This is a genomic window from Paraglaciecola sp. 25GB23A, assembly GCF_040012495.1.
Classification (GTDB): Bacteria; Pseudomonadota; Gammaproteobacteria; order Enterobacterales; family Alteromonadaceae; genus Paraglaciecola.
Genome location: NZ_JBDYKM010000002.1, coordinates 230,474 through 288,144, shown reverse-complemented (window position 1 = coordinate 288,144; position 57,671 = coordinate 230,474). Strand labels below are relative to the sequence as shown.

The window sequence follows — 57,671 nt, the reverse complement described above, 5'->3', positions numbered from 1 at the left end:
ATAGATCCATCTATTAGCGCTTCGGTGACATTATCAACCGATGCTTTAATGAAGTCAGCTTGACGAAACAACACTTGCGGCGCAGAAACGCCGTCAGGCAAGCCTGCAGCAAGCTCACTTAACGCTAGTTCTATTTCACGGGTCAGTTTTACCGTGTCCGCACCTGGTTGTTTTTGTACATTAATGATGACCGCTGGTTTACCGTTATAGCCGCCGTCACCGCGCTTAACAGCAGCAGCGTAACGAACGTTTGCGACTTGGTCTAAGCGTACTGAAGTGTTTTTCTGCCAGGCAACGGCTAACTGACGCAAGTCATCCAAGTTAAGCGTTCTTCCTTCGTGGCGTATCAAAAACTCGCGATTATTTACATCGATAAAGCCGCCGCCTTTATTCGATGCAAAGCTTTCAATGGCATCACGCATCTGTTCGACACTGATCCCCAAATTGCGCATTACATCAAGCTTAGGCTCGACTCTAATTTGTCTAACATCGCCACCAATAGGGATGGCTTGAGAGATACCAGGAATAGAAAGTAGCCGTGGCCGCAAAACAAAGTCGGCATACTCACGGGCGAGCATCGGGTCAATATCCGTATTTGCGTTGATGGGTAAGGCAATCAGCATAATCTCACCCATAATCGATGATACCGGCCCCATTACTGGTGTAATACCACTGGGCAATTGCGACGTGACTTGGTCAAGTCGTTCTGACACTAACTGACGGTTACGATACACATCGGTATCCCAATCAAACTCGACATATAGAATAGATAAACCAATTCCAGAGGTTGAACGCACGCGTGTAACACCGGTTACACCATTGAGCATATTCTCAAGCGGAAACGAGACTAACTGCTCAACTTCTTCGGGAGCCATCCCGCCTGCCTCAGTCAAGACAGTGACCACTGGCTTATTTAAGTCAGGAAACACATCAATGGGTAACTCTTTACCTTGCCAAAATCCATAAACAAGGGTCATGAGTGCGAGTGCCAACACTAACAGTCGATTGCGCAGACTTGCATGAACTAATAAATTAAACATGCAAGCTCCTAGCGTACTTGGTTAAGTAAAGACGTACCGGCGGTCACGACTCGATTATCAGCACCTAAGCCTTGTGTAATTAACACTTTATTTGGAGAAATCTCACGATACTGCACTATTTGAGGTAAAAAACGCTCGGCAGACACTTTTATCCACACAATGGGCAAGTTAGCACTGTTAGTAACAATGGCGTCGCTTGGCAATAAAATACCTTCTAAGGTGTTTTCAAGTTCAGCGAACACAGTGACCGGTTGGTCAATTAACAACAAGGATGCAGAGTCAGTGCTTGTTTCTAAGGCAAAATGCACGGTCACCATACCGGCATTAAGTTGCGGCGAATAACCACGATACTGCAAATTAAGCTCAGGAAACTCTTTGATTTTAGCCCTAGTAAGTTGCGTCAAAATAGACGAGTCATTGGTAAGCGCTTCGATGTTGCGTAAATTTGATGCCACTACTTCAAACAGGGTCGTTCCAACCTCAACCCAGCGACCCCGTATGGCTTGGTGATTAATTAACACGCCTGATATAGGCGCAATAAGTGGCTCAGGCTTCTCTAAACCTTGTTGTAAAACCTCTTCTTGCTCAACCAGAATTTTTAAGCTTGTTTCGAGTTGTTCCAAGGCTTGTTTTGATGCTAACTCACCAAGGTCACGCAAACGCTTAACATCCCGCTTAGCCTGCATAATCTGACTTCTTACTGCCAATAACTGGCTAGTTTGGCTGGCTAACTCAAAGGCGGTATCTTGATATCTAACATAGCCAAGTATTTGACCTGCTAACACCTTTTCGCCAGTGGCAATAACGCCCGAATCTGGTGCCTCAAAACGACCATCACTGCTCGGTTGAACCAGGGCTTGGCCTTCCGGGTGAACACGGACAACACCGGCTAAAGTGACACTGCCTTGCACACTTTGATTAGTCACGAATCGAGTTCTAATACCTAAAAGCGCTTGGTTTTGCATCGGGATGAGCACAGAGCCATCAGCCTGCCTGCCCAAACCAGCAGTTGATTTAGTATCGGTGTCGCTAAGGTGCTCACCATTTGGGCCATGGGCACCAGGCGATGCAATGGCATGCCAAGTTAAAAAACAGATAAGTATGATTAGGAGTCTTCTCATGATTTTACTCCTGTGTTTTTACGTCCAAGGAAAAAGCCAAGCGCAAAAACGACAATCGATAAGCCAAGCGCCCACCAAGGGAAATGATGATGATCTTCCTCCTGCTCATGCGTTTCATTGTGAGAATGCTCAGCATTATCTGAATGTGCATTAGCTTCGTGCATTACAAAGTTGCCAACCAATAAATCGCCGTTATCTTCTGTCAAAATGGTGGCAAGCACTTCGTGCTCACCACTCGCATTAAGCGCACTGATAAAATCAGTATCGTTGATGATATAACGGTTTTGAGCTTCATCGTAACTAGCACTGGCAGCCAATGCACCGACTTCTAAATCTATGCTGGCAGATTGAATAGGTGTATTTGTTTCAAAATCATGCAAATAGATAATCAGTTCGTTTCTAAAAACTTCACCTAGTAACTCAAACGATTCAGTGAACATTTCAAACTTCGGTCTTTGAATGGGTTGATTGCTTTGCTCCATATCGAGATGCTCGCCGTTAGGGCCATGAGCACCCGGTGAAGAGTGAGCTGATAAAACAAGCAATATTAAGGCTAATGCCAAAAGAGATAACAAGGGCACTCTGGCGAAAAACGCGCGAGAGGCAAAACGACGATATACCATGAGATTTTAATCCAATATTTAAACACGACAAAAAAGCCCACAAGAAGAAGGCAATTGTTAAAATTTAGAATTTATCTTTTTGGAGGAGGAGTGTTGGATTCAATAAAGGGGGAAGCTCGCCAAGCAACAAGACTATCTAAGTTTGCTTCGGGCAGTACCTTTGGAATGCCTGTAGGTCCGAAAATAAAAATGCCTACGCCACCGCCATCATGATAGGAATTATTATGCTCTAGCGCCTGTTTTGAATAACTGATTTCAAATTTTTCAAGGTCTATTTCATCATGCTCATGGGGCTGTCCTATATCATGAAAGTAGTCATGAACTGTGGTGTTACCATCATGATGAGTATCATGCACACTCAATGCCGCAACCAAAGGAGATTGCGCAGCGAGGCAGATTAACAAAATAATAGAAACAAAATTCTTAAGCATTGTGTGGCATTTGCAATAACGAGTGGAAGGAAGATACCAAATTCTATTCGTTTCAACAATTTTTTATACCAGTCATTGCTTTGTCACTCTGAGATTTATGTGTCGAGTTATATAAGTCGTTGGGTGTGGCTTGCTAATGAATATTTTTAAATCTTTCACAAAGTGCTTCGCTCTGATATGCGTGCGTCCACTTTCTAGTATGAGTGGGATTATAAAAATCGAATCCACTGGTCGTGTATTTTTCTCAAACGTGAATCATTTGAAGAATGATAGTTAAGTTTCTGCTATTTGGGAACGTTCCCTGAGAGGCTCGGCTATATCTGCAATTGGCACAAAAACACCAAAGTGCTTAAAAGCCCTGACTGTTCGCTTTCGTTGATTCAGCTAGTTTGCCTATCAACTAGGTATGAGTTTCAAACATTAATTCACTTGCACAGGAACTAATACTCAGTTCAACTTACTAACTTGTGTAACCCTTAAACGGAGATAATCATAGTGCTTGCCCTTCAATTCAGACCTTGTAGTAAAAAGCGGTTTTTACGCTTAGCTCTTATACTTCCACTATTTTCGATGCCTTTGTTAGCGCAAGCGCAACCAACAGAAAAGGCGTCGGTATTGGATTTTGTTAATCAACAAGTCGCTGAGCAGTTATTAAATCAGACTAAAGCCTTGAGTAACCCTGAGCTGATAAAAGCACAAGCTGATTATTTTAGAGCCATGTATCAGGCCCTCATTAGTAGCGGTTTTAGCCAAGAAGAGTCATTAAAAATCGTGGTTGCAATGGCATCGAAAGACGAATAATTTCATACACCATGTCTCTTGCACAGTCACGAGTGTTTCGTGACTGTGCAAGAGTAATTTAAGATGTTCCAATTAATGTAGAAATCAAACAATTTTTGCCAACCAATCTTGCTTAACCTCTTCAGGTAAAAAACTCGCGCTAAAACTATTTTGTACCAACTGCAGCAAATGCGGTTTAGTGATTGGTAAATGATCAATAAGGGCAAAATAATTATCGTTAAGATAACCGCCAAAATAACTCGGATCATCAGCATTAATGGTGGCTAATAGACCATGTTCAAGCAATTGTATGATGTTGTGCTCTTGCATGTGTTTAAAGACTTTCAACTTTGTATTGGATAAAGGGCAAACCGTTAATGGAATTTGTTTTTCTACCAAATGCTTGATCAAGTCAGGATCTTCAATACTACGCACTCCGTGATCGATTCGATGCACATCTAACACCTTGGTTGCACCCCAAATATACTCAGGTGGCCCCTCTTCTCCCGCATGCGCCACCCGCTTTAAACCATAGGATTTTGCTTTAGCAAACACCCGTTCGAACTTTTCAGGTGGATTGCCTAACTCTGCACTGTCGAGTCCCACAGCGGTGATCATAGCCAAATAATGTCGAGCGTCGTCAAGGGTTTGCAGAGCACTTTCTTCGCTCAAATGACGCAAAAATGACATTATCAGCAGACTGGATTGGCCCCACTCGTTTTCCGCCTGTTTCATTGCCCGTGCAAAGCCTGGCATAAATACTTCAAAACCAATGCCCCTAGCGGTATGCGTTTGTGGATCAAACATGATTTCGGCATGCACAACGTTATCTGCGCGGCATTTTGTTAAATAGGCGAACATTAACTGATAAAAATCATCTTCAACTCGTAAAACCGAAGCACCCAAATAATATAGATCTAAAAAGCTCTGTAAATTATGAAAATCATAGGCTGCTCGAACCTCTTCTATTGAAGAGTAAGGCAGTTCCACCCCATGTTTATTGGCTAAACTCATCATCAATTCAGGCTCAAGGGATCCTTCAATATGCAGATGAAGTTCAGCTTTGGGTAAGCCACTCACCCATGTTTTGAGCTCATTTTTCATTATTATTTTCCTATCTGCCTAAATATTCTCAAGGTCCATCATGTTAGTGCACCACTTTGATAGCAAGTGCACCATTGTGGACCTTATTACTTTTATAATGTGAGTAACGGCTCTTTACCTTGCCACAAAATAACGTCAATCTAGTCACTCAGTGTTTATTAACCACGCAAATCGGTGTTAATTACGCAACAAGGTGGCACTTAAGTATGCTAATTCGCCATACTTTATAGTTCATCATAAAATATTACAGAGTTCAGCATAATTCACACCAAAAAGTGGACTCTTTGGTCAGCATTTTGCAGAATCATTTTCATTAACCGCAAAACGGCTATTAAATAGTCACACTAAGAGCGAATTGCATGCAAGATGTCTTCGAACGAATTTTTAAACTTAAAGAACATAAAACCAATTTTAGAACTGAACTCATTGCGGGACTGACAACGTTTGCAGCCATGTCTTATGTGCTGGTGGTTAACCCAGGTATTTTGTCTGCAGGCGGTATGCCTATCGAGGGATTGATTACCGTAACCGCGCTTGCGGCATGTATCGGCACGTTGCTTATGGCACTCATGACCAACTACCCCATAGCAATGGCACCCGGTATGGGGTTAAACGCTTTTTTCGCTTTTACTATTTGCCTTACTCGCGAGATCCCGTGGGATGCTGCCTTAGGTATCGTATTTTGGAATGGTGTACTGTTTTTACTCTTGTCTCTCAGTGGGGTACGTACCAAAATTGCAGAAGCGATACCCGCGGCACTTAAAATTGGGGTGCAATGCGGAATTGGTTTGTTTATCGCATTTATAGGGCTAAAAAATGCGGGCATTGTTGTCGCTAATCCAGCCACATTTGTGACCATCGGTGATTTATCAGAACCCGCCGCCCTACTTGCCCTAGCGGGTATCCTGTTAACCATCGTATTATTTATTAAAAAAGTCACAGGGGCCATATTAATATCAGTGTTGGTACTCACCTTAGTTGGTGCATTTATACCCGTTGGCGACGGCTACCTAACCCAACATACAGATAGTTTTATTGGTATGCCAGATAGTATCAGTACCACTTTTATGGCAATGGATATTTTGTATCCCATTGAACATTTAGCGGAAACATGGGATCTCATTTTTGCTTTATTATTTGTCAATATGTTTGACACTATTGGCACTCTAATTGGTGTCTCACGCCGAGCTAATTTGCTCGACGCAGAAGGAAAGTTACCTAAGTTAGGCAAGGCCATGAATGCCGATGCTGCGGCCAGTGTAATAGGTGCAGCGATAGGTACATCACCGGTAACCTCTTACGTTGAGTCTGCGGCAGGGGTTTCAGCGGGAGGCAGAACTGGTTTAACCGCAGTGGTTGTTGCGCTGTGTTTTTTGCTCGCTTTATTCTTTACCCCCTTGATGAAGGTTATCCCCTTAATGGCAACCACGCCTGCCCTTATCATGGTAGGCATATTAATGATGGATTCATTCAGGCAATTAGACTTTGATGATGTAACGGCCTTAGCTACTGCCTCTATGGCTTTATTAGCTATGCCACTGACTTTTAGTATCAGTGAAGGCATAGCACTTGGATTTATTACTTATGTAGGCATCATGTTAGGTACAGGTCGCTATAAACAAGTCAGCATGATCACTTATATTATGGCTGCGGTATTTGTCTTAAGATATGTATTGGATTTGAAATAAGCTTCGAGCTTCGAGCTTCGAGCTTCGAGCTTCGAGCTTCGAGCTTCGAGCAAAGTAGCATGGCAGCAATTTTGCGCGGCCATGCTAATTATTTTTTAACCACAAGAATTCCATTTGTTTAGCCGTTTTAAGCGCCAGTGCTTCACTGTGTAAACGGCTCACTAAGTGCAGAGTCATATCAATACCGGCTGAAATACCACCGGAGGTGACAATGTTACCTACATCAAGCCAGCGCAGCCCTTTTTGCACATCAAGCCTTGGAAAATCCAATTGCAACTGTGTTATATCTTGCCAATGAGTGGTCACTTGTTGGGTAGTTATGACGCCAGCTTGGGCTAATAGAAAAGCCCCAGTGCACACTGACGCTATTAATTTTGCTTTATTCGCTTGTTGGGCAATCCAATTACTCACCACAGTTTTATGTATTTCTTGGCTATGATCGCCACCGACCACAATAAGTAATTCAAATTGTGGTGCGTCATCAAAACTAACATCAGCTAACACTTTATAACCCGCTCGAGCAACCACTACACCAGCATTTTGTGCAACCAAAGACACGTCAAAAAGTGACTTGCCACTCACTCGATTAGCGGTAGTAAGTACCTCAAATGGTCCTGAGAAATCCAATACTTCAGCGTTGTCATAAATATAGATCCCACCTTCATGTTCAAAACCCCAGTATCTGCGTCAATTAAGATTAATTATTGGGCTAATTTTAGCGCCTTCATTATTTTAACGTTCCGCACAGATAGCTCTTGTAAATAGCTTATCTCTAAAGGGAAGGCTTGTAGCAAATAACGATAACTATCGTTGTACAGTAGATTTACTACTTGCGCATAGGCCTTACCGTCTTCGCTCCACATATAGATTTTGAATTCAACGTTTGCGCCCTGATTAGTAACAAATTCGCCCTCGTGAATAAGTTCGACTTTACGAGCATCAGCGCTGTTCCTTAATTGTTTTTTAAAGGAGGTCCAGAATTGTGCTGTGGTAAATTCTGTATTTTGTAAGGCTATGTTGTAAAAAAAATTTAATTCATCACCCGTCCAAGCCGCTAATGTCTCATTTTCAAGATCTAACTGAGGGAAGGTTTGCAGGGTTAAATCCTGATCGTCAGATGGGCTAATAGTTAAAAAATCAGCTAAACGCCATTCATTCTCTTCAAATAATAGGTTTATTGATTCAACAAAAGTCTGCATAGCTATTTCAAAAGCCGTATTAAGGCCCGCGATAGAGCCAAGCACAAACTTCTTGCCACTGGGGGAGTTAAGAAATGTTATATATTGCTGAATTTTTTCATCATCAACTTCTTGCAAACTATGAGCAATAAACAAGGTTATTTGCTCTTCGATGCTCTTCAGAACCTCTGCTTTTTGCGAGTCAAGAACCGCGCTAAAATCTACAATATTGACTGCCACATTAGGATTATCAATTTTACTGGTTGCGGCATACATAGTGATACCAATATTTTTGGTGATCGCATAAAGTTGCTGGGTTGCGTTCATTGCAATGTCTATTTGCCTTGCCCGAGCGACTAAGGGACTATTTGCCATTATGTTCTGAGCGTTACTGGCCATATTGGCGTAACCTTCGTCAGTGGAGGCAACTTCTTCAGCCAAGGTTATTTCGCGGCCAACGTCTGACTCATACCAGGCCATTAGTTGAATCAAATCCTCTTGGCTTAATTCAGCGGCGAGTTCTCGTTTAATTTGCTCATTAAAAAAACTAGGATTAATGACTTTTTTAATTAATGCGACTAAGGCAGCAACTTGTTCGTCATTGATATTGTTAGCCTTAGTCCCCTGCATTGTACTGGCGAACATTTCTGGCATACTATCGATATCACTAGTCAAACCAGATACGCTTAATAAACTATCAAGCTGATTTTCGCTGACTGGCTCTGCCGACAAATAAGCAGACACACTCATTAAGACCAAAAAGGCAAAACTGACTATTTTCATATTACATCCTTGAGTTTGAAACATTAAAATAAACCAACACTTTTACCCGAGTGTTGCTCGAGCGCTAGGTGGATCAATGTTAAATAATTGGTAGAAATTACGTGTGGTCACCTCAGCTAACTCTTCCACTGAAATACCTCTTAAATTAGCGATAAACTCGCCGACTTCACGCACATAGCCCGGTTGATTTTGTTTACCTCTATAGGGTACTGGTGCAAGCCAAGGCGAATCTGTTTCGATCAACAGTCTGTCTAAGGGGATACGTTTTACAACGTCTTGTAGCTCTGTTGCGGTTTTAAACGTCACTATGCCTGAAATCGAAATGTAAAATCCTAGCTCTATGGCCTCTTGTGCCATCTGCCAACTTTCAGTAAAACAATGTAATACGCCGATGGTATCTGCTGCTTTATGCTCTTTTAATAAACGAATGGTATCTTCACGCGCATCGCGGGTGTGGATGATCAGCGGTTTTTTCAAAGTATTCGCGACTTTGATGTGATCAACAAAAGATTGTAATTGAACGTCTTTCGTCTCTGCACTATAAAAATAATCAAGTCCCGTTTCGCCTATAGCAACCACATCTGGATGAGTTGCAGTTGCCAGTAAAGTATCAAAGTCACAGGCGTCCTCTTGGTGCAAAGGATGTACGCCACACGACACAGAGACATTAGCTAAACCCTGCACTTTTTTGAGCATGGCAGGAAAATCAATCACAGAGACACAAACACATAAAAAATGCTCAACCCCTCGCCTATTTGCAAAGGTTAACAGTGCTTGTAATTCTTCATTGGACTTGTCAAGTCTGTCTAAATGACAGTGGGAATCTACGAACACATTTACTTCCTTAATAATTAAATCTAGTGGCTCTTTAATAATGAAATATCAGTCAACAACTGATTAAGCACCAATACTTTGTTAACGCCTGGATTACGCACCCGCTTAACCGCTTGTATTGCCTCTTGGTGCAACTGCCATAATTGCGGACTGAGTTGGGGGCTTTTTTTAACTTGCAAATGCAACCAAAACTGCAACCACTTCAGTAATTTTTCTACCTGCGTTTGCCAATCGTTAGCCAGTTTTGAAGGATTAATTTGCTGGGTCATCAGCCCTTCCAATCCTCTTTTAAAGTCCGCATAAGGTACACTTTGCTCTTGTTGCAGCTCGTTTAATAAAGATAAGGGTGAATTAGCATACAAATGAATGAACTCTTCATCTACCGGTTCAGGCCATTGTTTTATCAGCCAAGCTGAGGTTTGTGCAAAAGTAGGTACTGGCATGGCAATACGTTCACAGCGACTAATAATAGTCGGCAATAGCCGCTCAGCCTTATTTGTCACCAGCAATAAGTAAGTATTGGCAGTTGGCTCTTCCAAGGTCTTTAACAAGGCATTGGCACTTGATTCTGTCATGCTATGGGCGGCATGAATGATCAATACCTTGGCCCCAGATAGTTGAGCAGAGCCACTTAATTTTTTAATGGCATCGCGAATTTGATCAACACCAATCTGCTTTTCAGACATGACTTCATGATTATCAGGATGATTGCCCGCTTTTTGCAGTAAACATGATTGGCATTGTCCACATGACTGACCGTTAACGCTTTTTGCACACAACAGCAAGGTAGCCAATTGTTTAACAAACTCTGTTTTACCGATACCCGAAGGGCCTTGTAATAAAAGCGCATGATGCAACTTATTTTCTTGCTTACGAGTCGCTAATTGATTGTATGTGGTTTGTAACCAAGGATACATTTAAGCCGCCAAAAATAGGCTAATCTCATGCCTAATCTGTTGGTGAACGTTTTCCATGGTTTGCATTGTATCAATGATGGCACAATGTCTATCTGCTTTGGCTAATGCCAGATACCGCTGACGAGTTCTAACAAAAAAATCAAGGTGTTCATGCTCAATCCTATCTAATTCCCCGCGGCCTCGCGCTCGTTTTAGGCCCTCACTAGGCTCAACATCCAAATATAGGGTAAAATCAGGCCTGAAATTTTTCAGGGTAATATCGCGTAAAGCTTTTAACATGGCATTATCAACACCACGTCCACCGCCTTGATAGGCTTGTGAAGACATATCATGTCGATCACCAAGCACCCAATGTCCTTGCGCCATGGCAGGCAATATAACGTTGTGCAAAAGTTGCGCTCGGGCTGCGTACATCAACAACAATTCAGCCTCTATGGTGACTGTTTCATCAACCCAATGTTGTTTTACACAGTCACGAATGGCTTCAGCCATAGGTGTTCCACCCGGCTCTCTAGTTGTAACGAGCGAGTGTCCTGCATTTTCAATGAGCTGCTTAACTAGTGCAACAGCACTGCTTTTACCGGCACCTTCAAGGCCTTCGATCACAATAAATTTTGCTGAATTTTGCAATTCAAATCTCACTTCTTGGGTTAATTATTCTTTTTTAATTGATATTGGCGCACAGCCTGATTGTGTTCCTGCAGGCTTAGTGAAAATTGATGGCTGCCATCTCCTTTCGCTACAAAGTACAACTCATCGGTTGCCATGGGCTGAAATGCCGCTTGAATAGCCAATTGACTGGCCATGGCGATCGCTGTCGGTGGTAAACCTTTTATAACGTATGTATTATACGGCGTTGGCGTCGTTAAATCCTTGCGTTTTATATCACCATCAAAGCTGTCACCTATCCCATAAATAACGGTTGGGTCAGTCTGTAAACGCATTCGTTGGTTTAATCGATTCACAAACACCCCCGCTATGCGCGGCCTTTCATCAGCAACACCGGTTTCTTTTTCGATAATAGAGGCCATAATTAAGCCTTCAAAAGACGACTGATAAGGCACATCCAAAGCTCGGTTTTGCCAAGCTTCATCCAGTACAGTAAGTAAGTGTTTATGTGCCATTAAAATGATCACACTTGCATTCGTCCCCATTGCGTAGTGATACGTATCAGGCAATAACCAACCTTCTAAAGATTGACTAGGCAAATCACTTTCAAGGGCAGCGATTGTATTCTCAGTATCTTGATCAAAAAGCAAATTGGGCTGATTTTTGAGCTGTATAAGCCAATCCCGCCAACGCAGTCCTTCAACTAAGCTGATCGTAAATTGTTTTTCTTTACCACTGACCAGCAAATCCAGCACACCTTGTCTGCTCATGTTGGGTAATAATTCGTATGTACCCGCTTTGAACTTCGCCAATTGCGGCCTGAGCCGAAATAGCACTTTAAAGAACAGCGGATTATTGACTACCCCACGTATTTGCAGTTGATTCAATACTTGACCTGCGGCCTGGCCTTTTTTTACCGTAAAAAGTTGCGGCTGCTGCAGTTCAACTGCGGCATTTAATTGCTCATTTGTGTAAATGTAAAAAGCAGTGCCTAACAAAGCGCTGCAACACAACAAGAACAACAATAGTTTTAAAATAAAACGCATGGATACCACAATCGATAATTATTCATTTAATAGGACTTCTTTAACCTGAGTCTGTAATATTTTCACCTGAATAGAACTGAACTGCAGTGGCTGTTTAACGTTGCTTAGTTGCAATGATCTTACCGGAACAATTTCCATCAAGGAATTACAAATAAACATTTCCTGAGCACAAAAATCAGCACTTAATTTTTGCTTAATTTGTTTAACTGGCTGTGCATATTTTTGCAAAATACCGCAAACTTGGTTACGCATAACTCCTTCAACCCCGCATTCATTCAGATAAGGGGTAAACCACTGTTCATCTTGCAACCAAAAAATATTACCCGCACTAGATTCGATTATCTCGTTATCGCTACTGCATACAATGGCGTCATCAAAGCTCGTTTTTTCTAGTTCTTGTTTGACTAATACTTGCTCAAGTCGGTTTAAATGTTTTATACCTGCAAGCAAGGGTTGCTTCCCTAACTTAACTGCGCTAATAGTCAAATCAATTCCGTCATTTTGCCATTGCGTATAATGCGTAGGAAAGTCATGGCTAGAAATAATATAAGTGGGGTTTTGTGCACCGCTTGGGCTATAACCTCGCCCGCCTTGTCCACGGGTAATGATAATTTTAAGCACGCCCTTACTTTGCTTAGCAGTGACCTGAATGAGCATTTGCTTTAGGTCATTTTCCAAAGCCTGCCATTGCTCGAAGTCTATACCTAATCGCTGACAGTTATTTTGTAGTCGATTTAAATGTAAAGGCCATGCATGTAGCTTACCTTGCGTAAAACCAAGTGTCGTAAAAAAACCATCGCCGTAATGTAAAGATCGGTCAGCAACAGTAATATGGTTTTGTATTTGACCATTAACTATTATCAATTAAAAAACACCTCGCACAAAAAAGCCCAACAAACTGGGCTTTCAATAATGCACTGGATACGACACTAAATGCAATTAATTAGACTTTTTTAAACAGCAATGAGCCGTTTGTACCGCCAAAACCAAAAGAGTTACACAAGGCATATTCCATGCTTATTTTTCTAGCCTTATTGGCCACAAAATCCAAATCACAGCCTTCACCCGGATTATCCAAATTAATCGTTGGAGGGGCAATTTGGTCTTTTAGCGCCAAAATCGTAAAAATAGCTTCGATGGCCCCAGCTGCGCCCAACAAATGGCCTGTCATCGATTTAGTCGAACTGACCAAAACCGTTTTAGCGTGGTCTGCAAACACACTTTTTACCGCTGCTACTTCAGCAATATCACCAGCAGGTGTAGAAGTACCATGGGCATTAATGTAAGCAATAACTTGTGGTTCGATATTAGCGTCTTTAATTGCATTGCGCATGGCTGCTGCTGCACCCTCGCCATTTTCTGGAGGAGAGGTCATATGATAGGCGTCGCCACTCATGCCAAAGCCCACTAACTCAGCATAAATAGTTGCCCCCCGCTGTTTAGCAAACTCATATTCTTCTAGCATGATAACACCTGCACCTTCGCCCATAACAAAACCATCACGGTCTTTGTCCCAAGGTCGGCTGGCCGTCGTAGGACTGTCATTTCGCGTTGATAGAGCTCGCGCTGCAGCAAAACCACCCACACCAAGTCCACACACAGTGGATTCAGCTCCACCGGCTAACATGGCATCAGCATCACCATAAGCAATGGTTCGAGCAGCAATACCAATGTTATGAACCCCCGTGGTACACGCAGTCACAACATTTAGATTTGGTCCCTTAAGCCCTTCCATTATGGAAAGAAAGCCAGAGATCATATTAGTTATAGTAGCGGGCACAAAAAATGGGGATATTTTACGGGGGCCTGACTCGAGTAAACGGCTATGATTTTCTTCGATCAACCCCAAACCGCCAATACCTGAGCCGACAGCAACGCCAATTCTATCAGCGTTTTCATCAGTCACAACTAAGCCAGAGTGTGCCAACGCCTGTTTACCCGCGGCGATACCAAATTGGATAAACTTATCCATCTTTTTGGTTTCTTTTTTCGGAATATACAGTTCAACATTAAAATCTTTAACTTCACCGGCGAAACGAGTGGTGTACTCACTCGCATCGAATGACGTTATGGGACCAATCCCACTAACACCAGCAAGGATATTGCTCCAAGTCGAATCGACATCGTTACCCAAAGGCGAGAGCATACCAAGACCAGTCACAACTACGCGACGTTTAGACACAGAGGCCTCCGAACGATATAACAATAGATAGGTGAAATGATAAACGGCTCAGAGTGAGCCGTTTTTTTGGAACTTTTACGCTTCTTTATGAGCGTTAACGTAATCAATAGCAGATTGAACAGTTGTAATTTTTTCAGCTTCTTCATCAGGAATTTCAGTATCAAATTCTTCTTCAAGAGCCATGACCAATTCAACGGTATCCAATGAATCCGCACCCAAATCATCAACAAATGACGCTTCTGGCTTAACTTCTTCTTCTTTAACACCCAGCTGCTCGATAATGATTTTTTTAACGCGTTCTTCGATTGTACTCATAATTCTAGTTATCCCTTAAAAGTCTCTAGATATAAATTTGCGTGTAGTGTATTCACCAAGTCATCCCCTTGCAAGCAAGTCGAGTAACTTTCTTTCTGGTCAAACCACCCTACTACGCAGTCTAATAAACATAATATTAACAAGCAAGCGCCGACACACAAAATATCGTCTACCTGCCTATTATTTAACACATATGCATGCCACCGTTGACATGCAAGGTTTCGCCAGTGATATAACCAGCTTCATTACTGGCTAAAAATACCACTGCCGCTGCAATTTCTTCTGGTAAACCCAAACGATTTGCAGGTATATCGCGCAAAATAGTTGATTTTTGCTCGTCATTTAAAGACTTTGTCATATCAGTATCAATAAACCCAGGAGCCACCACATTGACCGTGATGCCTCTAGACGCGACTTCTCGTGCCATAGACTTACTAAAACCGATAACCCCCGCTTTAGCCGCGGCATAATTAGCTTGACCGGCATTACCAGTACTACCCACTACTGAACCAACATTGATTATGCGACCAAAGCGTTTTTTCATCATGCCACGCAACACTGCTTTTGATAATTTAAATATGGCGGTCAAATTGGTATCCATAATATCTTGCCACTCTTCATCTTTCATCCGCAGCAATAGATTATCGCGGGTAATACCTGCATTGTTAATAAGAATATCAATGCCACCGTGGTCTTGATTGATCTCATCTAATAAAGATTGTATCGAAGCTGCATCAGCCACATTAAGTACCTTACCTACGCCATTATCGCCAAGATATTGACCAATCGCATCGGCCCCATTTTGTGATGTGGCGGTACCAATAACAGTGGCACCTTGGCTGGCTAATTTCTCAGCAATAGCTTTACCAATTCCTCGGCTTGCGCCGGTTACCAAGGCTACTTTTCCATTTAAATTTGACATAAATTTCTCTTTTTTAATCCTAAACTTTAAGCGTTATTGGCAATAGACTCGGGGGAATTTAGCGCTTCACAACTAACGCGTTTATCGATACGTTTGGCTAAACCTGTTAATACTTTACCTGGGCCAATTTCGAATAAACTCGTTACGCCCTTATCGGCTAAATCTACAACGGTCTCAGTCCATCTGACCGGACTGTAAAGCTGTTTCACTAAAGCTAATTTAATTGCATTTGGCTCAGTTTCAATGGTCACGTCTACATTATTGATCACTGGGATTTGGGCAATAGAGAACTCAATATTGTGCAATAATTCTTGTAATTTTTCAGCCGCGGGTTGCATCAAAGCACAGTGCGACGGGACGCTCACTGATAAAGGAAGAGCGCGTTTTGCGCCATTCTCTTTACAATAGTCAGCAGCGACCTTAGCAGCCAGAGTCGTGCCTGCGATGACAACTTGCCCTGGTGAATTAAAGTTCACAGCCGAAACCACTTCATTGGTCTCAGTCTGTGCTTTATCACAGCTGTGAATCACTTTGTCATCGTCTAAACCAATGATGGCATACATCGCACCGGTACCTGCAGGCACCGCTTGCTGCATAAATTGCCCTCTAGCTTCAACCAATTTAATCGCATCAGTAAATTTAATAACGCCTGCACAAACTAAGGCGGAATACTCACCAAGAGAATGTCCGGCCATATAATCAGGTAAGGCTCTGCCACTCTCAGTTAATACCTTAAATAAAGAATAACTAGCCGCTAATAAAGCAGGTTGAGTTATGTGCGTTTGATTAAGCTTATTTTCGTCTTGTTGTACAACTTGCCACAAGTCATAACCTAAGACCTCACTGGCCTCAGCAAATACATTCAATATTGAAGGATACTCAGTCACTAGGTCACTTAACATGCCTAATGTCTGTGATCCCTGACCAGGGAAAACCCACGCTTGTTTACTCATATAAATATCTCGGATAAAAAATTAATAACGGACTAAAGCTGATGCCCAGGCAAAACCGCCGCCGAAAGCTTCTAATAATAAAGTTTGACCGCGTTGTATGCGTCCATCACGTATAGCAGTATCTAAGGCGGTAGGTACCGTTGCTGCTGAAGTATTACCATATTTCTCTAAAGTCAAAACCACTTGATCTAAGGACATTTCCAACTTTTTGGCTGTCGCTTTAATAATTCTAAAATTGGCTTGATGCGGCACTAACCAATCTAAATCAGATTTCTGCATATTATTGGCGGCCAATGTTTGTTCAACAATCTCGCTTAATTTAGTCACGGCGACCTTAAAGACCTCGTTACCTTTCATCGAGCCCCAATTTTGATGGACAGATAGTTCATCACCATGAGTTGGATTACCTATGGTCAATAAATCGCCATAAGAGCCCGCAGCATTAATATGCGTGGAAAGGATTCCTGGCTCTTCACTGGCCTCGATGATGGTTGCACCTGCTGCATCACCAAACAGGATGACCATGGTACGGTCTTCCGGATTAATTAAGCGGCTTAAGCAATCTGTGCCAATAACCAACACTCTTTTTACCATGCCTGTCTTTATGTATTGATCAGCCACACTCAAGGCATAACAATAGCCTGCACAAGCTGCTGCCACATCAAAGGCTGGTATGCCATTTAATTCCAGTGCCTTTTGAATTTCACAGGCAGTACTAGGCAGAGCATATCGGCCACTGGTAGTGGCACAAACGATCATATCAATGGATTTAGGATCGATGTTAGCCGCTTCTATGGCTTTTTTACTCGCTTCTACACCCATAGTGGCAGCCGTTTCATTTGCCCCTATAATTCTTCGCTCTTTAATACCTGTACGATCGGTAATCCAGTCATCAGAGGTATCAACCATTGTTGCCAAGTCGGCATTAGTACGTATTTCACTTGGATAATAACTACCCGTGCCAATTATTCTTGAATTCATGTATTAGTGGCGCTCCCTTAAGACAGCTTCTATTTTATCTTTTATTCTTGTCGGAACCTGCATAGAGACTTCTTTGACTGCTTGTCGAATAGCATATAAAAAAGCCTCAGACGAGGCATTACCGTGGCTCTTAACCACAATCCCGCGCAATCCTATCAGACTCGCGCCGTTATACTGGTCGGGGTTCATCCGCAAATAGATATTCCGCAGTAAAGGAAGGGCAATTTTAGCTAAAATTCGATTTAACCAGTTCTGATTAGAGGCTTTTTTTACTTCGTTAATGACTAACTTAGTTAAGCCTTCACAAGATTTAAGGGCAATATTGCCTGCAAAGCCGTCTGTGACAATGACATCAGCTTTTTGGCTAAAAATATCATTACCCTCTACATAGCCTATATAGTGAATACTAGAGCTTTCACGCAACATTTTTGCCGTGCTCTTTACTCGCTCATTGCCTTTATTCTGCTCTGACCCGACGTTTAACAATCCTACTTTGGGTTTGTCTAGTTTACCCACCAATTCGGCTAATACCGAGCCCATCACTGCATATTGAAACAGGACTTCAGAGTCACAATCGACATTTGCCCCTAAATCAAGCAAATAAACTTTACCGTTATCCACAGTGGGCATTAACGAAATCAGCGCTGGACGATGAACCCCGGGTAACATTTTGAGCACATGATAGGCCATAGCCAATAAGGCCCCCGTATTACCGGCACTAACACAACCATCAGCTTGACCTTGCTCAACCAAATTCAGCATACGGCGCATCGATGAATCTTTTTTATTTCTCAGCGCAGCAATGGGCGCTTCATCCATGGCAACAACTTGTTGACAATCAGACAATTGTGAACGGCTTTGGATATCGGGTGTTTGTTTGTCATACCAAGCTTCTAACAGCTCAATAGGACCACATAAAATGAGGTGTAAATTTGGATTTTCTAATAAAGAATTTAATGCGGCGGGCAAAATAATATGGGGGCCGAAATCGCCCCCCATGATATCTAACGCTAAGGTTAGACGACTCAAAGTCAATACTCTTTAAAACTAAAGAGAAAGAACTTTTTTGCCTTTATAGTAACCATCAGCAGTCACGTGATGACGAACATGCGTCTCACCTGACGTTGAATCTACTGACAAAGTAGTGGTACCTAATGCATCATGTGAACGACGCATACCACGCTTTGAACGGGATTTTTTACTTTTTTGTACAGCCATTGCTTGCTCCTAGTCTCGCTTAAGTTCTTTCAAAACCGCGAACGGGTTTGGGCGCTCATCGGCCGGTTCAATTACTCCAAAACTCATACTATCCGCTTTAACACTGCAATCCTCCTCTGCATGAAGGGCTACAATAGGCAAAGATAATATCAGCTCATCCTCAAGACATTGAAGTAAGTTGATTTCTCCATGGTCATTGACCTCAACCGGTTCGTAAGCGTCCGGTAACTCATCTATATCTTCTTTATCAGTACCCTGCACTGGACTGAAGCAAAAAGATACGTTTATTTGATGAGCAAAGACGTTGTAACATCTTTGACACAAAAGTGATGCGGCACATGACATGTGTCCCTCAAAGTAAGTAAGACCCTGCTCGTCTTTTTTAAACTTAACTTCAATGTCCACTTCATCGTCAATACCAGCAACTGTTTCACACAATCTAGCCATATCAACAGTCAACATGACGCCCCGATACTCGGAACGTTTATTAGCACTTTTGATTGGGTCTACCTGTTTCGGCAGTTTCACTTTTTGCATAGCGCGCGCATCTTATAGAGTCAAAGGCCTTTAGTCAAAGAAAATGTATTAAAAACAGTATAAGAACCACTATAAATATGCTTTTATGTGTCAACTAATACTATAGCTTTACAACTTTCTTCATTATGAAAATCATTCTAGCATCAAGTTCACCTTACCGGGCTACATTACTGGCAAAATTATCCCTACCTTTTATATGTCAATCACCGGATATAGATGAAAGCCCCATCGCTAAAGAAAAAGTTGAGGCTCAAGTCGCACGCCTTGCTTCGCTAAAAGCCATGGCTCTGGGAGGTTGTGAAGAAGATGCCTATATTATTGGCTCTGACCAGTTGGCAATGTGTAATGGGGAGGTATTAGGTAAACCAGGTAGTTTTGATGCAGCCGTACTGCAATTAAAAAAATTAAGTGGTCAAAAAGTAACATTTTATACAGGTCTGTGTTTATTAGATGCGGCGACCCAACAACAGCAAACCATTGTAGAAAAATTCAATGTTAGCTTTAAACATCTCAGTGACAAACAAATTCATCGTTACTTGATGATTGAAAAACCCTTTGACTGCGCAGGTAGTTTCAAAAGTGAGGGATTGGGTATTGCTTTGTTTGATAAACTCGAGGGCCGCGATCCTAATACTTTAGTCGGTCTGCCATTAATTGCCCTCGTAGAACTATTTGCTAACTGGGGAATAGACATTTTCGACTTTATGCAAGTAGATGAAAAATCCCCCTACTAATAAAGGTAGAGGGATCTACTCCAAACCAAAAAGTTTATGCGCTTTCTTTTTCTAACTTATTCAAAGCATTTTTTAATGCGTTGTCCAAGGGCGCTTGAAAGCTCACTCGTTCATTTGAATTAGGGTGAATAAAGGAAAGCGAATAAGCATGCAAAAATAAACGTGTTAAGCCCAAACGTTGCATTCTGCTGTCAAAATTATTGTCGCCATATTTGTCGTCACAAGCGATGGCATGCCCTGCATGTAAACAATGCACCCTAATTTGGTGGGTACGACCGGTAATTGGCGAAGCCTCAACTAAGGTCGCATCACGATAATTATTTAATATACGAAAACGCGTTTCTGACGCTTTCCCTTCTACTTCGTTGACCGACACCATTCGCTCACCGGATTTAAGCACATTTTTGATTAATGGGGCTTTTACTTTAAAGCGGTTATCAGGCCAATTGCCGCTAACTAAGGCTTGATAACGTTTATCAACTTGTTTTTCTCGAAGTTGTTCGTGCAAGCTTTTAAGCGCTGACCGCTTTTTAGCAATCAATAAACACCCCGAGGTGTCTCGGTCTAAACGATGCACCAATTCTAAAAACTTTTGCGCAGGGCGCAGAGCACGCAATGCTTCTATTACACCAAAACTCAAGCCACTGCCACCATGCACTGCCGTACCCGTGGGTTTGTTCAACACAATTATCCACTCATCTTCAAATAGAATATGATTTTCAAGACTGGCTACTTTATCCAATTTAGTTGAAGGTAACTCACTGGGCTCAGACACCCTTATCGGTGGGATACGCAGTTCATCATTAGCCAAAAGCTTATATTCAGGCTTTACCCGCTTTTTATTAACGCGAATTTCACCTTTACGTAAAATCCGATATATAAGGCTTTTGGGCACACCTTTTAACAGTGTGCGTAAAAAATTATCAATCCGTTGCCCTTCTAGCTCTGGTTCAATAGTAATAAATTGTACTTTCAAAAATGTTTCGTCGCTCATACGCCTGCTATTTTAGTTGGAATGACTATTGTTGCGCTTACCGTTTTAATAACTTGCTAGTTTAAACCCTTTAGTGTGATAATGCGCCCGTTTTTAAGCACGAAGTAATATTAAAAACAAACAGATGTATTAACCTGTTCTGTGAGCAAAACGACCTTTCGTCGTATATAAGCAAGACATGCCAACTGTGAAGTGAGTCACTTTTCAACAGTGTGATTAAACAGAACCAAGACATCAGCGATTTAATTTAACTATCGATCGCCACAAAGATGTAAAGAATGTAAATGAATTGACAAGGCATCTGAGTCCAACCGAATACCACAAGTAAGTTGGTTCGAATGCTTGAAAGTTTTAAGAATAGCTAAAAACAACTTGGATAACTCGCTGCGTCTAATGCCCACGCTAAGAATTTGGGTAAAAGTGTTAAATAACAAAGCATTACTAAATAATGACTGAGACACTTAAGCGATTAAAAAACTTAAAATAAGCATACAGTCGTGAGGCTGCATAATATAATTGTCACATCACCCTGCAAATCTTTCATCTAGAGCGGTCGGTACTTTACCGAGCAAACAAGAATGAAAAGAATGTTAATCAATGCAACTCAGCAAGAAGAGCTGCGCGTTGCACTTGTAGATGGACAAAAATTATATGATTTGGATATCGAAAGCCCAGGTCATGAACAAAAAAAATCCAATATCTATAAAGGTACTATTACCCGCGTCGAGCCTAGCTTAGAAGCGGCTTTTGTCGATTATGGTGCTGACCGCCACGGTTTTTTACCTCTCAAAGAAATCGCCCGTGAATACTTCCCCCAAGGTTACAAATTTGACGGCCGTCCTAATATTAAAGATGTCATCAAAGAAGGCCATCAAGTCATTGTTCAAATCGATAAAGAAGAGCGCGGCCAAAAAGGCGCAGCGTTAACTACCTTTATTAGTTTGGCTGGTAGCTATTTAGTATTAATGCCTAATAATCCAAGAGCTGGCGGTATTTCACGCCGTATCGAAGGCGACGAACGTACTGACTTAAAAGACGCACTAAATGGCTTGGAATTGCCTGATGGCATGGGCTTAATTGTTCGAACTGCCGGAGTAGGAAAATCACCTGAAGAACTGGCTTATGACCTAGATTATCTAGTCTCTGGCTGGTCACGTATCAAAGAAATTGCTGAGTCTCGTCCAGCACCATTTTTGATCCACCAAGAAAGTGATGTGGTAGTTCGCGCCCTGCGTGATTACTTGCGTCGTGACATTGGTGAAATCCTGATTGATCAGGTAGAAGTATATGAACGTGCGTTAAAACATGTTCAACAGATGCGTCCTGATTTTGTTAACCGCGTAAAACTTTATCGCGGTGAAGTACCGTTGTTTAGCCATTATCAGATAGAAAGCCAGATAGAATCAGCCTTTCAACGTGAAGTGCGTCTGCCTTCTGGTGGCTCTGTTGTTATAGATCCTACAGAAGCCCTAACCTCTATTGATGTTAACTCTGCCCGCGCCACTAAAGGCAGTGATATTGAAGAAACCGCGTTTAATACTAACCTTGAAGCGGCTGATGAAGTTGCCAGACAGTTGCGCTTGCGTGACTTAGGTGGCTTAGTGGTTATCGATTTCATCGATATGACCCCCATTCGTCACCAACGGGAAGTAGAAAACCGTCTAAAAGATGCTGTTAAACATGATCGGGCTCGTGTGCAATTAGGCCGAATCTCACGTTTTGGTTTAATGGAAATGTCTCGCCAGCGTCTGCGTCCTTCATTAGGTGATTCAGCACACAACGTCTGTCCGCGCTGTTCTGGTCACGGCACGGTTCGGGGCACGGAATCTCTGGCTTTATCTGTTCTTCGCATCATGGAAGAAGAGAGTATCAAAGACAATACCGGTCAAATTGAAGCACAATTGCCGGTTAACGTTGCCACCTATTTATTAAATGAAAAACGTCGTTCAGTCGCTAGCATTGAAAAGCGTCATGGCGTGCAGTTAATTATTATTCCTAATCCAAAATTAGAAACGCCTCACTACAACCTAGTGCGTCGTCGCCCAGATGATGTGCTGCAAGAAATGAGTTATAACTTGCCCCTGGTTGAAGTAGAAGAAACCATTGCAGATCGTACCGTCGCAGCCCCTGTTACCCGTGAACAACCGGCCCTAGATAGTTTGGTATCACCAGATAAACCAGCGAATGTACCTACACCGACTGTGACAGCCACAGACGTCGCTGCAAATCAGTCTTTACTTGGTAAAATAAGTGCGTGGTTAGGTGGTTTATTCAGCTCACCTGAACCGAAGCAAACTGAAGTTCCCAAAAAAGAAACTCATACTCGAAATCAGGACAGAGGTCAGCGTAATACACGTAACAATAGAAATGACAGAAATAACAAAACTGGCAAATCTTTTGAGCGTAAAGAACGCACTGACAATACCGCCACTGCAGGAAGTACTGGGACTGAACAAAACAATACTCGCAATGAGCGTAAACCTCGTCGCGATGATAAGCGCAATAAGCCACGTCGCGAAGAGACCGCCGCTGCGACTACAGAATTACCTGTTGAAAAACAGGTCGATACTAAGCCTGCTGCCCCAGCACCCAAGAAAACTGAACGCGTAGCAGAGCGTCGTAAACGCAGAGATACGCGTCGTACTGTGCGCGTTGATGCAGATAAAGAGAATACCAACACTGATGCTAGCAATACAGTCGTAGCTCAAGCTCCGAGCGATGAAAATAAAGTTAGCGCTAAAAATACTGTCGAAGCCAAGGTTGTTGAACAACAGGTCAATGATAAAACGCTTGAATCCTCTGTTGTAAGCAATACAGCGCCAAGCTCTGAAGTAAAAGCTGAAGCGTCGGTTCAAGTCAATAATGAGCAGGCAACTGAGCAAAACAAAGATGCGACTCAAGCACCAGCATCTGAATCAGGTGAACAACAAGCTACTACAGACGAAAATACGGCTCGTGCGCGCAGTCGTCGTTCTCCCCGTCATATCCGCGCTGCAGGTCAAAAACGTCGTAAAGACAATGATGAGAAAGCCGATGCTGAAGTAAAATCAGGTGATGGCGTTGTGCAAGATGAACTGCAATTTGATGCACCAACTCAAGCCGAAGTGGTCGCAGAAAAAGCGCAATCGTCTGCCCCACTGGTTACCGCGGAAGTCTCAGAAGAGAAAAATGCCTCTAAACCAGCAGCTATAGTTGAAGCTAAAGAAAAAGTTGCCGATGCGGTTGTGACTGAAAGTCCAGTAGCAGAGTCCAATGCTAAAGTGGCTGCTGTTGAAGAAACTAACGTGGTAAGTGAAGCGCCAAAAGTGGCCGTAGCTGCTGAACAAGCGCAAGTAACAACACAGACTGACACAGTTGAAGCACCTGCAACAACGGCTCCTGTTTTACCAACAGAGGCGAAACCTTCTGTTGCAGTCAAAGCAAAAGACATCAGCAATGTTAAAAAAGCGGCTTCAGCCCCGATGGCGAGACCGGTATCTATTGATGAAGGTTTTACTGAACTCAATATCAAGGCTTTAGCGAATGATGCTAGACCTGCTATCAAAGTATCAGGAAAGACAGCAGGCTTTAAAAGCGCCTCAATGAGTGCGACTGCACCAGCTACTCGTCCTAACTCTGAACAATAGATATTCAATATAATAAAAGCCGCAAATGTTTAAGCATTTGCGGCTTTTAAATTTTTCCAATTTCTTGGTTTGCTTTTTAGTTATATAAAGTCAACCACCCTCTTTAACAAAATGCTAAAATTTAGCCTCTTGTTTCAATGTAAATTAACACTGAGATCCTCCTATGAGTTTTGCCGAACTAGGCCTATCCCCAAAAATACTTTCTGCCGTATTGGCTAAAGGTTACGACACTCCCTCTCCTATCCAACTTCAAGCGATTCCTGCCGTATTAGCAGGGCGAGACGTAATGGCCGCAGCCCAAACAGGCACAGGTAAAACTGCAGGATTCACCTTACCCATCCTTGAACTACTAGCCAAAGGCAAACCAGCTGGGGTTAATCAAGCAAGAGCTTTGATACTAACGCCCACCCGCGAGTTAGCAGCCCAGGTAGGTGAGAGCGTAGCAGCCTATGGTAAAGATTTACCCTTGCGTTCTGCAGTCGTCTTTGGCGGTGTGGGCATTAACCCGCAAATGCTAAAACTCCGTAAAGGGGTAGATGTATTGGTAGCAACACCTGGCCGATTATTAGATTTGTATAACCAAAATGCCGTGCGTTTTAATCAACTGGAAATTTTGGTCTTGGATGAAGCGGATAGAATGCTCGACATGGGCTTTATTCACGACATCAAGAAGATTATTAAATTGTTGCCTGTCAAACGTCAAACACTGATGTTTTCAGCAACGTTTTCTGACGAAATTCGTCAGCTAGCTAAAGGCCTGGTAAATAATCCAGCTGAAATTTCCGTATCTCCGGCCAACACTACTGTAGATTCAGTAGAGCAATGGGTCTATCCGGTTGATAAGACGCAAAAAACCGCCGTGTTGATCAAACTTATAAAAGACGAAGACTGGCAACAAGTCTTAGTTTTTAGTCGCACCAAACATGGCGCCAATCGCATTGTTAAGCAATTAGAAGCGAAGAATATTCCAGCCGCCGCTATCCACGGCAATAAAAGTCAAGGTGCGCGAACCAAAGCCCTCGCAGATTTTAAACAGGGTAAAGTCAAAGCATTAGTTGCTACTGATATCGCCGCACGAGGTTTAGATATTGACCAATTACCCCAAGTGGTAAATTACGACTTACCCAATGTACCGGAAGATTACGTTCATCGTATCGGTAGAACCGGTCGTGCGGGTGCTTCAGGACAGGCTATTTCCTTTGTTGCCAGTGACGAATTTAGCTTTTTAGCTGATATTGAGCGTCTGATCAAACAGGTGATACAACGTAAGACTGTCAAAGGTTTTGAACCGTCCAATGCTCTCCCTGAATCACGTTTAGATACACGGCCCATCAAGGCAAACAAACCCAAAAAACCTAAGCCGGATCATCGTGATGGCCAGCGCTCAGGTGAAAACCGCACTGGACATCAAGCAAAACGTTCACAGCGTCCTCAGCGTAAACCTCAGGCATAAGCTTACTTTCTGGCTATAAGTCAGGAAATGCATACAAGACAGCTATCTATTTGTTTCTAGATGGTATGTCTTGTTGCCATACATCCCAATTTTGCACAATATGATCCACTACTTTCGCTCCCACTATTACGATATTTTCTACTGTTTCAGCAAAGCCTCCTGCAGTTTGGCCGGGCGCTGGATCTAAGTGGGCTAAGGTTGTTTCATTTGGATTACCTTGATCAAAATTTACTGCACCACGTAAGCTCATTAAACGTTGTGTGCCCACTGTACGACTCATTACTTGGGCAATAGCCGTCACTTCCATCTCTGTTATCACATAATCATCGGCACCATAGGATGAGGCGATGTACTGCGCTTCTTGTGATAAACCAGGTCCGTGGAAAAAAGTATCTCCCGTCATATGTGTTCCCTTATTCACTGAAGGTGAACGACGTGCAGCGGCTTGAGGATAGCGCATTCTATAAGCCTTAGCAGCGGGAGAGTCTTTTAGTTGTAGCCCTTGGCTCAAGGCTAAACACCACTTTAACAATAAAGGATTAACCTGGTAACGTCTAATGTCTTCATAACCTTTACGTGGCATGAATGTGGGCTGGCCTTCGCCCCCTTCCTCTGGTTTCCAACGATGGCCAAGGTCATAATCGACTAACCATGAGCCCCAACTGACATCGCCAATTGTGCCTTTCGATGGTGGTGTGCCGCCCACACCGCTGATCACGAAGTAAGTGTGACTCAGGTCTAATTTTTCATTTAGTAATATGGCTTGTAAAGATGAAGATGAGCCAACTTTACCCATGCCAAGTACAGCACCGCACACCCCATTATCATTACAATAAACCGGGTTAAGTGCGCCAGCGACGTGAATGGCCTCACTGTGCAAAAAATAGCGTTCATACCAAAATTGAAATTCACCCGCCTTATCACCTGAATTTTTTCCAATTTCGAACATTGCAGCGATAAATACTTTCACTTCAATGGGTTTGGCTTGAGCTGGAGCCCAGCATAAAAATAAGATTAGGCAGAAAAGTACACTGCGAACAACGTGGAATTGGTACATGAATTGACGCTCATTAAAATTGTTGAATAATTAATGGTATCGAAGATTCAGCAATACTGCTCAACAAATTTATTTAAGTACAGAGTCAAATATCAGAAGTAACACCTGCCCTTTGGCCTTCATACTAGTTTGTGTCCAACTATAAGCGACCGCGGTGTAATGTGTGCATCGCTTCATCAAACTGATACTTCACTCTTCATCAATTGAATGAGGGTTTGAAACTTGATTAGAGTGTGTTCTGCTGGCGGGAGACAAAACATAGAAAACATTAGTCCCCAACCAAATGAATAAATGATTGAGGTAAAATCAGTCATTTAATGGAGTTTGATCCATAGCTGATTATTTGCTTTTAGCGCGATAAGTTAATTCAAGTCGTGATATCAATTTTAAAAACTAGTTAGTTCACTAATAAACAATACGATCAGTATAATTAACAAAACGTTTCAACCTCGTTGCTAAATTGCTCATAATCACCTTTTATTCAAGCAAAAAAAAAGAGTGCCCAATTGGCACTCTTTTTTAGAACTTCACCTGTGGGCAGGTGATAAAATTACTTGGCTAATTTAGCAACCGCAGCAGTCAATGCGTCGATTTTAGCGCTTAATTCTTCAATTTTTGCATCAGTATCAGAGCTGTCTAAACCAAGTTTAGCGCGCACTGCTTCAACACGGTGGTCAAGGTCAGTTTTAGCAACAAGCTTAGTTTTGGCTTCAGTGAACTTGCTCTTACCTTCGGTTTCAAGCTTTTCGCCTTTTACAACTAAATCAGCAAACATTTTGTTTGAGTCAGTAGAAAGGGTTTCAAAACGACTTTTTGCTTCTTCGAAGCCTTTACCGTAAGCACCTAAACCGGCTAACCATACTTTGCGAGCTAAAACTTCAGCAGATGCAGCTTTTTCTTTAATCATTTCGATGTTGTTCATAATATTTACTCCGTAGATCTTAATAAAGGGGTTTGCTTTCTCAATGGAGGCGATACTACGGAGTAATTTTAGAAATCGCATACTAATTGAACAATTATTTTTAAATATTTTTTAATATAATTTAATGTGTTGATTTTACTGCAGGGCCATCAAGGTATAATGACAATTAGTTTTTTGCACAGGCCAACTCACATTGAAGTTTAATAAACTGAACCACGGCGAGTAAGCCATTGCCTCTTGAAGAACTTAAGTGACGAGATAAACCCAATTGATGTAAATACGCGGCCATATCAAAAACGGCAATACTTTCCACCTTTTGTCCTTGCAGCACTTCAAATATAATAGCCAATAAACCTCGTACGATTTTACTCGGTGAATCACCTTGTAAATGAAGGTGCTGCTCTTTGACTTCACAGTTAAGCCATACTTGGCTCTCGCAGCCATTGACTTCATATTCAGCCACTTGCAAATGCACAGGTAAGCGGTTCAGCTCTTTTCCGGCCATCATAATTTCTCGATATACACTATCCCATCCTTGGGCCGCTTTAATTTTTTGCGCTAAAGGCAAAATATTGACTATCGGCCGAAGCTCTGACGCGACGACCACATTCGACTCATCTTGAATTGCGCTATCAGGCGCTAATTGCAGCACAGCGTTTTTTAAGGCTTGCATAAAAGCATCTATATCAGCAAACGTATTGTAACAAGCCAATGAAATCCGCAGAGTACCGGCTAATCCTAATCGTTGCATTAAAGGCATTGTGCAGTGATGCCCTGTTCTGATTGCAATATTTTGTTCACTTAATAAGATGCTTAGATCTTGAATATTCAGTCCTATCAGGGTAATCGACTGCAGGGCTATACTATTTTTAGTTTCACCCCATAATTGCACTTGTTTAATCTGAGCTAATTGCTGCAGCAGATATGCATAAAGCTCAGATTCGATTTGATCAATCAATGCACGATGTTGCTCAATAAAAGCAACTGCCGCACCGAGTCCCAATACCCCAGCAATATTAGGTGTGCCCGCTTCAAACTTATAGGGTAGTCCTTGAAAAGTTGAGTCAAAATACCCTACTTGCTGGATCATTTCCCCGCCGTATTGGTAAGGTGACATTGATTCAAGTAAGACTTGTTTGCCATACAATACGCCAATACCGGTAGGACCATACATTTTGTGAGCGCTAAATACATAAAAATCACAATCTAATGCCTGCACATCAACCTTCAAATGACTGATAGCTTGGGCTCCATCGATAAGAGTCATTGCGCCGAGGGCTTTTGCCTTTTTAATAATAAGCTCGATGGGATTAATGTTACCTAAGGTATTGGAAACATGTGTTACTGCCACTAACGCGGTTTGACTATCAATTAACTGCAAAGCCTGTTCAATTAACAAACACCCTTTATCATCTACCGGCATAATGCGTATTTGCAAAGCAAAGCGCTGCGCCATTTGTTGCCATGGCACCAAGTTAGCGTGATGTTCCAAAGCCGAAAGCAGTATTTTTTGCCCGGTCTGCAGATGTTGAGTGCTTAAACAATTTGCGACTAAATTAATACTTTCAGTGGCGCCTTTGGTCCAAATAATTTCTCTGTCACTTTTTGCACCAATAAAATGCTGAACTTGCTGACGTACGGCTTCAAATTTTGCGGTAGTTTGAGCGGCAAGTGTATGGCTAGAACGGTGCACATTGGCATTTTCATTAGAGTAATACTGATTAGTCCGCTCAATTACGCTCAGTGGTTTGTGACTTGTGGCAGCGCTGTCTAAATAGATCAGTGGCCTTGCCCCGACAAGTTGAGGAAAAAGCGCTTTGAGTGGATTATTTTGCATGGATAACAAACTGGAGACTTTGGTTTAAACAGCCGACAATTGTTGTCAATTAAAGCAACTTAGGCAAGCGTTTAATGCCGCTTCTTCATGACTTCTTCAATTAATTCAACCAGCCGAATAATTTTATTATTTGATAATTGTCGATAATCAAAATACGGGCAAACAATAAGATTAAACTCTGGCGCTATGGCAAATTCATTGTCTAGCCACACTAGGTTTGCGGGCAGATTAAGTGATTTTGCGTAAGTTTTGCCCATAATCAAATTTAAACACCCATTTATAGCAGGCCTTAGTTCATAATGCGCAAAACACAATGCGGTATTAGAGTCTTCTTGTAATAATTGCTGGTCGCGGTAGTTTTGCCAACTGGTAAATAGACGTTTGTCTGGTATATTCAAACCAGACTTGGGTAAGGCGTACATTAATTTGGCATAAACATTAAACACCTTACGCCAACCATTACCACAAGCTAATCCGATGGCCCTTATTTCACCGGGGATTAGAGCAAAGATTAGATCTTGCTGACTATTATCCTGCCTTGCGAAGCGGTAACTCGGACGATTGCCAATGTAAACGCGTATTTTTGCTGACTCGTCACCTAAACCAGTAATGTCAAACATAAAGCGCTATTGCGCTTTATCCTCTGCTAAATTAGCCAAATCTTCTTCAATACACTCAAGCATTTCATTAGCTTCTAACATAATCCCTTCTTCGTCATCCCCCAAAGGAAAGACCAATACTAAGGTATTGTTATTTTGCATACCCGGCAGCCATTTTTCGACCCATTCCGAAAATTCAATCTGCTTGGGTTCACAATCAGGGAAATCATTTTTAACCCACGCAGTGGCAAAAGACTCACAAGGCCAAATTGGCATACACAAATCGTCATCCGCTTTTAGCATAACCCAGCCGTCAGCGCCAAATAAGCCCCACACATAACGCTTTTCAATTAATTGCGCCAAGGTATAGTCAAAGCGCTGCTCCGGGAGCATTTTGTTTAACGCAATAAACTCTTCAGATGATACTTCATTCATAAACTTTCCTTCTAATCCCTTAAACCTTTCCTAAATATTTTGCACATCAATAATAATATTTTTACTGATCATTTATATTCGCCATCGCCCGCTAGAGCTTTTACATATGCCTGTGATTATAAAGTCTTATTGGAGATTAATCAGCAATTGAACACAATTGATTGAATAAAAACTAGTGCTAGAGAAAAACCTGTGTTCATGGCAGTATTTAAACCTCCCACCCCATCTAATACTTGGTGCTCATGGACTCACTTTCTATATTAAACCCCACGAAATTAAAAAAAACACTACTTATAAGTACATTGTTGTTGGCTGCTTGCTCGCCCACTGAACCGCCTCTTAATCCAATGATTGGCGATACTGGGCAAGAATTGTCGCAAACTGCCTTAAATGCCGATGTCATTAAATACGACCTTGAACTAGAAATATTTCCCGAAGACAAAAGTATAAAAGGAATTGGCCGCAGCGAGTTTTTGCTGATTAATGATTCCCAATATGTGGAGTTAAAGCTTGATAGTCGTTTTGATATCGAAAAAATAATAGTTAATGAACACAACAGTGATTTTACCCGCAATGGCGGAATTTTATTGATTGATTTGGGTAAAAACGAAAGTGCAGGTGAAACCATCAATGTTGCCGTTTATTATTCAGGTAAGCCCCATGTCGCCTTAAATGCCCCTTGGTCAGGAGGCATTGTTTGGAGCGAAACTGAGCAAGGACAGCCGTGGATTGCGACCGCAGTACAAGGCGAAGGCTGTGACCTATTTTGGCCGTGTAAAGACCATTTTAGCGATAAAGCCGACTCTATGCGCATTCGTCTCACTGTTCCCAAAGGGCTCAGTGCCGTCACCAACGGCGTATTACAGGACATTAAAGACATAGGTCAAGATAAACAACAGTTTGATTGGCTATTGTCCGTTCCAGCCAGTGACTACAATATTGCCTTGAATATCGGCCCTTATACTCGTATCCAGCAAAACTATACCAGTGTGAATGGCACTGAAGTACCTATTGAGTTTTGGGCGTTAACGCAAAACACAGAAAAAGCCAAGACTCTGCTTAATGATGACTTAGCTCAGCAAATTGCCTACTTCGAAGCACAATTAGGCCCCTATCCGTGGGGCGATCAAAAATTAGGCTTTGTCGAAACGCCACACCTTGGTATGGAGCATCAAACCATCAACGCCTACGGTAAGAAATACCTACGAGATGAAAATGGTTATGACTGGTTGTTACAGCACGAATTAGCCCATGAATGGTTCGGTAATTTGATGACCCATGAAAAACTCAATGACGCTTGGCTGCACGAGGGTTTTGGTTTTTATATGCAACCGGCCTACAGCCTAGCTAAATTTGGTTCGGCGGCTTACAACTCCACAATGTACAAATCTTATTTAGGATTAGTCAATTGTGAGCCCGTAGTAAGAGAAGGCCAAATTACCTCAGAACAAGCGTTTAATTCTGATATCTATGGCAAGGGAGGCTGGACTTTGCACACCTTACGCTGGTTATTAGGTGATGAATTATTTTGGCAAGCGACTCGCGAATTACTTTATGGGACATATGATTCGGCATCCTTAACCTATCCCATTCAAACGCGCTATCGTAATACTCAGGAATTCATAGACATCGTTAATCGTCTCAGCTCTAAGGATTATACTTGGATGTTTGATGTCTACCTCAAACAAGCGGCGCTACCTGAACTCGTTACTTCTCGCCAAAACGGACAATTAAGCCTGAGTTGGCGAACATCCATCAACAAACCGTTTCCGATGCCTGTTCCTATTTCCATTAACGGTGAACTGCAAGTTTACCCCTTCGAAAATGACACATTGACCTTAGATGTTGAGGCCAGTGATAAGGTCATCATCGACCCAGAGATGAAGGTATTACGTTATCTGCCCATCATCGGGCTGTGTGAAGAAAACCTCGAAAAGCGTAAAAAGCGCTGATAAAAAAGGCGGCTTGGTGTGAATCAAGCCGCCTAATTAAAGCTTAATATTTTATATGCATTAGATCTGACAAACACCCACAAATTGACGAATTTCTTCAGCCTGCGACATGGCATCATCATAACCGCTTTTAATTAGCGCTTTACAATATTCTCGTTCGAACAATATGTAACTGGCTAAACTCGATCCGCCGCCACGTTTATTCGCCCCAATCATAGATAATAAAAATCGCATTGATTTAGGTAATTCATGGGTAAAGTTCATAGCCATTTCTTCAAATTTCACTCTGGGTTTGATAACCAATAACTCCACTGGGCGAACGTCTAATTCTCGTTGCTGTGCAGGCGTTATATGGGCCGCTAAACGGTTAAACCTTTCCAACATTTGTACATCTTCTTCTAAAGAGTCAATAAAAGCACTGTTTAGCAAGTTTCCTAGTACCTGGGCGATGGACGGAGAGTGCACAGTCACTAATCGCTCGTCTATCGATTCTGCTGAGCCGCTAACACCGATAACCAACAATTTGTCCGCGCCTAAGTGTAAGGCTGCACTCATGGGTGCAGACTGACGCAGAGCTCCATCGCCAAAGTACTCACGATTGATATGCACCGCAGGAAATATCGCCGGTAAGGCGGATGACGCCATTAAATGTTTATGCTCCAAAATAGTTTTAGCACCAATTCGGCGGCTTCGCTTCCAAAATTCTAGACTATCATGTCCTTGGAAAAAGCTAATATTCTGCCCAGAGGTATAACCCAATGCGCTTATAGATAAAGCATGGATATGGCCTTTTTGAATCATGTTATCCAAACGGATAATATCAATATTACGTTTCAGTAGATTAAACAAAGGGCGGTTATCGAACAGTGATAAAGGTTTGCCTTGGGCTATACCACTATGGAAAAAAGATAATATTATCTTGGTACTACTTTTGAGAATATCAAAATAACCCACTTGATGAATTTGATCCGAAGTTAAATTCGCCCATATTTTTTCAAGACCCACAACGGCTTGTGAAAAGTTATCGGCTTCAGTGGCTACTTTTGCAGCGTTAATCGCTCCAGATGAGGTGCCACATACAATTTGAAAAGGATTGATTGATGATTTCGGGAGTAACTCGGCAATGGCTTTTAATACACCGACTTGATAAGCACCACGCGCTCCACCACCAGATAAAACCAAGGCTGTTTTCATTCAACTCCTAATTTAGACTAAACCGACATGACCTGCTGCATTAAGCACTATACGCAATTCAACTTAAAAAACGAATATTCAAGATTAAAATTAGTTTAAAATTCAGTTAATTGCACTAAAGCCAAGTGACATTAATTAACGTAAAATAAAATGCTTTAACCTTGGATACTCACCTTTGTCGCATATCAATTCGGTACTCAGTCTCAGAACACAGGAATTGGCTAAATCTACGCGTGCTTTTAATGCTCGTGGTACCAAAGTACTCAGGTGTGAACATTGTTTGGTGCCCCTTAGCGAATGTATTTGTGCGTTTCGTCCGCACATTGAATGTCGCAGCGCTGCTTGTTTTATAATGTATCGAGGTGAATATTTCAAACCGAGCAATACAGGACGAATTATTGCGGATGTCATGCCTGATAATCATGCATTTGTGTGGGATCGCACCACGTTTGATCCGCAACTTTTGGCCCTGCTTAATGATCCAAAATATCAAGCTATAGTGGTGTTTCCTCAGCAATATGCTGAACCATCCCGCTGGATAAATACATTGGCAGACATCAGCCCCTCATGCGCCAAGAAAACGCCTTTGTTTGTCTTTCTTGATGGTACGTGGCGAGAAGCAAAAAAAATGTTCAAAAGTCCCTACTTGGCCCACCTCCCTGTTTTAGGAATTCAACCGACTGCAGCGTCGACTTATCAATTACGAGAAGCAGCTCACTTGCACCAGCTATGCACGGCTGAAGTTGCCATTGAGGTGCTCAAACTCGCCAAGGACAATATTGCTGCTCAGGCTTTAACGAGCTACTTTAACATTTTTCGCCATGCTTACATGGTGCACAAGCCCCACTTACGGGCCATTTAAAAATGGGCTAAATGCTTCTTTTATTTTTATCTTCCAAGCGCTATGCCTTCGGCTGTAAAAAAAATTAGTCAGCATAGCCACTGCCTATTGCTCTAAAGGGCATTTCTAATTCTAATTCAGGGACCTGTAAACCAATCCATGTAGGAAAAGTATTACTGTTTGGGCCAGGAAAAACCGTATATTCATTCGCCCAAGGGTAACGATTCACGGCTTCAATCACTTTCGGGATAAGTTCTGCCGCTTTATCGCCGCGCACAGAAAGTAATTTTTGTGGTTTAGCACCATACCAATAACGATCTGGTGTATCGGTTTGATACTCATGCAAGGCCGGTAGTCCACGATTTACTCGCCACCCCACCACTTCGTAAACAGTATATTCAGGGGCATCTTGAGTCTTAATTGCAAGCCAAGTGTGCACGGCAAACCAACCGCGCCAACTAAAGGCATCGGCAGCATAAACTTCAATCACAGCTTCTTTTACTTCTTCAGGTTTTGGCGCCATTCCGGCTGATTCACGGCTAGCGGTGCGCCAATCTGAATTGCTACAAGCCGTCAATAAAATACCCAAACAAAGCATTATTAGCGTTTTTTGCACCTGTCATTCTCTCTATTAATTTTAATGTTTATTACCCACGACTTGAGCAATCAACTTTGTTACTTCAAGTCGCGAAATCGAACAATGAGGCACATATTGTGCTGTAATTTCAAAGGTAAAGCGAATCCATAAACATTAACAAACAAGCTAAATATTTGTTATGGGTATACATGACTACTGGTCAGTAACTATTACTTAAAATCTTACATCATTAGAATTAAGTTACTTATCACGACTAATTCAATACACTGGTGTTAAAATATTGACTTGGAACAAACCATGGCAACCAGCATTGTTCTACCTAAAATCATGCAAATTGGCGGCGGCGCCTTGCAATTATTACCCGATACGTTAGCTGCTTTGCAATGTAAGTCCCCTTGTATCATCAGCGACACTACCATGCTTAAACTCGGTTTAATCGAGCGGGTGAAAACCTTATTACTGACTCATTGCAGTCATGTCGGCGTATTTAGTGATGTGATGCCAGAACCTAACGATCAATCCCTACTGGCTGCTGTTGAACTCGTGGGTAGTGAAAAATTCGATTGCTTAATCGCACTGGGCGGAGGCAGTGCCATTGATAGTGCTAAAGCCATTGCACTGTTGGCCAGTCATAAAGGCATTATGCGAGATTACAAAGTACCACGAATTATTAACGAACATAGCATACCCATTATTGCGATTCCTACCACAGCAGGAACGGGTTCTGAAGCGACCAAAGTTACGGTCATCACTGATGCAGAATCTGATGAAAAGATGTTATGTATGGGTCCCGGATTGATGCCCGCAGCGGCCATTATTGATTACGAATTAACCCTAAGTTTACCCCCTAGAGTCGCAGCTGATACCGGTTTAGATGCTCTCACTCACGCAATTGAAGCTTACGTCAGTAAAAAGGCTAACCTGTTCAGCGATCAACAAGCCATTGCAGCCATGAAACTTATCGCGCCCAACTTACAACTTGCCTGTCAGCAAGCTGATAACCTCGAAGCAAAAGAAGCCATGATGTTAGGCTCAAATTTAGCTGGCATTGCCTTTTCAAATGCCTCGGTAGCCTTAGTGCACGGAATGAGCCGGCCATTGGGGGTGCATTTTCATGTACCTCACGGCATGAGTAACGCCATGTTATTACCGCTTATTACTGAGTACTCTATCTCACATGCACCTAAGCGCTACGCTGAATGTGCCTTACATATGGGTTTAATCAGTAATATCGATGACTTAAATGCAGCGCACCAAGCCTTATTGAAAGAACTCAGACACCTAAACCGCATACTCAAGGTGCCAAGCTTGACAGATTTTGGAGTGGACCAAAAACGTTATTTATCCTTACTGCAAACTATGGCAGAACAAGCCTTAGCTTCAGGCTCTCCAGCAAATAATCCGCGCATTCCTAATGTTGCAGAGATGGTCGAATTATATACCGCAGCTTGGTCATAATAGCGCGAATAAACTAAGTATCAGAATGAAGAGTGACAGGATTAAAAGAACGAAGTGTTTCTTTGTTTTTAAATGTTTTTACCCGCTGCACTTGCAATTCTGGGTATAACAGTGGGTGAGCGAGCAATTGATTTATCTGCTTATCGATAGTTTGTTTGGGTGTAAGCCACACGCGAGCAAACTCTGGCTGTAAAGGTAAAAAAAGGGGAAACGCTTTGTCGTGATAAGGTTCAAATTTAAGATGGGCGTCGCGGGTTATAATTGCCGCGCTGTATTGGCCATTTGCAAATTTTTTATATAACACTCCCAAGCAAAATGCGCGCGCCGATGAAAAATAAAATTGCTGTTTAGTTTTACCCACTATTTTTGATTCACCTAAACCTGTCGCCAACATTATGCCCCTTTGATTGTGTAAGGCATGCTGCCAAAAAGGACTAGCTAAGTTTCTGGCATTAAAGGTTGTGCGCCTGCCAACCATTGTCTGTTCACCATCTTGGTAACAATCAAACCACCAAGTGGCATACACCTTTTTGACTCTGCCCTGCTCAAGGATGATAATGGGAATCTTGCGCTGAGCATCCCCGCCAAAAGCGGGGTAGCATTTTTCGGTAATGGGAGCAGAAAAGTCGCCGATAAGATCATCGAAATTGAGTTGTTTTAAGCCTTCTATGGGTTTTTCGCCATTTTCAAGTTCCACATAACCGCACATACTGGTACCTTATTAACTGATTTACCCTTGTTATATAGGGGCGATGAAAAAAATAATATTAAAATAGAGTCCGGAATTCACGTTGATCAAACTAAAACAAATTGTACAAAAGCCAAGCAAGCCTGATCTTATGAGTAGCAAATTAGAACAAAAAATAAATGAATTTCGGCAAATCTTTAGCCAAGAATTTCCAGAGAAATTAACTCATTTGCTTGGTTTATGGAAGCTAGCCCAACATACCCAGCAACTAAAAGACTTTAAGAGTTTTCGCTTTGAAATTCACAGTTTAAAGGGATCGAGTGCCGCGCTGCACTATTTAAAACTTAGCGAACTACTGGGTCAAATCGAGCAACATGTAGCCAAGTGCGAAACTCATGAACTCGATCTTGCCGTTATGACACCTCTGATTGACATGCTGATGAAAAATCTGCTTGAATCGATGCAGCAATCGCCCAATGCTTTGTTAGAAGTTCAAGAACTCATTCGCAGCCCAACTGCCGTTTCACTGCAAGATCTTAATAGTGAACCAATGAACCTTAACTTGAAATCTCATCAAAAAATATCCATTGCCATTGTGGATGAAGACCAAGCAGTAGGTTCACTTTTAACAAAATTATTATCAACCTTTGGTTTTGTAATCAACCACTATGCGTCAATTCAAGCCTTAAAAGCTGACCTCGAATTTAGAAAGTATAAATTAGTGCTATTAGATTTAGCACCACCACAATTTGACAACACTGAAGTTTTCGCCTTAGCCAAAGAACTCACAAGTTACGATGCTGACGTATTTATCTTGTCTTCCATTGATTCCTTTGATGCCCGTCTATTAGCAGTAAGAGCCAAGGTAAATGACTTTCTACTTAAGCCAATTAATATCACTACTTTGGTCAGTAAAATTCGTAAAAATTTCAAAATTGATTTAATCAGACCTTATAAAATATTGTTACTGGACGACCAAGCTGCAGTAGGTGTTTTTTATAAAACCTTACTGGAGTCACAAGGTATTGAAGTACTAGTGCTTACTCAAGCAAACCAAATCATGACCTCTTTAGAATACTTCCATCCTGATATCTTTTTGCTTGATATGCACATGCCTGATATCAATGGCCTAGAAGTCGCCAGATTAATTCGTCAACAAGCTAAATATGATTATGTGCCCGTTATTTTCTTAACCGCTGACAACGATACTATGGCCAAAATATCAGCCTTAGAAGCAGGCGCAGATGACGTTATCCCCAAAGATACATCACCTGATCTTATTTTGCGTCAGTTAGACAGTCGCATACAGCGCAGTCAGCAAATTCGCTTTGCTGCCTCACGAGATAGTTTGACTGGGGTATTAAACCATGGGCAAATCATGGAAGCGGCTTCCCATTCTCTGCGCATGGCGGCTCGCCATATTAAGCCGATTGTATTGGTGATGATTGACCTCGATAACTTCAAAAAAGTGAATGATACCTACGGTCATATTGGTGGCGATAAAGTGCTGGTTTCACTGGGACAATTACTGCAACAATCAATACGTGAAACCGACTACGTTGGGCGCTATGGCGGAGAAGAATTTTTAGTGGTGTTTAGTGACGCTGATAGCCCGACTATTGAACGAAAAATGAATAGTATTTTGGCCGCGTTTCAACATATCAATTTTACCATCAACGAATTTGATTTTAATTGCAGTTTTAGTGCTGGCCTCGCTAGCTCAGAAAATTATGACAAACTCAGCGAACTAATTGGGGCTGCTGATATCGCTTTGTATCAAGCTAAAGCAGCAGGCAAAAAGCAAGTTTGGGTTGATTCAATATAGTTAAAAAGAAAACAGGTGTTATGTTAGATATTTTTGCTGGTAGTAATGCGCTTAAAACACTTAAATCAGAGGGCTTTCACAGTCATTTATTTTCCGCCTTTTTAGGTGCCAGTGGTGGTCCAAAGTGGTTTAGTTTGTTTGGTCTTGATAAGTATCTATTTGGCGAGTTTTTTAAAGACAGACAAGCACCTTTGTCCTTAATTGGTTCATCAGCAGGGGCATTTAGAGCAGCGTGTTTTGCGCAAGCTGATCCCGTAGCTGCCATTAGCCGTCTCGCCAAATACTATTCTGAAACCGTCTATTCCGAAAAAGTTACCCCAAGCGAAATTACGCAAAAAGCACGGATATTATTAGACCAAGTTTTAGGTCCAACAGGCATCGATGAGATTATCAATAACTCGGTTTTTAAAGCCCACTTCATTGTGGCTAAAGCCAATGGTTTAGTTGCCAGTGAGAGAAAAGCCCTGCAGTTAGCGGGCTTATTAAAAAGTTATGCAATGAATCGTTTAAGTCGTCGCTTATTAACTAAGCAATATGAGCGTTTTGTCTATCACAGTGCGTCTAGTAACCTGCAGTTCCATGATGAAAGCGAATTCTTGACACATTACGTTAATTTGACTGCTCGCAACTTAGCTGATGCTCTCTTGGCTTCCGGCTCAATCCCCTTAGTTATGCAAGGGATCAAAAATATTGCTGATTCTCCCCCCGGGATGTATCGAGATGGTGGCATTATTGATTATCATTTCGACATTAAATTAGAAAATCAAATTGGCTTAACCTTATACCCGCATTTTAACAGTAATCCTAAAGCAGGTTGGTTTGATAAAAATCTCAAACGTAAAGTGAATCCACGTAACTATAGCAACACGATTTTACTGGTTCCCTCGGCTCAGTTTATTGCCAAACTTCCTTATGGGAAGATTCCGGATAGAGAAGACTTTACTGAGCTTGACGCTAATACACGGATCAAATACTGGCGCACGGTACTCAGTGAAACAGATCGTTTGGCCGAAGCCTTTAACCAATTTTTGGTGAAACCCGATTTATCCATAATAAAGCCAATATAAGTCAAACTGTTTAAGGTAAATAGCATGCTTTTATTGTTAATGAAATGAAGGCTTGATGTGGGTTGTTTAGACCTTATTTGAATAAAATAAAGGGACTTATTTATTGCTAAATTAACGAGTTATAGCTTTACTTTTTACGAAGTTATCTTATGCGCCTTTTTAGCGAACAATTAACGACCAACCCCATTTTTTCGTTATATATCAGCTTTTTAGTGAACATATAACGAGTACTCAACAGAGTTATCCACAGTTTACGTGGATAACGCAGGTGGTTTTTTGGATAAAGTTTGATCGCTTTGCGCTTTTCATAACTTATTATTAGACTTAGTACAATAAAATTCGCCTAGCTTTGGAGTGACGTAATACGATGCCAAAACAAACTTTACAAGTTCTACCAATTCAATTTGTTATCCATAGCTTGCCCAGCAATGCGCTTATTCCGCAGGAGGTATTTAGTGCGCCCATATATTTTATTGGCAAAACACAAGAGGAATTATCTTTAGTGGTACCTGATACGATTAATATCGATAGTGATGATAGTGATCGAGACTGGCGCGCACTTGAAGTACTCGGTCCCCTTAACTTGAGCATGGTAGGCATTATGGCTAAGATTGGCTCAGTGCTCGCCGCGGCTAAAATCAGTATTTTTGTGGTCTCAACCTTCGAAACCGATTTCTTTTTAGTTAAACAGCAGGATCTCAATAATGCCACACTCGCCCTAAGCAAAGACGGCTATAAAGTGGTCGTCGATTGAAACTATTTAATAAAATAGTCGATGCCTCATCTATTCCTGAGCATAAAACCAGCTTTAGTATCTTGAGTCCGCTTGCTGGCAAGGTCATGCCATTAGAAAACGCAGTTGACACCTTATTTGCTAATCGCATGTTTGGAGATGGCGTCGTTATTGAACCAGCTGGCTATCAACTCCTTGCTCCATTTATCGGCACTGTTATCGAGCTTAGCGCCAGTGGAAACCAAATTCGTTTACGTAGTGAAAATGGCTTGCAGTTGATGATTCAATTGGGTTTTGATTCGCAACTTATGATGGGATTGGGTTTTAAAACTAAAATCAACAAGGGCCAACAATTTACCACGTCTCAAGTATTGCTGGAATTCGACCTTAATTTTATGAAAAGGCAGTTAAGCAGTGTGCAATGCCCTGTTACTTTGTTAAATAGTGACAAAATAAAGGCCATCGTTCCTCACTACTACAAGGTGCTGGCTGGACAAGATAAGCTTATGACCATTTATTGGTAGTTAGTGTGTTCTGTTCTTTACCTGTGAATGGATTTCTCGTTATAGTTTGCGACCTATAATTATGTAATAAATTGATAAAAAAGAAATAAGGCCAACATGACCTCTCTCTACGGCATAAAAAATTGTGATACGATTAAAAAAGCCATTAAGTGGTTAACCCAACATAATATTGAGTTTCAATTTCACGACTATCGTAAAGACGGTTTGGATATGGATTGGTTAGTAAAAACAGAACAGCACTTAGGCTGGGAAGTAATGCTGAATAAGAGAGGTACCACCTTTCGCCAACTCAATGATCAACAAAAAGACAATCTAGCTGCACCATCAGCTTTAAATTTAATGCTGGCCCAACCGGCAATGATTAAACGCCCTATTTTGATTCATAAGCAGCAATACTACTGTGGCTTTGATGAGAAGCAATACCAAGAGATTTTCAGTCTATGAATGACGTATTAAGCCTAACTAAGAACCTGATAAACAGAAAATCAGTAACCCCAGAAGATGCAGGTTGCATGGAATTACTTGGCACCTTGCTTACACCACTGGGTTTTACAGTAGAACAATTAAACTTTGGCGATACAAAAAATGTGTGGATCCGCAAAGGTACGCAAGCACCACTATTTTGTTTTGCCGGACATACTGATGTAGTGCCCTCTGGCCCTGCAGAGAAGTGGGACACACCACCCTTTGAAGCCAGTGAAAAAGACGGAATGTTATTTGGCCGTGGCGCAGCGGATATGAAAGGCAGCATCGCCGCCATGGTAGTCGCAATACAACAGTTTGTTGCCCAATACCCTGATCATAAGGGCTCAATCGCGTTTTTAATCACCAGTGATGAAGAAGGTCCCTTTATTAATGGCACCACCAAGGTTATCGATACCTTAGAAGCCCGTAACGAAAAAATAGATTGGTGTATCGTTGGTGAGCCCTCTAGTACTTCTTTATTGGGCGATGTGGTTAAGAATGGGCGCAGAGGCTCATTAACGGGCGATCTAATAGTCAAAGGCATACAAGGTCATGTGGCCTACCCTCACCTAGCGCGCAATCCCATACATCAAGTGGCGCCTGCGTTGACCGAATTAGCGCAAACCCATTGGGATAACGGTAATGAATTTTTTCCGCCCACCAGTTTTCAAATATCTAATATAAATGGTGGTACTGGTGCGGGTAATGTTATTCCAGGCGAACTCCATGTTTGTTTTAACTTTCGGTTTTCAACCGAAGTCACCGATCATGAACTGATCGCACGAGTTATTGACCTATTAGACAAACATCAACTTGATTACGATATTAAATGGACATTCAATGGCCAACCGTTTTTAACCTCGTCAGGCGATTTAGTGGCGGCAACTGTCGAAGCCATCAAACATTGCACTGGTTTGGACACATTGTTGTCAACGGCTGGAGGTACTTCTGATGGACGTTTTATTGCACCGACTGGTGCCCAAGTTGTTGAGCTAGGTCCCGTCAATGCCACTATCCATAAAATTAACGAATGTGTCAAAATTGACGATCTAAGCAAATTAACTTCTGTCTATAAAAACATACTGCAACGACTGCTGGCATGATCACTAAGCAAAATATCTTAGGCCTTGATGACAATCATTTAGTTGCTTGCCAACAAGGTCATAGATTACAACTTGAAGTCGCCCAAGCATTTAGTAAGATGCAGCAAGCCGCTAAAGCTGATGGTGTAGATTGCCAAATAGCCAGCAGCTATCGCAGTTTTGCTCAGCAACAGGTTATTTGGCAAAAAAAATGGTTAGGTGAAAAAACATTACTGGATATTAACGAGCAAATACTGCCCTTCAATTCTTTAAGTGATGAACAAAAACTCGAAGCAATACTCACATGGTCAGCCTTACCGGGCGCAAGTCGTCATCATTGGGGCACAGATTTAGATGTGTACGATAAACAATCTATCATGCACTCAGGGCAAGCTTTGCGGCTAATTCAACAAGAATACCTGAGTGCTGATGGCCCATGTTATCGCTTAAATCAATGGTTAGACCAACATGCTAGCCAATTTGGTTTCAATCGACCCTATGCCACTTACTCAGGAGGCGTTGCCGCGGAACCCTGGCACCTGAGTTATGCAGCTATAGCGAGCAAAATGAGCTTAGCATTCGACATAGAGGCACTAAAAAGCGCCTTAAGCCACGCGCGCCTGCCTGGACTCGAGCTAGTTTTACTAAAACTTGAAGATATATATCAGCGTTTTATTTTAAATAAGGGACGTGTATGAACATCTGGTTAGCTGTGGTGATAATACTAATTGTACTTGGCGTCATCATAGGTAATATTTTACTGTTAAAAGAAAGCGCCAAACGCCCTATGCCGAAGGTAAATAAAGATAACAACGCCCATTACGATAAAGATGAAGACAAATAAACGTTACAGTTGATTTATATGCCCTATAGGAAATTTGGATGAGCTACACAAGGGCATATTAGTCTAGTTTTAAATATCCGTATAACGTACTGCCGTGCCACTGATGCTAACCATTAACATGCTGCCGCCTTTACCCACAACTTCATAATCAATATCAACGCCTACCACGGCATTTGCACCCATAGCCCGAGCTTCTTGCTCTAATTCTGAAAATCCAATTTTACGGGCTTTGGTTAATTCATCTTCATAAGCACCGGAGCGGCCACCGACAATGTCGCGAATAGTAGCAAATATATCTTTAAACAAATTTGCTCCCATTACGGCTTCGCCAACGACGATACCTAAGTAGCTTTCTATTTTTTTACCTTCTAAATTATTAGTAGTCGTAATGATCATGCTGTTCCCTCATTTTTGCAGTAGTAACTGTGCTATTTTTTCAATCCGTTGGACTAATTTTTCTGCTTCATAAACTTTTGCAGGGTGCTGCCCCCAAACGGGTTTAGGCCAACATAAGTCTGAACTATATCTGACAATATGATGCACATGCAATTGTGCGACTACGTTACCAATAGCGGCAATATTCAATTTATCTGGTGTAAATAGCTGCTTTAGAGTGTGACTAACAATATTGGATTCACGCCATAACTGCTGCTGCTGCGCGTTATCTAGGTCAATTATCTCCACGCAATCATCTACCATGGGCACCAAGATCAACCACGGATAATTAGCATCTTTTAGCAACATGACTTTACACAATTCTAAGTCACAGACCCATTCACAGTCATTTTTTAGTCGTGGGTCTAATTGGAAAGTGCGCATCCTAGTTCCTTATTATATTTTTGTAGGGATCACAGTTAACACAGCTCTTTGTCCAATAGCCACTTTTTCATTAGGGAAAACGATGGCTTCCCCTTCATATTCGCAGTAATAACGCTCATCACCATCAGTGGCAAGTAAGTGATTTTTACCAAAATCGCTAAAATTGGCGACGTCATCACTAAAAGTAAAACGAAATGCTTCGCTGTGTTTGTTGATAACCTGATTAACTTGATAAATTAGAAAGTCATCATTATTAAACGGTTTTAGGCTCAACTCTTCACCACACAGTAAATGGTGTAAGGCGGCTTTAAGGGCTTCAAACTGACTCATATCGTTTTCTCCAAAGGGAAAAACCTTACCTAACTCGACCGTAAATGCTTCAGCTTGAAACTGATTAGAAGAATAATAACTAAAAGTCGTCGTTGCACTCCCTGACAGTAAAATAGTATTAATGCCACAGGCAAGCAAAAAGGCGAGTTGCTGTTTATTCCATGGCCGTTCATGTCTAAAAGGATAAACTGCAAACTTATCATTCTTTGAGGGTTTGATCGCAGTATGCAAATCGTAGTGAATACGCTCGCGTCCGGTATGAGCCAGAAAAAATTCACTAACCGCGACTTCTAATTCTTTGGCCCGCACACATTCAGCATTAGCAACAGCGTTTGCCACACTATGTGCGCCGCTAAATAAACGATTCAAATTTTCTTCAATAAAACGCTTAGCAACATTCATCGCCGGTAAATTACCAAATAAAAATAGCACTCGGTTGGCTAATACAATTTCACCCCGCAAAATTCCTTGCACAAAAGCATCACAAATTTCAATCGGTGCAGTTTCATTGCCGTGAATACCACTAGACAATACTATATCTTTATCGCCTATGGCCGGTGGCTCAAACATAATAATGCCTGGCGCACGAATACTCACTTTTGTCTGGTTACTTAATGCAAATGTCAGGGCTTGAGCAAATAGTTCCGGCTGAAAGCGAGATAGATTAAGAAATTGCCCTTCATCAATGAGGGTTTGAGAAACATTATTTGAATTAGGGGTAGTGACTGTAGGCATAATATTTTGTTTGGATAACTGATGCGTAATGATAACGTAAAATTATCTTTAATTAATGGATTTATTACATGCAGTGACTTAGATAGCCGTTTGTTGTCTGCGAATAAAAGAAGAGCCCACTGCCAGTTCTTTTTGTGCAAATTCAATAAATTGAGTGAGAGGAATAGCTTTTGAAAACAGAAAGCCCTGCCCTTGCGTAATACCAATCTCACGCAAAATATGTAAATGCTCTAAGGTTTCAATCCCTTCTGCCACTAATTCACAATTGGCCGCTTTGGCAATCAATTGGGTTGCTTCAATAATGGCGCGATTAATGGGAGTTTGTTCCAATTCCATTACAAATGTTTTATCAATTTTAATGGTATCGATGGCGATATCGCGCATGTAAGCTAAGTTGGAATAACCTTTGCCAAAGTCATCTATAGCGATAGACATCCCTAAAGCCCGTATCTCCGCCAATTGATTTTTAACTAAAAAAGAGTTGGATAAAGCCACATCTTCAGTTAACTCCAACTCAAATTGCTTGAATTCAAGCTTATACTTACTACCTAATTTTTTTAAATTACTGATAAAGGACAGATCATACAGTTGGGTGGGCGACATATTGACTGATATTTTCATGGCCAAACCGTTGGCATTTAAAATAACGGCACTTTTAAAGGCTTGTTCTAAGGTCCAGTAGCCAACTTCATTCATCATGTTGTAGGACTCTGCTGCCTCGATTAAGGCGCCTGGAAATAACACCCCATCTAACGGATGATTCCAGCGCAATAAACACTCAGCACCAGTAATCTCTAAGGTTGTCAGATTAATCTTAGGTTGAAAATAAATTTCTAATTCGTCGTTATTAAAGGCGCGTGCTATATCAGCCTTGAGCGCCAATGCGCGCCCACTACCTTGCTCTTTAAACACTTGAGCATACTGAAAATTATCAAACTTATTGGTTTTAGCCTGTTTTAAAGCAGATTCAGCTAGGCTAAACAAGCTATTTACATTTTTATTGGCAGTCGGGTTTGAGGCAGCACCGACGTTAAAGTCAGCGATAAAGGCATGCTCTTCGCAAGAAATAGGTGTTTTAAAATACTCAATTAAATAACAATAAAATTGATGGAGCTGCTCGTGATTGTGACGACCGTGCATGACTAAACCAAACACATCACCACTGACTCGACCGAGAATGGCCTTGCCCTCGAATAACATGGCAATACGATTAGCAATTTCAAGTAAAATTTTATCGCCAAATGAATAGCCAAAGCTACTGCTCACATCAGAAAAACGCACTATATCAACAAGCAGCAAGGACTGCTCTGGCGCATCCTGAATGATTTTATTCACTTGCTCTAAAAATATGTGTCGATTAGGAATACTAAGTAACGAATCATGTCGCTGTATCATTAAGTCCTATGCGCTCCACTTAGATATCTATTCGCTGAAATAACTATCCCTCAAGATTGGTTTCCTTTTATGCTATTTAAACAAGTATGCTCAAACACTTACTTGAGCATACTCGAAAAAAATAATTATACCTTATAAGCTTTGAGTTAGACCACAGACATTCTGTTTATCTAGCCCACTTGGCTAATTATTCATCAACCTTACATGGTTCTAACTTCCAAATCCTTTCGACATAGTCTCGGATAGAACGATCAGAGGTAAATTTACCCATTTTAGCTGAGTTTAAAATAGCCATTTTTGCCCAATTAACTGAATCTTTATAGGCTGCATCAACTTTTTCATGTGCTTGTGAATACGAATCAAAATCAGCTAACACCTTATAGGGATCTCCGCCCTCTAACAAACTATGTTTTATTGCGGCTAAGGCCCCCGGTTTACCAGGAGTGAAGTAGTCTGTCTCTAACCAATCCAACACCGCTTTAATTTCTCGGTTATTGTCGTAATAATCAAAAGGATTGTAGCCTTTGACATTTAAGGCATGAACCTCATCAACGTTTAATCCAAAGATAAAGATATTTTCATCGCCGACTTCTTCGGCAATCTCAATGTTAGCGCCATCCATAGTACCAATAGTTAGTGCACCATTTAATGACAACTTCATATTACCGGTGCCAGAGGCCTCTTTACCTGCGGTAGATATTTGCTCGGATACATCAGCAGCGGGTATAATCTTTTCAGCTAGGCTTACTCGATAATTGGGTAAAAATACCACTTTCAATTTATGGTTAACCCGCGTGTCATTATTAATACGACTGGCAACTTGGTTAATTGCATAAATAATATCTTTGGCTAGCTTGTATCCCGGTGCAGCTTTTGCCCCGAAAATAAAAACCCTAGGATGAATATCGTAATTCGGATTTGCTAACAAACGACGATATAGTGCCATGATGTGCAACAAATTTAAGTGCTGACGTTTATATTCATGTAAGCGTTTGATTTGCACATCAAAGATCGCCTTTGGATTAACCTCAATGCCAGTCAAAGCCAAAATTTCTGCTGCCAACGCCACCTTGTTTTCATGCTTTATTTGCATAAACTGCTTTTGGAACTTGGCATCATCAGCATATTGACTTAGGCCTTGGAGCTTATCTAAATCGAGGGGCCAATCTGCACCGATTTTACTGTCAATTAAACTGGATAGCTTGGGGTTACAGGCTTTTAACCAACGACGCGGAGTAATACCATTGGTCACATTCATTAATTTGCCAGGCCACATTTGGTCAAATTCTGGAAATAGATTTTTCTTGACCAATGCCGAGTGAATTTCAGCTACCCCGTTTACCGCAAAAGCACCGATGACACTCAGGTTACCCATACGTATCATTTTTTCGTTGCTCTCTTCGATAATCGACAATTTCTGTTTTATTGCCACATTGCCGGGCCACATTTTTTCTACTTCCAGCATAAACCTGTGGTTGATTTCATAGATGATTTCTAAATGCCTTGGTAATATTTTTTCGAACATGCGGGCGGGCCATTTTTCCAAGGCTTCAGGTAACAATGTATGATTGGTGTAAGCAAAGGTATGGCTGGAAATTTGCCACGCGGTATCCCAATCCAATTCAGCGCGATCGAGTAAGATTCGCATCAGCTCAGGAATAGCGATAGCCGGATGGGTATCATTTAATTGTATAACAACCTGCTCTGAAAAACGGCCCCAGTTGTCGCCATGGGCCCGTTTGTAACGACGGATGATATCTTTTAGCGAACAAGCGCTGAAAAAATATTGTTGGATCAAGCGTAGCTCTTTACCTGCTTCGGTTTCATCATTGGGATAAAGTACTTTTGAAATGGTCTCTGCAAGCACATTTTCTTTTTGTGCATCAACATAACCACCAGCATTAAATACATCTAAGTTAAAGTAATCTGATGCCTGACTTTGCCATAAACGCAGAACGTTGACCGTTTTACCGCCATAACCAACTACTGGGATATCCCAAGGTAATCCTTTAACAATATGTCCAGGGTGCCATTCTTTTTGGATACGTCCATTTTCGCCATATTTGGTTTCAACATAACCAAATAGTGGAATTTCTTGAATAGATTCAGGACGACAAATTTCCCATGGATTACCATAATCGCGCCAGCTATCGGGACGCTCAATTTGCTCACCATTTTTTATCTCTTGACGAAACAAACCATGTTCATAATGCAGACCATAACCTACAGCCGGCAAATCCAAGGTTGCGAGTGAATCGATAAAACATGCCGCAAGCCTACCCAAACCGCCGTTACCAAGCGCCATATCAGGCTCTTCTTCCATCACATCATGTAAATCGACACCCAGTTCTTTTAATGCCAATTCAGTTTGTTCAAACATGCCTAAGTTATGTAAGTTATTAGACATTAAACGGCCCATCAAAAACTCTGCAGAAAAATAGTGCACCGCACGAGTATCATTGAGGTAATGCGATTTTTGCGTTTTTCGCAGTTGTTCTAACACCTGTTCTTGCACTGCGCCGCAGGTTGCCTTCCACCAAGCGTGATTATTGGCTTTGTTTTCATCCGTACCCAGTGAGCAATGCAGATTTCTTACAATCGCTTCTTTAATGGCTTTTTTGTCATGCTGAACCTTGGGGGCGCTCTTAGCAGACGATTGGGACTTAGTGGTTTTAATACTCATAATAATTTGCCTCTTACCTTGGTCATTATTTCTACAATTGAACTTGTCAACATTAAGCTATATGAAAACTAATTGTGTAATTAAATTACATAATAGGGCTAAGAGTCCAGTTTTAGCAGTATTTTTCTTACATTACTGTTAAATATTTGTTAACAAACACTAAAAAGCCAAACATCTTACTGTTTGGCTCCCAATAATTTACATTAAAAAAACATTAAACCTTATTCTATTTTACATTTGCCTTTTCGAACACACCATCAACAAGTTCCTGTGCTTCTTTTACTAAGGCATGCAAATGTGCTTCGCCATTAAAACTTTCAGCGTATATTTTATACACATTTTCAGTACCAGAGGGCCTCGCGGCAAACCAACCATTTTCAGTGCTCACTTTAACACCGCCAATGGCGGCATTGTTGCCTGAAGCATGGGTTTGGATTTGTAGTATTTTTTCACCGGCTAATTCTGTGTTGGTTATGACACTTTTATCCATTTTGCTGAGTACTTGTTTTTGTTCATGACTTGCCGCTACATCGATTCGTGTGTAAACAGGTGCAGCAAACTGCTGAGTCAATTTTTCATAATGTTCGCCAGGATCGATTCCCGTTACCGCCATAATCTCTGCCGCTAACAAACATAAAATGATGCCATCTTTATCCGTGGCCCAGGGTTGCCCATTGCGTCTTAAAAAAATGCCCCCTGCACTTTCTTCTCCAGCAAAACCAATTTCTTGATTGAGCAAACCTTGCACAAACCATTTAAAACCAACAGGCATTTCGGCCAAGTCTCTGCCTAAGCTCCGAACTACACGGTCAATCATACTGCTCGATACTAGAGTTTTACCAACCTTGACATTCTGCGGCCATTCTGGACGATGTTGAAACAAATAATTGATCGCCACTGCGAGATAATGATTGGGGTTCATCAGACCACTTTTGGGTGTGACAATGCCATGTCGGTCAAAGTCTGGATCATTACCAAAGGCGATATCAAACTTGTCTTTTAAGTCAATAAGGCCTGCCATAGCGTAAGGAGATGAGCAATCCATACGAATTTTTCCATCCTTATCACGACGCATAAAACCAAACTGCTGATCAACGTTTTTATTCACCACTTCAATCTTAATGTTGTAATGCTTGGCAATTTTATCCCAATAGGCTAGGCCTGCTCCACCTAATGGGTCGGTGCCTAAACGCAAACCGGCTTTAGCGATAGCTTGCATATCTATTACTTGATCAAGTTGAGCAATATAGTTTTCAGAGAAATCTATTTCTTGTACAAATTCAGATTGATAAGCCTTCGCCAAATCCAAGCGTTTTACACCGGCTAAACCCTGAGTAATCAGCTCATTAGCCCGGGCCTGAATAATATTAGTTACGTCACTATCCGCCGGGCCACCATGGCTTGGATTATATTTAAAGCCACCATCTTCAGGTGGATTATGTGATGGCGTTATTACCACGCCATCGGCCAATTGCGCAGTTTTGCCCAGGTTATAATTTAAAATAGCGTGTGAAATAACTGGAGTGGGAGTATAGCCTCGGTTTTCTTGCACGATTAAGTGCACGCCATTGGCAACTAAAACTTCTACCGCAGTCGAAAACGCAGCCTCAGATAAAGCATGAGTATCCATTCCCATAAATAGTGGGCCGGTAGTTCCTTGGCTTAATCTGAATTCCGCTAAGGCCTGACAAATCGCTGCAATATGACAATCGTTAAACGAATTTAAAAACGCACTCCCTCGGTGGCCAGACGTACCAAAAGCAACCGCTTGAGTACTGTTACCTATTTCAGGTTTATTGGTGTAATAGGCGGTAATTAAACGCGCAACATTAACCAATTGATCTTTGCTTGCTGGTTTACCAGCCTCGGGATGAAGTGCCATAAAATTCCTTAATATGTAATAACGATATAGTTATGCCGGCTCGGGACAAAATAATGCAATTAACTGTTCAATTTGTACTTCAGAGTAACCTAAAAGTTGAGCGACTTCTTTAACCAAAGTGACTTTCTTAACGGTATTATTATTGGTGATAACCCAATAATCTGAATGTGGAACTTGTTTAGGGTTGGTACTGCTACCAGTTGCCAACAATGCCTCTTTAGTAATAGCAAAATAAGTGCGATTGCGTCCACTTAAGGCAAGTACTGCGGCAAAACTACCTGCATGATATTGATGTAATAAAGCCAACATCGCTAAAAAACGATCTACCATTTTAGGCATTTCAAGTAATTTTAAGTTTGCCAACTCAGCTAGCAAACTCGATTGCATATTTAGACTACTCTGCGTTTTCTCTTGCACCGCTACTTGCTCTATTTTTGCAGGCAAAGAATCGGGCATCACTAAGCGACGCAAGATGTCAGAGGCACTCTCACCAATATGTTGGGTTTTTGAGGCAATAAAATGGTACAGGTCTTCTTCTATTTCGATATTTTTCATGAAATTCTAAGGTCTAATGATCAGAACCTGCAATTATACGGATTGCTGATCGCAAATCACCGATTAATTGTAAAAGAGTATGGTTACCAGCGATTAATACGCAGGTATTAAGGTAAATTATCTTAAAACTCAGTCAGGTAGGCTAAAGTATGCAGATACTATAGTCATTAATTGGATGAAAATGACACAACAAATTTTAGATCAAGCTAAGGCCCATAAACTTTTTGACGACGCGATTGTGCAAATTTGCCGAATTTTGATCGGTAAACAGCAGCAAGTTAAATTAGCCCTAAGTTGCCTTCTAGCTAACGGTCACTTATTGATCGAAGATTTACCGGGCATGGGTAAAACAACCCTTTCGCACACATTAGCCAAGGTACTTGGCTTGCAATATTCACGCATCCAGTTTACTTCTGACTTGTTACCTGCTGATATGTTGGGGATCAACATATTTGATAATCAGGCCCAAAATTTTCAGTTTCACCCTGGTCCGATTTTTAGCCAGTTAGTGTTAGCAGATGAAATCAATCGTGCCAGTCCCAAAACCCAGAGTGCTTTGTTAGAGGCGATGGAAGAACGCCAAGTCAGTTTAGATGGCGTAACACGCCCCTTACCAACACCTTTTTTTGTTATTGGTACACAAAATCCGATGCATCAAGCTGGTACATACCCCTTACCAGAATCTCAGCTTGATCGTTTTTTAATGCGCATCCAATTAGGCTACCCAGACAAAGAAGCCGAAAAAACCATGTTGCGTCAGCAAGAAACTCAACGCAGTCAAGAGGCTCATACCGTATTAAGTTTTCAACAATTTACTGACTCACAGGGTCTTGCTCAGCAAGTACATGCTTCAGACGCTTTACTTGATTACATTATTCGGCTGGTGACTTTTAGCCGAGAAAGCCAACAATTTGCTAATCCATTATCCCCAAGAGCAACCAAAGCCTTGTTAAGTGCCGCTAAGAGCTGGGCATTTATCAATCATAGAGACTATGTGATACCTGAAGATGTGCAAATGATATTACCCGCCGTGGCAGAACACAGATTGCGCAGCGCCTCCAGTGATATCAATGCCCAAGGCAGTTTGAGTCAAGCTTTACTTGAGTCAGTTGATCCCCTTAATTAGTGAGTATGAATGAATGTTTGCGCAACAATATATTCGCAAGTGGTTAGACAAGCGCATTCCGCCCGCCAATGAATTTCAGTTGAATCATCGGAGTATTTTTATTTTTCCAGCCAAATTTGGCGGCTTATTTTTAGCTCTATGTGCCCTACTATTTTTGCTGGGCACGAATTACCAAAATAATTTGATGTTGTTGTTATGTTATTTTTTACTGGCTCTTTTTTTAGTTAACTTACTCGCTAGCTATACCAACTTTGCACAGTTGGCGGTCAAACTTGGCAGAATCCCAGAAGTTTATATGGGTGATGAGGTTCACTTACCCTTGTGGATCAATGCCGATAAAATGCAGGGTAATGCCCTACACGGGATAATAAATATCAGTTTGATGGGTCAAAAAGTCAGTCATTGGTTTGAGTGTGACTCCTTAACCAATCCAGTGATGTTAAATTATCCAAGTCAGAGCCGTGGATGGCATAAACTGCCGCGCATCACTTTTAGTAGTTATTATCCACTTGGGCTATATAAATGTTGGACTCATTTGGCCTTTAGTCGTGAAATTTTGGTCTATCCGAAACCTATTCCTTGTGCCGTTAATGTCCAAGAAGTGGATAGCCAACAAGATGATACTAAACAGCGCGAAACCACGCTTAATACAGAGCATAATCACGATGATTTTTCGCATTTAAAAGTATATCAGGTAGGCGATCCTTTGCGTCATGTTGCATGGAAGCAACTCGCTAAAGGTCGGGGTATGTATAGTAAACAATTTTCTGGTATTGAGCAGGTCGATGTTTGGCTCATTATGCCCAAACACGCCAGTTCGCAAATAGAATACAATTTAAGTACCTTATGCTACCAGATACTTGAACTGAGTCGCAGTGGCAGTACTTTTGGGCTTGATCTGGGCTATACAAAATTAACACCCAATTCAGGTGAATCTCACCGAGTAGCTTGTTTACACGCATTAGCACTCTACCCACAAAGCAATGCAACAGGCGAGAGGGAAGGCTAATGTCTATCACACTGAGGATCGCCGGGCTGTTAAAAGCGAAAACCCGAGCTACGTCCCTTAAAGATCGTCAGCACCAAAGCAACAACCCCGCATTTTTTATCCTCAGTATGATTGTACTGCTCTTCAACCTGAGCTTATTTGATACCGTGATTGAATGGATAAGCTTGTTAGTGTTATGCAGCGTTGTGATACGTTGCGCTATCTTTTTTGCCTATCAAAAACACATACCTACGACCCGCACTCTCAACCTACTTGCCTTGCTCAGCATAGTAGGCTTAATTTATTCAGCTTGGCCTTTGGGATTACTGATCGCCATGATAAATTTATTGGTATTAGCCTGTGCGTTAAAACTCATGCAGGTACGCACTCAACGAGACGTTTATCAATTGGTCGTGAGCCTCTTATTTCTGATTGGCTGTGGTTTTATTTTTAATCAATCGATTATTTACACTTTATTTTACGCCTTATTGACCTTAGCCGTAATCTTATCACTCGGTTTCTTTCACGCACCACAACTCGCTACCAAAGAACAACTTAAACGAGCGCTTATTTTATCAATTCAGGCATTACCTATTGGTATTTTGCTGTTTTTACTGCTGCCGCAACTACCACCATTGTGGCAAACCCCAAAAGCAAAAAGTACCGAAACCGGACTAGCTGAGAGTATTACCCCCGGTGACATTGCTCGTTTATCCCAGTCTAGTGATTTAGCCTTTAGGGCGACCTTTGAAAGCCAAGCTCCCCTTGCCCGCGAACGTTATTGGCGGGCTATTGTAATGGAAGATTTTGATGGTCGGACTTGGCGCGTTCATCCCGAACGCAAACTGCAACGACGTAACGCTCAACGCCGCCAACAAGAATTTCAACCGGTACTTTATGGCCCCTCTCTGGACTACGATATCATTGCCGAACCGACCCAGCAAAAATGGCTATATGCCCTTGACCTGGCTATACCGCTTGATGCAAAAAGCCAAGCTGACATTTGGCAAAGCGACGACTTTTTATTAATAAGTCAGCAGACCTTGCACAGTAAATATCAATATTCTGTGCGTTCATATAGTCAAGCTATTAGTTATCAAAAAAGTAACGAATTTGAGCAGCAACTCAATCTGCAAGTGCCCACAATAGGTAATCCTCTTACCCGGCAGTGGCTCAAACAACTTCGTCAACAATATCCCATCGATGCCGACTTAATTGAGGCACTATTAGATTATTTTCGTCAGCAACAATTTATTTATACGCTGCGACCAAGCACTATGTTTATTGATCCCATCGACACATTTTTATTTGACGAACGAGCAGGATTTTGCAGCCACTATGCAAGTGCCCTCGCCTATAGTTTGCGTTTAGCTGGTATCCCCGCTCGTGTCGTCGCAGGTTATCAAGGCGGAGAATTAATCACCAAGTCTAATCAGAAACAATATCTGAGCGTTTATCAATATGATGCGCACGCTTGGGTTGAAGCTTGGAACCAGCAAAGCGGCTGGCAACGAATTGACCCCACAAGTGTTGTGGCACCAGACAGGCTATCGCTTGGTTTGCGTGAAGCTATGTTACAAGAGGGAAGTTTTTTAGCTGATTCACCTTTTTCTCTAGCAAAATTTACTAATATTGCTGTATTCAATCATCTGCGTTTATTTTTAGCCGACTTAGATTATGACTGGAGCCGGCTGGTCATCGGTTTTAATCAACAAAAACAACAGGAATTTTTTAAAAGTATTCTTGGCTCGCTCACTCCACAGCGACTTGCACTGTTAGGTTTAGCTATATTGCTACTCATTAGTCTACTGCTTAGTTTATTTTTTATTCCTCATTGGTTAAACCAACGCAAGAATCCAATTCAAACCTGTTACAAATCAGCCGTAAAACTAATGCAAGCATACGTCGGCATTCGTCCTACTTGGCAAGGTTCAGAAAGCTTTAGATATAGTGTTGAGCAACAGCTACCCACAAAAATCAGCAATATATTTAATGCCATTACAGAACAGTATACAGTTGCCCTATATACAAACAGGGCAACTGTGGATGGCAATAAAATGGCAAATCATCAGGCAGTGAAACGCATGAAAAGCTTGATAAAAGAGTTAAAAAAACAACTCAAAGACCAATAACATTAAGCTTTAAAGCCTATGGAATTCTAAATCTATTTTTACCGGGGATGCCACTACCGTGGCTCGATACCGCCCAAAATAATAGTTTGTACATTGTGCAGTGCTTCAGCAAAAAAAGTCGGATCATTGAGGTTTTTACCTGTTACCGCCTCTACTTGCACCCGAAAATCGGCGTAATGCTGCGTGGTTGCCCAAATTGAGAATATTAGATGGTAAGGGTCAACTGGCGCGAGTTTTCCCGCTTCTATCCAAATCCGTATTACTTGGACTTTGGCTTCGATTAACTCTCGTAATGGTGACTTAAGTTCACTTAACATCAAGGGAGCGCCCTGGAGAACTTCCATACAAAATAGTCGAGATTCTGCAGGATGGTCTCTGGATAATTCTAGTTTTACGCGGATGTAATCACTAATAGCAGTCACTGGGTCTTGCTCAATACTGAAACTTTGCAAAGGCTGTAACCAAACATCCAGTAGTTGATTGAGTACGGCTAAATATAATTGCTCTTTACTGTTAAAGTAATACAGTAAATTAGTCTTAGATACTTCAGCATGAGCGGCAACTTGTTCAATGCTGGTGCCGTGTACACCACTGAGTGAAAACAAGTCTAAAGCAGCCTGCATGATGACTTTGCGTTTACTTTCTTTAGCTGTTTTGCGGCGCTTAATCACACTAGCGCTGGTTGCTCTAATCGATTTTTTAAGCTTTTTGGTCTCGCCCGTCACTGCAACAGACCCACTTTGACTTAAAGTCATTATAGTTATTCCATTAAGTTAGTTTAAAAATTAGCGGTTAAAACAAGCCTATCACTTCACCGTCAATATGTTCAAAATAAA

General features: G+C 41.6%; 56 protein-coding genes (1 of these 56 cut by a window edge). 19 read left to right on the top strand and 37 right to left on the bottom strand.

Translation table 11 applies throughout. The features are described from left to right. The 4 genes from ABKW31_RS06580 to ABKW31_RS06565 all read right to left on the bottom strand — a co-directional run. Positions 1-1,040: the start of an efflux RND transporter permease subunit gene (locus ABKW31_RS06580; protein ID WP_348615483.1), read on the bottom strand. It extends 2,068 nt beyond the left edge of the window; only the first 1,040 of its 3,108 coding nucleotides appear in the window; the start codon lies at positions 1,038-1,040; its stop codon lies beyond the left edge, outside the window. An 8-nt stretch (positions 1,041-1,048) separates the two neighbouring features. Further along, positions 1,049-2,161, bottom strand: coding sequence for a hypothetical protein (locus tag ABKW31_RS06575; RefSeq protein ID WP_348615482.1), 1,113 nt, complete (start codon positions 2,159-2,161; stop codon positions 1,049-1,051). Continuing rightward, entirely contained in the window at positions 2,158-2,784 is a 627-nt protein-coding gene (locus ABKW31_RS06570) for a hypothetical protein (RefSeq protein WP_348615481.1), read from the bottom strand. Before ABKW31_RS06570 ends, ABKW31_RS06575 begins: the two co-directional genes overlap by 4 nt. A gap of 71 nt (positions 2,785-2,855) precedes the next feature. After that, the gene (locus ABKW31_RS06565; RefSeq protein ID WP_348615480.1) at positions 2,856-3,215 is read right to left on the bottom strand and encodes a hypothetical protein; all 360 of its coding nucleotides are present in this window, start codon (positions 3,213-3,215) and stop codon (positions 2,856-2,858) included. A gap of 495 nt (positions 3,216-3,710) precedes the next feature. On the opposite strand from ABKW31_RS06565, the gene ABKW31_RS06560 reads away from it, so the two are divergent. Continuing rightward, positions 3,711-4,016, top strand: coding sequence for a hypothetical protein (locus tag ABKW31_RS06560; RefSeq protein ID WP_348615479.1), 306 nt, complete (start codon positions 3,711-3,713; stop codon positions 4,014-4,016). Between the two features lie 84 nt (positions 4,017-4,100). Here the strand turns inward: ABKW31_RS06560 and ABKW31_RS06555 are convergent, their stop codons facing one another. Next, positions 4,101-5,099, bottom strand: coding sequence for an adenosine deaminase (locus ABKW31_RS06555; RefSeq protein ID WP_348615478.1), 999 nt, complete (start codon positions 5,097-5,099; stop codon positions 4,101-4,103). Positions 5,100-5,458: 359 nt separating this feature from the next. Between ABKW31_RS06555 and ABKW31_RS06550 the strand changes: the two genes are divergently transcribed. Beyond that, positions 5,459-6,787 carry an NCS2 family permease gene (locus ABKW31_RS06550; RefSeq protein WP_348615477.1) on the top strand — a complete coding sequence of 443 codons (1,329 nt, stop codon included), beginning with the start codon at positions 5,459-5,461 and terminating at the stop codon, positions 6,785-6,787. Between the two features lie 84 nt (positions 6,788-6,871). Here ABKW31_RS06550 and ABKW31_RS06545 read toward each other — a convergent pair whose 3' ends face one another. The 15 genes from ABKW31_RS06545 to yceD form a co-directional block, all read right to left on the bottom strand. Beyond that, positions 6,872-7,435, bottom strand: coding sequence for a DJ-1/PfpI family protein (locus ABKW31_RS06545; protein ID WP_348615659.1), 564 nt, complete (start codon positions 7,433-7,435; stop codon positions 6,872-6,874). A 53-nt stretch (positions 7,436-7,488) separates the two neighbouring features. Continuing rightward, positions 7,489-8,748: a DUF2059 domain-containing protein gene (locus tag ABKW31_RS06540; protein WP_348615476.1), complete on the bottom strand. Its 1,260-nt coding sequence runs from the start codon at positions 8,746-8,748 to the stop codon at positions 7,489-7,491. A gap of 42 nt (positions 8,749-8,790) precedes the next feature. Next, on the bottom strand, positions 8,791-9,582 hold the full coding sequence (locus ABKW31_RS06535) for a YchF/TatD family DNA exonuclease (RefSeq protein ID WP_348615475.1): 792 nt from the start codon (positions 9,580-9,582) through the stop codon (positions 8,791-8,793). Positions 9,583-9,605: 23 nt separating this feature from the next. After that, positions 9,606-10,499, bottom strand: a complete 894-nt coding sequence (holB, locus tag ABKW31_RS06530) for a DNA polymerase III subunit delta' (protein ID WP_348615474.1) — start codon at positions 10,497-10,499, stop codon at positions 9,606-9,608. Beyond that, on the bottom strand, positions 10,500-11,129 hold the full coding sequence (tmk, locus tag ABKW31_RS06525) for a dTMP kinase (protein ID WP_348615473.1): 630 nt from the start codon (positions 11,127-11,129) through the stop codon (positions 10,500-10,502). Between the two features lie 20 nt (positions 11,130-11,149). Then, entirely contained in the window at positions 11,150-12,154 is a 1,005-nt protein-coding gene (gene mltG / locus ABKW31_RS06520; RefSeq protein ID WP_348615472.1) for an endolytic transglycosylase MltG, read from the bottom strand. 18 nt (positions 12,155-12,172) lie between these two features. Next, a complete protein-coding gene (gene pabC / locus ABKW31_RS06515; protein WP_348615471.1) occupies positions 12,173-13,018 on the bottom strand; it encodes an aminodeoxychorismate lyase in 846 nt (281 codons plus the stop codon). A 79-nt stretch (positions 13,019-13,097) separates the two neighbouring features. Next, entirely contained in the window at positions 13,098-14,336 is a 1,239-nt protein-coding gene (fabF, locus tag ABKW31_RS06510) for a beta-ketoacyl-ACP synthase II (RefSeq protein WP_348615470.1), read from the bottom strand. 75 nt (positions 14,337-14,411) lie between these two features. Beyond that, positions 14,412-14,651, bottom strand: a complete 240-nt coding sequence (gene acpP / locus ABKW31_RS06505) for an acyl carrier protein (RefSeq protein WP_348615469.1) — start codon at positions 14,649-14,651, stop codon at positions 14,412-14,414. Between the two features lie 184 nt (positions 14,652-14,835). After that, a complete protein-coding gene (gene fabG / locus ABKW31_RS06500) occupies positions 14,836-15,573 on the bottom strand; it encodes a 3-oxoacyl-ACP reductase FabG (RefSeq protein ID WP_348615468.1) in 738 nt (245 codons plus the stop codon). Positions 15,574-15,599: 26 nt separating this feature from the next. After that, positions 15,600-16,526, bottom strand: a complete 927-nt coding sequence (gene fabD, locus ABKW31_RS06495; RefSeq protein WP_348615467.1) for an ACP S-malonyltransferase — start codon at positions 16,524-16,526, stop codon at positions 15,600-15,602. A gap of 21 nt (positions 16,527-16,547) precedes the next feature. Next, entirely contained in the window at positions 16,548-17,507 is a 960-nt protein-coding gene (locus ABKW31_RS06490; protein ID WP_348615466.1) for a beta-ketoacyl-ACP synthase III, read from the bottom strand. 3 nt (positions 17,508-17,510) lie between these two features. Continuing rightward, the gene (gene plsX / locus ABKW31_RS06485; RefSeq protein WP_348615465.1) at positions 17,511-18,536 is read right to left on the bottom strand and encodes a phosphate acyltransferase PlsX; all 1,026 of its coding nucleotides are present in this window, start codon (positions 18,534-18,536) and stop codon (positions 17,511-17,513) included. Between the two features lie 18 nt (positions 18,537-18,554). Beyond that, positions 18,555-18,725 (bottom strand): 50S ribosomal protein L32, encoded by a 171-nt coding sequence (gene rpmF / locus ABKW31_RS06480; protein ID WP_348615463.1) that lies wholly within the window; start codon positions 18,723-18,725, stop codon positions 18,555-18,557. 9 nt (positions 18,726-18,734) lie between these two features. Then, positions 18,735-19,262 carry a 23S rRNA accumulation protein YceD gene (gene yceD / locus ABKW31_RS06475; RefSeq protein ID WP_348615462.1) on the bottom strand — a complete coding sequence of 176 codons (528 nt, stop codon included), beginning with the start codon at positions 19,260-19,262 and terminating at the stop codon, positions 18,735-18,737. A 125-nt stretch (positions 19,263-19,387) separates the two neighbouring features. Between yceD and ABKW31_RS06470 the strand changes: the two genes are divergently transcribed. Further along, positions 19,388-19,996, top strand: coding sequence for a Maf family protein (locus ABKW31_RS06470; protein ID WP_348615461.1), 609 nt, complete (start codon positions 19,388-19,390; stop codon positions 19,994-19,996). Between the two features lie 34 nt (positions 19,997-20,030). Here ABKW31_RS06470 and rluC read toward each other — a convergent pair whose 3' ends face one another. Next, positions 20,031-20,990, bottom strand: a complete 960-nt coding sequence (gene rluC, locus ABKW31_RS06465; protein WP_348615460.1) for a 23S rRNA pseudouridine(955/2504/2580) synthase RluC — start codon at positions 20,988-20,990, stop codon at positions 20,031-20,033. A 587-nt stretch (positions 20,991-21,577) separates the two neighbouring features. Here rluC and rne point away from each other — a divergent pair. Both rne and ABKW31_RS06455 read left to right on the top strand, forming a co-directional pair. Continuing rightward, the gene (gene rne, locus ABKW31_RS06460) at positions 21,578-24,616 is read left to right on the top strand and encodes a ribonuclease E (protein ID WP_348615658.1); all 3,039 of its coding nucleotides are present in this window, start codon (positions 21,578-21,580) and stop codon (positions 24,614-24,616) included. Between the two features lie 163 nt (positions 24,617-24,779). Next, positions 24,780-26,069, top strand: coding sequence for a DEAD/DEAH box helicase (locus ABKW31_RS06455; protein WP_348615459.1), 1,290 nt, complete (start codon positions 24,780-24,782; stop codon positions 26,067-26,069). Positions 26,070-26,115: 46 nt separating this feature from the next. Here ABKW31_RS06455 and ABKW31_RS06450 read toward each other — a convergent pair whose 3' ends face one another. The 5 genes from ABKW31_RS06450 to ABKW31_RS06430 all read right to left on the bottom strand — a co-directional run bounded on the left by ABKW31_RS06450 (position 26,116) and on the right by ABKW31_RS06430 (position 30,919). After that, positions 26,116-27,126 carry a purine nucleoside permease gene (locus tag ABKW31_RS06450; protein WP_348615458.1) on the bottom strand — a complete coding sequence of 337 codons (1,011 nt, stop codon included), beginning with the start codon at positions 27,124-27,126 and terminating at the stop codon, positions 26,116-26,118. Positions 27,127-27,676: 550 nt separating this feature from the next. Then, entirely contained in the window at positions 27,677-28,048 is a 372-nt protein-coding gene (locus tag ABKW31_RS06445) for a phasin family protein (protein WP_348615457.1), read from the bottom strand. Positions 28,049-28,214: 166 nt separating this feature from the next. After that, on the bottom strand, positions 28,215-29,885 hold the full coding sequence (locus ABKW31_RS06440; RefSeq protein ID WP_348615456.1) for a SufS family cysteine desulfurase: 1,671 nt from the start codon (positions 29,883-29,885) through the stop codon (positions 28,215-28,217). A gap of 71 nt (positions 29,886-29,956) precedes the next feature. Beyond that, positions 29,957-30,505 carry a hypothetical protein gene (locus ABKW31_RS06435; protein WP_348615455.1) on the bottom strand — a complete coding sequence of 183 codons (549 nt, stop codon included), beginning with the start codon at positions 30,503-30,505 and terminating at the stop codon, positions 29,957-29,959. 6 nt (positions 30,506-30,511) lie between these two features. Continuing rightward, positions 30,512-30,919, bottom strand: a complete 408-nt coding sequence (locus tag ABKW31_RS06430; protein WP_348615454.1) for a DUF2750 domain-containing protein — start codon at positions 30,917-30,919, stop codon at positions 30,512-30,514. 242 nt (positions 30,920-31,161) lie between these two features. On the opposite strand from ABKW31_RS06430, the gene ABKW31_RS06425 reads away from it, so the two are divergent. After that, complete coding sequence (locus ABKW31_RS06425) at positions 31,162-32,871, top strand: M1 family metallopeptidase (RefSeq protein WP_348615453.1); 1,710 nt, start codon at positions 31,162-31,164, stop codon at positions 32,869-32,871. Positions 32,872-32,931: 60 nt separating this feature from the next. Here the strand turns inward: ABKW31_RS06425 and ABKW31_RS06420 are convergent, their stop codons facing one another. Beyond that, positions 32,932-34,065 carry a patatin-like phospholipase family protein gene (locus ABKW31_RS06420; protein WP_348615452.1) on the bottom strand — a complete coding sequence of 378 codons (1,134 nt, stop codon included), beginning with the start codon at positions 34,063-34,065 and terminating at the stop codon, positions 32,932-32,934. A 175-nt stretch (positions 34,066-34,240) separates the two neighbouring features. Here ABKW31_RS06420 and ABKW31_RS06415 point away from each other — a divergent pair, with 175 nt between their 5' ends. Next, positions 34,241-34,927, top strand: coding sequence for a DTW domain-containing protein (locus ABKW31_RS06415; RefSeq protein WP_348615451.1), 687 nt, complete (start codon positions 34,241-34,243; stop codon positions 34,925-34,927). A gap of 64 nt (positions 34,928-34,991) precedes the next feature. On the opposite strand, the gene ABKW31_RS06410 is transcribed toward ABKW31_RS06415, so the two are convergent. After that, complete coding sequence (locus ABKW31_RS06410; protein WP_348615657.1) at positions 34,992-35,504, bottom strand: DUF3750 domain-containing protein; 513 nt, start codon at positions 35,502-35,504, stop codon at positions 34,992-34,994. 297 nt (positions 35,505-35,801) lie between these two features. On the opposite strand from ABKW31_RS06410, the gene ABKW31_RS06405 reads away from it, so the two are divergent. Further along, on the top strand, positions 35,802-36,962 hold the full coding sequence (locus ABKW31_RS06405) for an iron-containing alcohol dehydrogenase (RefSeq protein ID WP_348615450.1): 1,161 nt from the start codon (positions 35,802-35,804) through the stop codon (positions 36,960-36,962). 13 nt (positions 36,963-36,975) lie between these two features. Here the strand turns inward: ABKW31_RS06405 and ABKW31_RS06400 are convergent, their stop codons facing one another. Next, positions 36,976-37,671, bottom strand: coding sequence for an SOS response-associated peptidase family protein (locus ABKW31_RS06400; protein ID WP_348615449.1), 696 nt, complete (start codon positions 37,669-37,671; stop codon positions 36,976-36,978). Positions 37,672-37,801: 130 nt separating this feature from the next. Here ABKW31_RS06400 and ABKW31_RS06395 point away from each other — a divergent pair, with 130 nt between their 5' ends. From ABKW31_RS06395 to ABKW31_RS06360, 8 genes are all read left to right on the top strand, one after another. Then, positions 37,802-39,475 carry a diguanylate cyclase gene (locus tag ABKW31_RS06395; protein WP_348615447.1) on the top strand — a complete coding sequence of 558 codons (1,674 nt, stop codon included), beginning with the start codon at positions 37,802-37,804 and terminating at the stop codon, positions 39,473-39,475. A gap of 20 nt (positions 39,476-39,495) precedes the next feature. After that, positions 39,496-40,542, top strand: coding sequence for a patatin-like phospholipase family protein (locus ABKW31_RS06390; RefSeq protein WP_348615446.1), 1,047 nt, complete (start codon positions 39,496-39,498; stop codon positions 40,540-40,542). Between the two features lie 367 nt (positions 40,543-40,909). Next, positions 40,910-41,296: an ACT domain-containing protein gene (locus ABKW31_RS06385; RefSeq protein WP_348615445.1), complete on the top strand. Its 387-nt coding sequence runs from the start codon at positions 40,910-40,912 to the stop codon at positions 41,294-41,296. Further along, positions 41,293-41,799, top strand: a complete 507-nt coding sequence (locus tag ABKW31_RS06380) for a PTS glucose transporter subunit IIA (RefSeq protein WP_348615444.1) — start codon at positions 41,293-41,295, stop codon at positions 41,797-41,799. The genes ABKW31_RS06385 and ABKW31_RS06380 overlap by 4 nt, the downstream gene beginning before the upstream one ends. A gap of 96 nt (positions 41,800-41,895) precedes the next feature. Further along, positions 41,896-42,243 carry an ArsC family reductase gene (locus tag ABKW31_RS06375; protein ID WP_348615443.1) on the top strand — a complete coding sequence of 116 codons (348 nt, stop codon included), beginning with the start codon at positions 41,896-41,898 and terminating at the stop codon, positions 42,241-42,243. Further along, the gene (dapE, locus tag ABKW31_RS06370) at positions 42,240-43,367 is read left to right on the top strand and encodes a succinyl-diaminopimelate desuccinylase (protein ID WP_348615442.1); all 1,128 of its coding nucleotides are present in this window, start codon (positions 42,240-42,242) and stop codon (positions 43,365-43,367) included. The genes ABKW31_RS06375 and dapE overlap by 4 nt, the downstream gene beginning before the upstream one ends. Continuing rightward, positions 43,364-44,044: a M15 family metallopeptidase gene (locus ABKW31_RS06365; protein ID WP_348615441.1), complete on the top strand. Its 681-nt coding sequence runs from the start codon at positions 43,364-43,366 to the stop codon at positions 44,042-44,044. The genes dapE and ABKW31_RS06365 overlap by 4 nt, the downstream gene beginning before the upstream one ends. Continuing rightward, a complete protein-coding gene (locus tag ABKW31_RS06360; RefSeq protein ID WP_348615439.1) occupies positions 44,041-44,190 on the top strand; it encodes a DUF2897 family protein in 150 nt (49 codons plus the stop codon). The genes ABKW31_RS06365 and ABKW31_RS06360 overlap by 4 nt, the downstream gene beginning before the upstream one ends. Positions 44,191-44,259: 69 nt before the next feature. On the opposite strand, the gene ABKW31_RS06355 is transcribed toward ABKW31_RS06360, so the two are convergent. The 7 genes from ABKW31_RS06355 to ABKW31_RS06325 all read right to left on the bottom strand — a co-directional run bounded on the left by ABKW31_RS06355 (position 44,260) and on the right by ABKW31_RS06325 (position 52,589). After that, positions 44,260-44,586, bottom strand: coding sequence for a heavy metal-binding domain-containing protein (locus ABKW31_RS06355; protein ID WP_348615438.1), 327 nt, complete (start codon positions 44,584-44,586; stop codon positions 44,260-44,262). 9 nt (positions 44,587-44,595) lie between these two features. After that, positions 44,596-45,009 (bottom strand): HIT family protein, encoded by a 414-nt coding sequence (locus ABKW31_RS06350; RefSeq protein WP_348615437.1) that lies wholly within the window; start codon positions 45,007-45,009, stop codon positions 44,596-44,598. A gap of 12 nt (positions 45,010-45,021) precedes the next feature. Then, positions 45,022-46,074 (bottom strand): succinylglutamate desuccinylase, encoded by a 1,053-nt coding sequence (gene astE, locus ABKW31_RS06345; RefSeq protein WP_348615436.1) that lies wholly within the window; start codon positions 46,072-46,074, stop codon positions 45,022-45,024. Between the two features lie 78 nt (positions 46,075-46,152). Beyond that, complete coding sequence (locus ABKW31_RS06340; protein WP_348615435.1) at positions 46,153-47,469, bottom strand: bifunctional diguanylate cyclase/phosphodiesterase; 1,317 nt, start codon at positions 47,467-47,469, stop codon at positions 46,153-46,155. A 187-nt stretch (positions 47,470-47,656) separates the two neighbouring features. Further along, complete coding sequence (locus ABKW31_RS06335; protein WP_348615434.1) at positions 47,657-50,152, bottom strand: glycogen/starch/alpha-glucan phosphorylase; 2,496 nt, start codon at positions 50,150-50,152, stop codon at positions 47,657-47,659. Positions 50,153-50,378: 226 nt separating this feature from the next. Then, complete coding sequence (gene pgm / locus ABKW31_RS06330) at positions 50,379-52,034, bottom strand: phosphoglucomutase (alpha-D-glucose-1,6-bisphosphate-dependent) (RefSeq protein WP_348615433.1); 1,656 nt, start codon at positions 52,032-52,034, stop codon at positions 50,379-50,381. A gap of 30 nt (positions 52,035-52,064) precedes the next feature. Then, positions 52,065-52,589 (bottom strand): Negative modulator of initiation of replication, encoded by a 525-nt coding sequence (locus tag ABKW31_RS06325; protein ID WP_348615432.1) that lies wholly within the window; start codon positions 52,587-52,589, stop codon positions 52,065-52,067. A gap of 181 nt (positions 52,590-52,770) precedes the next feature. Here ABKW31_RS06325 and ABKW31_RS06320 point away from each other — a divergent pair, with 181 nt between their 5' ends. The 3 genes from ABKW31_RS06320 to ABKW31_RS06310 are packed head-to-tail and all read left to right on the top strand — an operon-like array spanning position 52,771 to position 56,835. After that, positions 52,771-53,715: an AAA family ATPase gene (locus tag ABKW31_RS06320; RefSeq protein ID WP_348615431.1), complete on the top strand. Its 945-nt coding sequence runs from the start codon at positions 52,771-52,773 to the stop codon at positions 53,713-53,715. Positions 53,716-53,728: 13 nt separating this feature from the next. Beyond that, positions 53,729-54,724 (top strand): DUF58 domain-containing protein, encoded by a 996-nt coding sequence (locus tag ABKW31_RS06315; protein ID WP_348615430.1) that lies wholly within the window; start codon positions 53,729-53,731, stop codon positions 54,722-54,724. After that, positions 54,724-56,835 (top strand): DUF3488 and transglutaminase-like domain-containing protein, encoded by a 2,112-nt coding sequence (locus ABKW31_RS06310; RefSeq protein WP_348615429.1) that lies wholly within the window; start codon positions 54,724-54,726, stop codon positions 56,833-56,835. Before ABKW31_RS06315 ends, ABKW31_RS06310 begins: the two co-directional genes overlap by 1 nt. A gap of 53 nt (positions 56,836-56,888) precedes the next feature. Here the strand turns inward: ABKW31_RS06310 and rutR are convergent, their stop codons facing one another. After that, positions 56,889-57,590: an HTH-type transcriptional regulator RutR gene (rutR, locus tag ABKW31_RS06305; protein WP_348615428.1), complete on the bottom strand. Its 702-nt coding sequence runs from the start codon at positions 57,588-57,590 to the stop codon at positions 56,889-56,891. Between the last annotated feature and the right edge of the window lie 81 nt (positions 57,591-57,671).

What these genes read in the sequence shown, in the direction of transcription:
- rne (WP_348615658.1), top strand. Translation starts at nt 21,578, where the DNA reads ATGTTAATCAATGCAACTCAGCAAGAAGAGCTGCGCGTTGCACTTGTA.
- holB (WP_348615474.1), bottom strand. Translation starts at nt 10,499, where the DNA reads ATGTATCCTTGGTTACAAACCACATACAATCAATTAGCGACTCGTAAG.
- ABKW31_RS06575 (WP_348615482.1), bottom strand. Translation starts at nt 2,161, where the DNA reads ATGAGAAGACTCCTAATCATACTTATCTGTTTTTTAACTTGGCATGCC.
- ABKW31_RS06470 (WP_348615461.1), top strand. Translation starts at nt 19,388, where the DNA reads ATGAAAATCATTCTAGCATCAAGTTCACCTTACCGGGCTACATTACTG.
- ABKW31_RS06440 (WP_348615456.1), bottom strand. Translation starts at nt 29,885, where the DNA reads ATGCAAAATAATCCACTCAAAGCGCTTTTTCCTCAACTTGTCGGGGCA.
- mltG (WP_348615472.1), bottom strand. Translation starts at nt 12,154, where the DNA reads ATGCGTTTTATTTTAAAACTATTGTTGTTCTTGTTGTGTTGCAGCGCT.
- ABKW31_RS06310 (WP_348615429.1), top strand. Translation starts at nt 54,724, where the DNA reads ATGTCTATCACACTGAGGATCGCCGGGCTGTTAAAAGCGAAAACCCGA.
- ABKW31_RS06555 (WP_348615478.1), bottom strand. Translation starts at nt 5,099, where the DNA reads ATGAAAAATGAGCTCAAAACATGGGTGAGTGGCTTACCCAAAGCTGAA.
- acpP (WP_348615469.1), bottom strand. Translation starts at nt 14,651, where the DNA reads ATGAGTACAATCGAAGAACGCGTTAAAAAAATCATTATCGAGCAGCTG.
- astE (WP_348615436.1), bottom strand. Translation starts at nt 46,074, where the DNA reads ATGCCTACAGTCACTACCCCTAATTCAAATAATGTTTCTCAAACCCTC.
- ABKW31_RS06540 (WP_348615476.1), bottom strand. Translation starts at nt 8,748, where the DNA reads ATGAAAATAGTCAGTTTTGCCTTTTTGGTCTTAATGAGTGTGTCTGCT.
- ABKW31_RS06395 (WP_348615447.1), top strand. Translation starts at nt 37,802, where the DNA reads ATGAGTAGCAAATTAGAACAAAAAATAAATGAATTTCGGCAAATCTTT.
- fabD (WP_348615467.1), bottom strand. Translation starts at nt 16,526, where the DNA reads ATGAGTAAACAAGCGTGGGTTTTCCCTGGTCAGGGATCACAGACATTA.
- dapE (WP_348615442.1), top strand. Translation starts at nt 42,240, where the DNA reads ATGAATGACGTATTAAGCCTAACTAAGAACCTGATAAACAGAAAATCA.
- ABKW31_RS06375 (WP_348615443.1), top strand. Translation starts at nt 41,896, where the DNA reads ATGACCTCTCTCTACGGCATAAAAAATTGTGATACGATTAAAAAAGCC.
- ABKW31_RS06420 (WP_348615452.1), bottom strand. Translation starts at nt 34,065, where the DNA reads ATGAAAACAGCCTTGGTTTTATCTGGTGGTGGAGCGCGTGGTGCTTAT.
- fabG (WP_348615468.1), bottom strand. Translation starts at nt 15,573, where the DNA reads ATGTCAAATTTAAATGGAAAAGTAGCCTTGGTAACCGGCGCAAGCCGA.
- pgm (WP_348615433.1), bottom strand. Translation starts at nt 52,034, where the DNA reads ATGGCACTTCATCCCGAGGCTGGTAAACCAGCAAGCAAAGATCAATTG.
- ABKW31_RS06400 (WP_348615449.1), bottom strand. Translation starts at nt 37,671, where the DNA reads ATGTGCGGTTATGTGGAACTTGAAAATGGCGAAAAACCCATAGAAGGC.
- ABKW31_RS06325 (WP_348615432.1), bottom strand. Translation starts at nt 52,589, where the DNA reads ATGAAAAATATCGAAATAGAAGAAGACCTGTACCATTTTATTGCCTCA.
- ABKW31_RS06450 (WP_348615458.1), bottom strand. Translation starts at nt 27,126, where the DNA reads ATGTACCAATTCCACGTTGTTCGCAGTGTACTTTTCTGCCTAATCTTA.
- ABKW31_RS06360 (WP_348615439.1), top strand. Translation starts at nt 44,041, where the DNA reads ATGAACATCTGGTTAGCTGTGGTGATAATACTAATTGTACTTGGCGTC.
- ABKW31_RS06490 (WP_348615466.1), bottom strand. Translation starts at nt 17,507, where the DNA reads ATGAATTCAAGAATAATTGGCACGGGTAGTTATTATCCAAGTGAAATA.
- ABKW31_RS06385 (WP_348615445.1), top strand. Translation starts at nt 40,910, where the DNA reads ATGCCAAAACAAACTTTACAAGTTCTACCAATTCAATTTGTTATCCAT.
- ABKW31_RS06315 (WP_348615430.1), top strand. Translation starts at nt 53,729, where the DNA reads ATGTTTGCGCAACAATATATTCGCAAGTGGTTAGACAAGCGCATTCCG.
- ABKW31_RS06390 (WP_348615446.1), top strand. Translation starts at nt 39,496, where the DNA reads ATGTTAGATATTTTTGCTGGTAGTAATGCGCTTAAAACACTTAAATCA.
- ABKW31_RS06425 (WP_348615453.1), top strand. Translation starts at nt 31,162, where the DNA reads ATGGACTCACTTTCTATATTAAACCCCACGAAATTAAAAAAAACACTA.
- rpmF (WP_348615463.1), bottom strand. Translation starts at nt 18,725, where the DNA reads ATGGCTGTACAAAAAAGTAAAAAATCCCGTTCAAAGCGTGGTATGCGT.
- rutR (WP_348615428.1), bottom strand. Translation starts at nt 57,590, where the DNA reads ATGACTTTAAGTCAAAGTGGGTCTGTTGCAGTGACGGGCGAGACCAAA.
- ABKW31_RS06430 (WP_348615454.1), bottom strand. Translation starts at nt 30,919, where the DNA reads ATGAATGAAGTATCATCTGAAGAGTTTATTGCGTTAAACAAAATGCTC.
- ABKW31_RS06355 (WP_348615438.1), bottom strand. Translation starts at nt 44,586, where the DNA reads ATGATCATTACGACTACTAATAATTTAGAAGGTAAAAAAATAGAAAGC.
- rluC (WP_348615460.1), bottom strand. Translation starts at nt 20,990, where the DNA reads ATGAGCGACGAAACATTTTTGAAAGTACAATTTATTACTATTGAACCA.
- ABKW31_RS06455 (WP_348615459.1), top strand. Translation starts at nt 24,780, where the DNA reads ATGAGTTTTGCCGAACTAGGCCTATCCCCAAAAATACTTTCTGCCGTA.
- ABKW31_RS06365 (WP_348615441.1), top strand. Translation starts at nt 43,364, where the DNA reads ATGATCACTAAGCAAAATATCTTAGGCCTTGATGACAATCATTTAGTT.
- ABKW31_RS06350 (WP_348615437.1), bottom strand. Translation starts at nt 45,009, where the DNA reads ATGCGCACTTTCCAATTAGACCCACGACTAAAAAATGACTGTGAATGG.
- ABKW31_RS06410 (WP_348615657.1), bottom strand. Translation starts at nt 35,504, where the DNA reads ATGCTTTGTTTGGGTATTTTATTGACGGCTTGTAGCAATTCAGATTGG.
- ABKW31_RS06550 (WP_348615477.1), top strand. Translation starts at nt 5,459, where the DNA reads ATGCAAGATGTCTTCGAACGAATTTTTAAACTTAAAGAACATAAAACC.
- ABKW31_RS06335 (WP_348615434.1), bottom strand. Translation starts at nt 50,152, where the DNA reads ATGAGTATTAAAACCACTAAGTCCCAATCGTCTGCTAAGAGCGCCCCC.
- ABKW31_RS06405 (WP_348615450.1), top strand. Translation starts at nt 35,802, where the DNA reads ATGGCAACCAGCATTGTTCTACCTAAAATCATGCAAATTGGCGGCGGC.
- ABKW31_RS06565 (WP_348615480.1), bottom strand. Translation starts at nt 3,215, where the DNA reads ATGCTTAAGAATTTTGTTTCTATTATTTTGTTAATCTGCCTCGCTGCG.
- ABKW31_RS06445 (WP_348615457.1), bottom strand. Translation starts at nt 28,048, where the DNA reads ATGAACAACATCGAAATGATTAAAGAAAAAGCTGCATCTGCTGAAGTT.
- ABKW31_RS06320 (WP_348615431.1), top strand. Translation starts at nt 52,771, where the DNA reads ATGACACAACAAATTTTAGATCAAGCTAAGGCCCATAAACTTTTTGAC.
- ABKW31_RS06435 (WP_348615455.1), bottom strand. Translation starts at nt 30,505, where the DNA reads ATGTTTGACATTACTGGTTTAGGTGACGAGTCAGCAAAAATACGCGTT.
- yceD (WP_348615462.1), bottom strand. Translation starts at nt 19,262, where the DNA reads ATGCAAAAAGTGAAACTGCCGAAACAGGTAGACCCAATCAAAAGTGCT.
- ABKW31_RS06340 (WP_348615435.1), bottom strand. Translation starts at nt 47,469, where the DNA reads ATGATACAGCGACATGATTCGTTACTTAGTATTCCTAATCGACACATA.
- ABKW31_RS06570 (WP_348615481.1), bottom strand. Translation starts at nt 2,784, where the DNA reads ATGGTATATCGTCGTTTTGCCTCTCGCGCGTTTTTCGCCAGAGTGCCC.